This window comes from Microbacterium sp. F01, from assembly GCF_056156365.1.
The window spans coordinates 572,370-630,040 of sequence record NZ_CM149592.1 but is presented as its reverse complement, the minus strand read 5'-3'; the positions used below and the strand labels follow the sequence as shown (position 1 = coordinate 630,040).

General features: G+C 70.7%; 49 protein-coding genes and 1 pseudogene (2 of these 50 cut by a window edge). 34 read left to right on the top strand and 16 right to left on the bottom strand.

The features are described from left to right. Positions 1 to 426, bottom strand: the 5' portion of a protein-coding gene (locus tag ACVN90_RS02765) for a 2-phosphosulfolactate phosphatase (protein WP_475100674.1). The gene continues 216 nt to the left of window position 1, outside the view; 426 of the gene's 642 nt are visible here — the first part of the coding sequence; its start codon is at positions 424 to 426; its stop codon lies beyond the left edge, outside the window. Between the two features lie 183 nt (positions 427 to 609). On the opposite strand from ACVN90_RS02765, the gene ACVN90_RS02760 reads away from it, so the two are divergent. From ACVN90_RS02760 to ACVN90_RS02750, 3 genes are all read left to right on the top strand, one after another. Further along, positions 610 to 1,134: a hypothetical protein gene (locus ACVN90_RS02760; protein ID WP_475100673.1), complete on the top strand. Its 525-nt coding sequence runs from the start codon at positions 610 to 612 to the stop codon at positions 1,132 to 1,134. Between the two features lie 143 nt (positions 1,135 to 1,277). Further along, positions 1,278 to 3,020: a hypothetical protein gene (locus tag ACVN90_RS02755; protein ID WP_475100672.1), complete on the top strand. Its 1,743-nt coding sequence runs from the start codon at positions 1,278 to 1,280 to the stop codon at positions 3,018 to 3,020. After that, the gene (locus ACVN90_RS02750) at positions 3,017 to 4,345 is read left to right on the top strand and encodes a ComEC/Rec2 family competence protein (protein ID WP_475100671.1); all 1,329 of its coding nucleotides are present in this window, start codon (positions 3,017 to 3,019) and stop codon (positions 4,343 to 4,345) included. The genes ACVN90_RS02755 and ACVN90_RS02750 overlap by 4 nt, the downstream gene beginning before the upstream one ends. 53 nt (positions 4,346 to 4,398) lie before the next feature. On the opposite strand, the gene ACVN90_RS02745 is transcribed toward ACVN90_RS02750, so the two are convergent. Beyond that, positions 4,399 to 5,850 (bottom strand): ABC transporter permease, encoded by a 1,452-nt coding sequence (locus ACVN90_RS02745; RefSeq protein ID WP_475102048.1) that lies wholly within the window; start codon positions 5,848 to 5,850, stop codon positions 4,399 to 4,401. A 26-nt stretch (positions 5,851 to 5,876) separates the two neighbouring features. Beyond that, positions 5,877 to 6,659 (bottom strand): ABC transporter ATP-binding protein, encoded by a 783-nt coding sequence (locus ACVN90_RS02740; protein ID WP_475100670.1) that lies wholly within the window; start codon positions 6,657 to 6,659, stop codon positions 5,877 to 5,879. A 234-nt stretch (positions 6,660 to 6,893) separates the two neighbouring features. Between ACVN90_RS02740 and ACVN90_RS02735 the strand changes: the two genes are divergently transcribed. Further along, positions 6,894 to 7,583, top strand: coding sequence for a hemerythrin domain-containing protein (locus tag ACVN90_RS02735; RefSeq protein ID WP_475100669.1), 690 nt, complete (start codon positions 6,894 to 6,896; stop codon positions 7,581 to 7,583). A 6-nt stretch (positions 7,584 to 7,589) separates the two neighbouring features. Here the strand turns inward: ACVN90_RS02735 and ACVN90_RS02730 are convergent, their stop codons facing one another. After that, complete coding sequence (locus ACVN90_RS02730; RefSeq protein ID WP_475100668.1) at positions 7,590 to 8,228, bottom strand: response regulator; 639 nt, start codon at positions 8,226 to 8,228, stop codon at positions 7,590 to 7,592. Then, positions 8,225 to 9,448 carry a sensor histidine kinase gene (locus ACVN90_RS02725; protein ID WP_475100667.1) on the bottom strand — a complete coding sequence of 408 codons (1,224 nt, stop codon included), beginning with the start codon at positions 9,446 to 9,448 and terminating at the stop codon, positions 8,225 to 8,227. Before ACVN90_RS02725 ends, ACVN90_RS02730 begins: the two co-directional genes overlap by 4 nt. A 309-nt stretch (positions 9,449 to 9,757) precedes the next feature. Between ACVN90_RS02725 and ACVN90_RS02720 the strand changes: the two genes are divergently transcribed. The 9 genes from ACVN90_RS02720 (at position 9,758) to ACVN90_RS02680 (ending at position 19,844) form a co-directional block, all read left to right on the top strand. Then, positions 9,758 to 10,606: a nitrilase-related carbon-nitrogen hydrolase gene (locus tag ACVN90_RS02720; RefSeq protein WP_475100666.1), complete on the top strand. Its 849-nt coding sequence runs from the start codon at positions 9,758 to 9,760 to the stop codon at positions 10,604 to 10,606. A gap of 12 nt (positions 10,607 to 10,618) precedes the next feature. Next, positions 10,619 to 12,061 carry a dihydropyrimidinase gene (hydA, locus tag ACVN90_RS02715; RefSeq protein ID WP_475100665.1) on the top strand — a complete coding sequence of 481 codons (1,443 nt, stop codon included), beginning with the start codon at positions 10,619 to 10,621 and terminating at the stop codon, positions 12,059 to 12,061. A 10-nt stretch (positions 12,062 to 12,071) separates the two neighbouring features. After that, positions 12,072 to 13,091, top strand: coding sequence for a TIGR03842 family LLM class F420-dependent oxidoreductase (locus tag ACVN90_RS02710; RefSeq protein WP_475100664.1), 1,020 nt, complete (start codon positions 12,072 to 12,074; stop codon positions 13,089 to 13,091). Between the two features lie 10 nt (positions 13,092 to 13,101). Next, positions 13,102 to 14,055, top strand: coding sequence for an ABC transporter permease (locus ACVN90_RS02705; protein ID WP_475100663.1), 954 nt, complete (start codon positions 13,102 to 13,104; stop codon positions 14,053 to 14,055). Beyond that, a complete protein-coding gene (locus ACVN90_RS02700; protein WP_475100662.1) occupies positions 14,052 to 14,843 on the top strand; it encodes an ABC transporter ATP-binding protein in 792 nt (263 codons plus the stop codon). Before ACVN90_RS02705 ends, ACVN90_RS02700 begins: the two co-directional genes overlap by 4 nt. Then, a complete protein-coding gene (locus tag ACVN90_RS02695; RefSeq protein WP_475100661.1) occupies positions 14,840 to 15,679 on the top strand; it encodes an ABC transporter permease in 840 nt (279 codons plus the stop codon). Before ACVN90_RS02700 ends, ACVN90_RS02695 begins: the two co-directional genes overlap by 4 nt. A gap of 40 nt (positions 15,680 to 15,719) precedes the next feature. Beyond that, entirely contained in the window at positions 15,720 to 16,895 is a 1,176-nt protein-coding gene (locus tag ACVN90_RS02690) for an ABC transporter substrate-binding protein (RefSeq protein ID WP_475100660.1), read from the top strand. Positions 16,896 to 16,963: 68 nt separating this feature from the next. After that, positions 16,964 to 18,280 carry an aminotransferase class III-fold pyridoxal phosphate-dependent enzyme gene (locus ACVN90_RS02685; RefSeq protein ID WP_475100659.1) on the top strand — a complete coding sequence of 439 codons (1,317 nt, stop codon included), beginning with the start codon at positions 16,964 to 16,966 and terminating at the stop codon, positions 18,278 to 18,280. 46 nt (positions 18,281 to 18,326) lie between these two features. Then, the gene (locus ACVN90_RS02680; RefSeq protein ID WP_475100658.1) at positions 18,327 to 19,844 is read left to right on the top strand and encodes a CoA-acylating methylmalonate-semialdehyde dehydrogenase; all 1,518 of its coding nucleotides are present in this window, start codon (positions 18,327 to 18,329) and stop codon (positions 19,842 to 19,844) included. Positions 19,845 to 19,902: 58 nt separating this feature from the next. On the opposite strand, the gene ACVN90_RS02675 is transcribed toward ACVN90_RS02680, so the two are convergent. Both ACVN90_RS02675 and ACVN90_RS02670 read right to left on the bottom strand, forming a co-directional pair. Further along, the gene (locus ACVN90_RS02675) at positions 19,903 to 20,841 is read right to left on the bottom strand and encodes a diacylglycerol/lipid kinase family protein (protein WP_475100657.1); all 939 of its coding nucleotides are present in this window, start codon (positions 20,839 to 20,841) and stop codon (positions 19,903 to 19,905) included. A 152-nt stretch (positions 20,842 to 20,993) separates the two neighbouring features. Next, a complete protein-coding gene (locus ACVN90_RS02670) occupies positions 20,994 to 21,449 on the bottom strand; it encodes an Lrp/AsnC family transcriptional regulator (protein ID WP_475100656.1) in 456 nt (151 codons plus the stop codon). Positions 21,450 to 21,556: 107 nt separating this feature from the next. Between ACVN90_RS02670 and ACVN90_RS02665 the strand changes: the two genes are divergently transcribed. The 3 genes from ACVN90_RS02665 to ACVN90_RS02655 all read left to right on the top strand — a co-directional run bounded on the left by ACVN90_RS02665 (position 21,557) and on the right by ACVN90_RS02655 (position 24,878). Beyond that, positions 21,557 to 22,978 carry a DUF6421 family protein gene (locus ACVN90_RS02665; RefSeq protein ID WP_475100655.1) on the top strand — a complete coding sequence of 474 codons (1,422 nt, stop codon included), beginning with the start codon at positions 21,557 to 21,559 and terminating at the stop codon, positions 22,976 to 22,978. 75 nt (positions 22,979 to 23,053) lie between these two features. Beyond that, positions 23,054 to 23,767 carry an SDR family NAD(P)-dependent oxidoreductase gene (locus tag ACVN90_RS02660; RefSeq protein WP_475100654.1) on the top strand — a complete coding sequence of 238 codons (714 nt, stop codon included), beginning with the start codon at positions 23,054 to 23,056 and terminating at the stop codon, positions 23,765 to 23,767. A 40-nt stretch (positions 23,768 to 23,807) separates the two neighbouring features. After that, complete coding sequence (locus ACVN90_RS02655) at positions 23,808 to 24,878, top strand: threonine aldolase family protein (protein ID WP_475100653.1); 1,071 nt, start codon at positions 23,808 to 23,810, stop codon at positions 24,876 to 24,878. A gap of 117 nt (positions 24,879 to 24,995) precedes the next feature. On the opposite strand, the gene ACVN90_RS02650 is transcribed toward ACVN90_RS02655, so the two are convergent. From ACVN90_RS02650 to ACVN90_RS02640, 3 genes are all read right to left on the bottom strand, one after another. Then, complete coding sequence (locus tag ACVN90_RS02650; protein ID WP_475100652.1) at positions 24,996 to 26,570, bottom strand: coiled-coil domain-containing protein; 1,575 nt, start codon at positions 26,568 to 26,570, stop codon at positions 24,996 to 24,998. Between the two features lie 215 nt (positions 26,571 to 26,785). Beyond that, positions 26,786 to 28,699 (bottom strand): M3 family metallopeptidase, encoded by a 1,914-nt coding sequence (locus ACVN90_RS02645; RefSeq protein ID WP_475100651.1) that lies wholly within the window; start codon positions 28,697 to 28,699, stop codon positions 26,786 to 26,788. 64 nt (positions 28,700 to 28,763) lie between these two features. Then, positions 28,764 to 29,351, bottom strand: coding sequence for an NUDIX hydrolase family protein (locus ACVN90_RS02640; protein WP_056372309.1), 588 nt, complete (start codon positions 29,349 to 29,351; stop codon positions 28,764 to 28,766). 91 nt (positions 29,352 to 29,442) lie between these two features. Here ACVN90_RS02640 and ACVN90_RS02635 point away from each other — a divergent pair, with 91 nt between their 5' ends. From ACVN90_RS02635 to ACVN90_RS02620, 4 genes are all read left to right on the top strand, one after another. Continuing rightward, positions 29,443 to 30,111, top strand: coding sequence for an alpha/beta hydrolase (locus tag ACVN90_RS02635; protein WP_475100650.1), 669 nt, complete (start codon positions 29,443 to 29,445; stop codon positions 30,109 to 30,111). A 257-nt stretch (positions 30,112 to 30,368) separates the two neighbouring features. After that, complete coding sequence (locus ACVN90_RS02630) at positions 30,369 to 32,054, top strand: ABC-F family ATP-binding cassette domain-containing protein (protein ID WP_475100649.1); 1,686 nt, start codon at positions 30,369 to 30,371, stop codon at positions 32,052 to 32,054. Between the two features lie 195 nt (positions 32,055 to 32,249). Then, positions 32,250 to 32,432, top strand: a complete 183-nt coding sequence (locus ACVN90_RS02625) for a PspC domain-containing protein (RefSeq protein WP_475100648.1) — start codon at positions 32,250 to 32,252, stop codon at positions 32,430 to 32,432. 39 nt (positions 32,433 to 32,471) lie between these two features. Next, positions 32,472 to 32,654 (top strand): PspC domain-containing protein, encoded by a 183-nt coding sequence (locus ACVN90_RS02620; RefSeq protein ID WP_341994327.1) that lies wholly within the window; start codon positions 32,472 to 32,474, stop codon positions 32,652 to 32,654. Positions 32,655 to 32,663: 9 nt separating this feature from the next. On the opposite strand, the gene ACVN90_RS02615 is transcribed toward ACVN90_RS02620, so the two are convergent. Then, on the bottom strand, positions 32,664 to 33,041 hold the full coding sequence (locus ACVN90_RS02615; RefSeq protein ID WP_475100647.1) for a hypothetical protein: 378 nt from the start codon (positions 33,039 to 33,041) through the stop codon (positions 32,664 to 32,666). Positions 33,042 to 33,236: 195 nt separating this feature from the next. Between ACVN90_RS02615 and ACVN90_RS02610 the strand changes: the two genes are divergently transcribed. The 9 genes from ACVN90_RS02610 to ACVN90_RS02570 all read left to right on the top strand — a co-directional run bounded on the left by ACVN90_RS02610 (position 33,237) and on the right by ACVN90_RS02570 (position 46,008). After that, positions 33,237 to 38,063, top strand: coding sequence for a DNA glycosylase AlkZ-like family protein (locus tag ACVN90_RS02610; protein ID WP_475100646.1), 4,827 nt, complete (start codon positions 33,237 to 33,239; stop codon positions 38,061 to 38,063). Beyond that, positions 38,056 to 38,844, top strand: coding sequence for a DNA-formamidopyrimidine glycosylase family protein (locus tag ACVN90_RS02605; RefSeq protein WP_475100645.1), 789 nt, complete (start codon positions 38,056 to 38,058; stop codon positions 38,842 to 38,844). Before ACVN90_RS02610 ends, ACVN90_RS02605 begins: the two co-directional genes overlap by 8 nt. Positions 38,845 to 39,151: 307 nt before the next feature. Then, positions 39,152 to 40,357, top strand: a complete 1,206-nt coding sequence (locus ACVN90_RS02600; RefSeq protein WP_475102047.1) for an ABC transporter ATP-binding protein — start codon at positions 39,152 to 39,154, stop codon at positions 40,355 to 40,357. A gap of 132 nt (positions 40,358 to 40,489) precedes the next feature. Further along, complete coding sequence (locus ACVN90_RS02595) at positions 40,490 to 41,677, top strand: polyamine ABC transporter substrate-binding protein (protein ID WP_475100644.1); 1,188 nt, start codon at positions 40,490 to 40,492, stop codon at positions 41,675 to 41,677. Continuing rightward, entirely contained in the window at positions 41,670 to 42,620 is a 951-nt protein-coding gene (locus ACVN90_RS02590) for an ABC transporter permease (protein WP_475100643.1), read from the top strand. The genes ACVN90_RS02595 and ACVN90_RS02590 overlap by 8 nt, the downstream gene beginning before the upstream one ends. Then, the gene (locus ACVN90_RS02585) at positions 42,617 to 43,537 is read left to right on the top strand and encodes an ABC transporter permease (protein ID WP_475100642.1); all 921 of its coding nucleotides are present in this window, start codon (positions 42,617 to 42,619) and stop codon (positions 43,535 to 43,537) included. Before ACVN90_RS02590 ends, ACVN90_RS02585 begins: the two co-directional genes overlap by 4 nt. A gap of 28 nt (positions 43,538 to 43,565) precedes the next feature. After that, complete coding sequence (locus tag ACVN90_RS02580; RefSeq protein ID WP_475100640.1) at positions 43,566 to 44,123, top strand: cysteine hydrolase family protein; 558 nt, start codon at positions 43,566 to 43,568, stop codon at positions 44,121 to 44,123. Positions 44,124 to 44,251: 128 nt separating this feature from the next. Then, positions 44,252 to 45,682, top strand: coding sequence for an NAD(P)/FAD-dependent oxidoreductase (locus tag ACVN90_RS02575; protein ID WP_475100639.1), 1,431 nt, complete (start codon positions 44,252 to 44,254; stop codon positions 45,680 to 45,682). After that, positions 45,679 to 46,008, top strand: a complete 330-nt coding sequence (locus ACVN90_RS02570; protein WP_475100637.1) for a cupin domain-containing protein — start codon at positions 45,679 to 45,681, stop codon at positions 46,006 to 46,008. The genes ACVN90_RS02575 and ACVN90_RS02570 overlap by 4 nt, the downstream gene beginning before the upstream one ends. Before the next feature lie 9 nt (positions 46,009 to 46,017). Here the strand turns inward: ACVN90_RS02570 and ACVN90_RS02565 are convergent. After that, positions 46,018 to 46,188, bottom strand: a pseudogene (locus ACVN90_RS02565) (DUF2695 domain-containing protein); the annotation flags it as partial. A 149-nt stretch (positions 46,189 to 46,337) separates the two neighbouring features. After that, entirely contained in the window at positions 46,338 to 47,921 is a 1,584-nt protein-coding gene (locus tag ACVN90_RS02560) for a PucR family transcriptional regulator (RefSeq protein ID WP_475100636.1), read from the bottom strand. Between the two features lie 167 nt (positions 47,922 to 48,088). On the opposite strand from ACVN90_RS02560, the gene ACVN90_RS02555 reads away from it, so the two are divergent. The 4 genes from ACVN90_RS02555 to ACVN90_RS02540 all read left to right on the top strand — a co-directional run bounded on the left by ACVN90_RS02555 (position 48,089) and on the right by ACVN90_RS02540 (position 52,189). Next, the gene (locus ACVN90_RS02555) at positions 48,089 to 49,642 is read left to right on the top strand and encodes a CoA-acylating methylmalonate-semialdehyde dehydrogenase (protein WP_475100635.1); all 1,554 of its coding nucleotides are present in this window, start codon (positions 48,089 to 48,091) and stop codon (positions 49,640 to 49,642) included. Positions 49,643 to 49,651: 9 nt separating this feature from the next. After that, positions 49,652 to 51,025, top strand: coding sequence for an aminotransferase class III-fold pyridoxal phosphate-dependent enzyme (locus ACVN90_RS02550; RefSeq protein WP_475100634.1), 1,374 nt, complete (start codon positions 49,652 to 49,654; stop codon positions 51,023 to 51,025). Positions 51,026 to 51,172: 147 nt separating this feature from the next. Next, a complete protein-coding gene (locus ACVN90_RS02545; protein WP_056372272.1) occupies positions 51,173 to 51,580 on the top strand; it encodes a transferase in 408 nt (135 codons plus the stop codon). A 42-nt stretch (positions 51,581 to 51,622) separates the two neighbouring features. Beyond that, on the top strand, positions 51,623 to 52,189 hold the full coding sequence (locus ACVN90_RS02540) for a thermonuclease family protein (protein WP_475100633.1): 567 nt from the start codon (positions 51,623 to 51,625) through the stop codon (positions 52,187 to 52,189). Between the two features lie 18 nt (positions 52,190 to 52,207). Here the strand turns inward: ACVN90_RS02540 and ACVN90_RS02535 are convergent, their stop codons facing one another. Then, positions 52,208 to 52,606, bottom strand: coding sequence for a DUF1304 domain-containing protein (locus ACVN90_RS02535; protein ID WP_475100632.1), 399 nt, complete (start codon positions 52,604 to 52,606; stop codon positions 52,208 to 52,210). Between the two features lie 35 nt (positions 52,607 to 52,641). On the opposite strand from ACVN90_RS02535, the gene ACVN90_RS02530 reads away from it, so the two are divergent. Next, a complete protein-coding gene (locus tag ACVN90_RS02530) occupies positions 52,642 to 53,424 on the top strand; it encodes a LysR substrate-binding domain-containing protein (RefSeq protein ID WP_475100631.1) in 783 nt (260 codons plus the stop codon). Between the two features lie 212 nt (positions 53,425 to 53,636). Here the strand turns inward: ACVN90_RS02530 and ACVN90_RS02525 are convergent, their stop codons facing one another. Together ACVN90_RS02525 and ACVN90_RS02520 are read right to left on the bottom strand one after the other, a co-directional pair. Continuing rightward, on the bottom strand, positions 53,637 to 56,132 hold the full coding sequence (locus ACVN90_RS02525; RefSeq protein WP_475100630.1) for a CHAT domain-containing protein: 2,496 nt from the start codon (positions 56,130 to 56,132) through the stop codon (positions 53,637 to 53,639). A 46-nt stretch (positions 56,133 to 56,178) separates the two neighbouring features. Continuing rightward, positions 56,179 to 57,671, bottom strand: the 3' portion of a protein-coding gene (locus tag ACVN90_RS02520) for a S8 family peptidase (protein WP_475100628.1). Its footprint extends 277 nt past the window's final position; only the last 1,493 of its 1,770 coding nucleotides appear in the window; its start codon lies off the right edge, out of view; it ends in the stop codon at positions 56,179 to 56,181.

Sequence of the window (57,671 nt, the reverse complement as noted above, 5' to 3'; positions counted from 1 at the left end):
CAGCGCGTCGACGATCGCGCCCGCGCCGAGCTGGTCCTCGACCGCGAACCGCAGCGGCGCCCCCGGCTCGCGCCCGGCGAGCTCACCCGCCGCGATCACCGCGATGCTCGTACGCGCGGCGCGCTCGTGCTGGATGTCGAGCGCGGCCTTGGCGACGGCGGCGGCGTTGCGAAGGCATCCGAGCAGCACCGCGGCGCCGGACTGCGCCGCAGCCTCGGCCACTGCCGCCCCGTTGATCGACACCGCGTGCGCCTCAGCGTCGAGCCCCACGGTCTCGCCCCGGGCGACAGCATCCGTCACCGTCGTGGAGAACCGCAGCACGTCGACCACCACGACGACGTCCGCGGGCGCGAGGCGCCGCACCCCGTCGATCCCCCAGTCGTGGCGGACCTGGTAACGGTGCTGGTCGAACGCGCTCTCGGGCATCCGTCCAGCGTAGGCGGCGGCATCCGCGTTCCCCTCCTCGGTGCCCCGCGTTCACATCACGTGCTCTCACCGAGACCACCCGATCCGCACGTGAACAACGGGTGCGCTCGGTGACAGCACCCGATGTGAACGTACGGCGCAAGCCCGGGTCGGACGCGAGGAGCGGGTGCGACACTGGAGCGCATGCGGATTCTGCTGAAGTTCGTGATCGACTGCGACGCCGATGCCGCGTGGCGGGCGGTGCATTCGCCCCGCGCCGTGGCGGAGCTCTACGGCCCCCTGATGGACCTCGCCCCGCTCGTGCCGAGCGGCCTGCCAACCTCGTGGGCCCCCGGCGACGACGTCCCCGTTCAGCTGTCCGCGTTCGGCGCGGTGCCGATGGGGCGGCAGCTCATCCACGTCAGCGAGCGCTCGGTGGACGAGCCCGGTGGCCGTGTCCGGATCTTCCGCGACAGCGGCATCCCGCTCACCGGTCCGCTCGCCAGCCTCGACGTGTGGGACCACCAGATGGCGGTGTCGCCCGCACCCGGCCAGCCCGGCAAGACGCTCTGGCGCGACCGCCTCGTCATCGGCGGCCCGACGGCGCCCCTCCTCTGGCCGGTGCTGTGGGGCATGTGGCAGTGGCGCGCCGCGCGCGTGAAGGCGCTGGCGCCGACCTGGGCCCACGACCCCGAGCCCCACGACCCCGAGTTCGATAACGAGGAGTGACACGGATGCTGCGGGCCGCAGCATCCGTTCATCCCTGACGCACGCTCCCTCCGCCGCGTCCGGTATCACGCCCGCGCGCCGACCCTCTTCCAGAGCGGGGCAAGTCGCTGCATTGTGGGAGCCGTAGACCCTGGGGGTGTGACATGGCGGACGGAGTCGATTTCGCGGAACCCGCCGACGAACCGCGCACGCACGTGACGCTGCGGCTCATCGCGCAGGATCCGACGGTGAGCGGGGACGACGCGAGGATCCTCACCGCCAACGTGAAGGTGCCGTGGTCGCGCATGGAGGACGGGCCCCGCGGCGCGCGGCTGCATGTGGTCGATTACGACACCGCCACCGGCCGGTACGTCAAGCACGAGCCGCTGGGCAAGGACGACCTCTTCGCGGAGGCCGGCGACGAGGTCCTCCGCACCGACTGGGCCTTCCACGCGCAGCACGTGTACGCCACCGCGGCGCGCACGCTCGCCACGTTCGAGACGGCGCTCGGCCGACGGCTGCCGTGGGGCTTCCGCAGTCATCAGCTGTTCCTCGTGCCGCACGCGTTCGCCGAGGCCAACGCCTACTACTCGATCGAGGATCGCGCGCTGCTGTTCGGCTACGTGCCGCCCGCCGACCCGTCCGGCGACACGATCTACACGTGCCTGAGCCACGACGTGGTGGTGCACGAGACGACGCACGCCGTGCTCGACGGACTGCGCGGGCGCTTCCTCGAGCCGAGCCTGCCCGACCAGGCCGCGTTCCACGAGGGATTCGCCGACATCGTCGCGCTGCTGTCGGTGTTCTCGATGCGCCCCGTCATCGAGCAGGCGCTCGGCAAGCCCGACAAGAGCGGGCGCATCCCCCGAAGCCACGTGGAGCCGGCGGCGCTGCGCAGGAACATGCTCGCCCGCGTCGCCGAGCAGATCGGCAGTGTGCTGACGCAAGGCCGTGGGGCGCTCAGGGAGTCGGCACTGAACCCGCCGCCCGCCGATTGGGCGAAGCGGACCGACTTCCTCGAACCGCACCGCCGCGGCGAGGTGCTGGTGGCGATCGCCTTCGACCTGCTCATCGAGATCTGGGACAAGCGGCTGCAGGCACTGTTCTCCCGGCCGAACGGGGAGGCGACGACCGGCAAGGGGGTCACCGTCGACCGCGCGCGGGCCGCCGAGGAGGGCGCGAAGGCGGCGTCGCAGCTGCTCACGATGCTGATCCGCGGCCTCGACTACCTGCCGCCGGTCGAGTTCGACTTCGGCGACCTGCTCAACGCCGTGCTGCTCGCCGACCACGAGGTCGTGCCCGACGACGACCTCGGCTACCGGAAGCTCCTGGTCGACGGGTTCGCCAGGGCCGGCATCAGACTTCCGTCCGGTCGCGTGACCGACGTGCTCGAGTCCGAGCTGCCGCCCCGCTACCTCGGGATCAACTTCGCGGGGCTCCGCAGCGACCGCGACGAGGTGTCGCGGTTCCTGTGGCAGAACGCCCGCCGCCTCGACGTGTCCACCGACTACTACACCGTGATCGAGTCGGTGCTGCCGACGCAGCGGATCGGTCCCGACGGGCTGATCGTGCCGGAGTCGGTCGCCACATACGTGCAGATGGCCGACATGACGGCCCGCGAATTCACCGATGAGTCGGGGCTCCAGCTCTCCGCGGTGATCGATCCGCAGACGCCCGTGCAGCTGTTCGGCGGCGGCACGCTGATCTTCGATCAGTTCGGCCGGCTCAAGCTGCACATCCACAAGCGCCTCGACGACTGGCGGCGTCAGCAGCTGCGGCTCGACCACCTCGCCCGCACCGGCCGCCTCGACGCGAAGCGGCGCCTCGGCTTCTCGGACGGCGCCGCCCGCGGGCAGACGTTCGCCGAGCTGCACCGCACCGAACAGAGCTCCGGGGAGACATGGTGAGCACTCCGATCCGCGTCCGCGTCCGCATGTACCAGGTCGGCTTCGGTGACTGCTTCCTCGTGTCGGTCGAATACGACGAGCCCCTTCCCGACGGCCGCGCCGAGCGGCACATCCTCATCGATTACGGCACCAGTCACTCGCCGCGCGAAGGCATGGCGCGGGGTCGCATGGGCGACGTCGCCGCTCTCGTCCAGAAGCACACCAAAGGCGAGCTGGACGTGCTCGTCGTCACCCACCGCCACCGCGACCATCTGCGCGGGTTCGAGGTCGACGCCGGGGCGGCGATCATGAAGAAGCTCGCGCCGAAGCTCGTGCTGCGATCGTGGACCGAGGATCCGCGGCTGTCGGCGACCGCGAACGGCCCGGACGGCGCGGGCCTGGATGCCGCCGAGCCGCCCAACGGCCTGAGCCGCGCCTCCGTGCGGTACGCGGCGCTGCTCGCACAGGCCCAGGAGCACGTCGCGAAGCTGACGCAGCTCGTGGGCCTCGACGACGAGGTCAAGGCGGCCGCCGAGGACCAGCTCAAGAACGCCGAAGCGGTGGCCCTCCTCGACGAGCTCTCCGTGGGCGATCGGGGCCGCTACCTGCATGCCGGGGTGGACTCGGGCATCGACGACGTCGTTCCGGGGATGCGCGCGACAGTTCTCGGCCCACCCACGGTCGACCAGGACCCGCGCGTCGCGAAGCAGCGCGAGGACGACCCGGAGTACTGGCTCGCCGCACTCGGCGCGTCGCTGCGCGTGGTCGGCTCGGCCGCCGGCGCGGGCGCCGACGCCCCTGCGCCGATCTCGCACGGACCCGGCCCGGTCCGCTGGCTCATCGACCGCCTCGCGAACCAGCGGTCGCACTCGGCCGCGCGGCTCGTGCGCGACCTCGACGACGCACTCAACAACACCAGCGTCATCCTTCTGCTCGAGGTCGACGGCTTGTCGATGCTGTTCCCGGGCGACGCGCAGATCGAGAACTGGCGGCGCACACTCGAGCAGATGCAGGAGGACCCGCAGCTTCGCGACCGGCTCGCCCGCATCGACCTGTACAAGGTCGGGCACCACGGCAGCCGCAACGCCACGCCCCGCTCGCTGCACGCGCTGTGGAAGCAACGCAAGGCCGACGGGCCACGGCTCGCCGCCATCCTGTCGACCCGCCAGGACGTCCACGGCAAGGGCGACGGCGCGGTCCCCCAGCAGCAGCTCGTCACCGCCCTGCGTGAGGTCGCCGACCTCTACTCGACCGACGACCTCACGGACGGCGAGGAGTGGATCGAACTCGAGGCCGACGCCGCGCGCGGCCCCTTCCGTCAGGTCCCGTTCGTCAAGGACGGATGACGGATGCTGCGGCGCGAAGCCCTGCGCCGCAGCATCCGTCCCGCCCCGGCGGGTCAGTCCGCGAGCGCCTCGACCGGGGCGACCCGCGTCGCCAGCCTGGTCGGCACCACCGCCGCGACGAGCGTGAGCACCGCGGTCGCGACCACGATGACCGCCACCGGGAGCCACGGCACGGCGGGGGCGACGAGGGTCGGCGCCGAGAACGACGGCGGCATCGGCACCGCGCCGAGGAGCGACTGCGCGCCGGCCCATCCGTAGGCGATGCCGAGCACGAGTCCCGTGACGGTCGCGGTGATCGTGATGTGCGCGGCCTCGAGCAGCACCATGCGGCGCACCTGCCCGGTCGAGACGCCGAGCGCGCGCAGCAGCCCCAGCTCGCGGCGGCGCTGCACCACACCGATCGTGAGCAGGTTCACGAGCCCGACCGCGGCGATGACGGCCGACACCGCGACGAGGCCCATCATGATCCCGGCGAAGGTGTCGAGCAGCGTGGTCATCTCCTGCGGGGCCTCGCCCCCGGCGGAGGTGGTGAGCACGGCCTTCACGGTCTCGAGCGCCACCGCGAACATCGTCACGAGCGTCACGCCCATGACGACGCCGATGGCCATGCGGCTCGAGCGCTCGGGGTAGCGCAGCGCGTTCTCGGACGCGAGCCGCGCCGTCGCCGACGCCCCGAAGAGCTTGCCGACGAGCCGCAGCACCGGCGGCATCACGAGCGTCGCGCCGAGCGCGAGCCCGGTGAACGAGAAGATCCCGCCGAAGAAGGCGACGATCACGCCGAGCGGCGACACGAGCCCGATCGCGATGCCTCCCGCGAGCAGCGCACCGCCGATCACGAACAGCGTGATCGCGGCGCCGTTGCGGGCTCTCTTGCGGGTGAACGCATCATGGGATGCCTCGACCGAGCCGCCGAGCGCCTGCAGCGGCGTCACGGTCAGCACGCGGCGGGACCCCGCCCACGCCGCGGCCCAGGTCGTGAGCGCGACCACGACCGCCGGGATCACCAGCACCGGCTGCACGACGGCGTACTCCACCTCGTCGATGCCGAACGCGACCCCGGCAATCGCCACACCCGCCCACGAGGCGAGAGTGCCGCCGACGAGCCCGAGCACGGCGCCGATGACGCCGACGACGAGGCCCTGCCGGGCGACCTCGGAACGCTGCGAGCGCGCCGACGCGCCGATCAGGCGCAGCAGCGCGATGCGGCGCGTCCGGCCCGCGATCACCGTCGCGAACGTGTTCGCGGTGACGATCGCCGCGACGTACACGGCGACGCCGATCAGCAGGACGCTCATGATCGCGAGCACGGCCGCGAGCATGCCGCTCTCGCCGATGAACGGGTCGGCGCGCAGCACCGCGGCGATGAACCCTGTCGCACTCAGCAGGATCGCGCCGAACGCGCTCGAGATCGCGGCGACCAGGATGCTCGCCCCCATGCCGCGCTCTCCGAGCCACGCGAGCGGCGCGGAGGCGCTTCGCGCGACGGATGCTGCGGGCCGAGGCATCCGTCGTCCCGTCTCGGCGATGGCGGTCACGACGTCACCACCGCGGCGTCGGCGCCGAGCTCGGAGGCGAGCATGTAGGCCGAGATCTCCTCCGCGCTCTGGCGCGGCTTGTCGGCGACGATGCGCCCGTCGCCGAGGAACAGGACGCGGTCGGCGTGGGACGCGGCGACCGGGTCGTGCGTGACCATGGCGATCGACTGGCCGTGCTCGCGGGTGGCCGCGGCGAGGAGCGCGAGCACCTCGCGCCCCGAGCGCGAGTCGAGGTTGCCGGTGGGCTCGTCGGCGAACACGAGGTCGGGTGACATCGCGAGCGCGCGGGCGATCGCGACGCGCTGCTGCTGGCCGCCCGACAGCTGGTGCGGCCGATGCTTCAGGCGCGATTCGAGGCCGAGGCGCTCGACGAGGCCGTCGATGCGCACCCGCTCGAGTGTCGTGGGGCGGCGGCCGTCGAGGTCGAACGGCAGCAGGATGTTGCCCAGGGCGTCGAGGGTCGGCACGAGGTTGAACGCCTGGAACACGAACCCGACACGGCGGCGGCGCAGGATCGTGAGCTCGAGGTCGCTGAGCCCCGTGATGTCGGTGTCGCCGATCCACGCGCGCCCGGAGGACGGCGCGTCGAGGCCGGCCATGATGTGCATGAGCGTCGACTTGCCCGAGCCCGACGGGCCCATGATCGCGGTGAACTCGCCGCGGCGGATGCCGACGCTCACGCCGTCGAGAGCATGCACCGTGCTCTCGCCGGTTCCGTAGGTCTTGGTGAGCTGCTGCACCCGGGCGGCCAGGCCCAGGTCGGTCGATGAGAGTTCCATGCCTACGACGGTACGAATGGCCCCCTGTCGGCCGCGTCGGTCCGCAGAGGCATCCCGCTACATCTCAGGGATGATGCTGGCACCCCGTTGCTCCCGTTTGAGTTGGCGCTGGGCTGGTCCGGGCGTGGCGGGGGCGGGGGCGGCGCGGGGGCGAGGGTGCGGACGGCGGCGTGTGGCGCGGCGGGAGCGCGCGGGTCTAGGGTTCCCGCAGGACCACCGACGCGAGGAGCAACGATGCCCGCCACGCCCCTGCCGCCGAGCGGCGACCTGCCCACCGGTCCGAAGACGTGCGACGCCAGCGGGATGGCCGAGATCCACCGCATGTTCAAGCGCGGGTTCGGCGAGGGGCCTGACCTCGTGAGACGCGTGAGCGAGGGCGACACCGCACATGCCGCCGCGGTCGCGACGCAGCTCGAGACGCTCTCGCTGGGCCTGCACGCTCACCACGAAGGCGAGGACGAACGCCTGTGGCCAGCTCTCGACGAACGGGCGCCGTCGTGCGCCGCGCACGTCGAGCGCATGAAGGCCCAGCACGCCGAGCTGCTCGTGCACCTGACGGCGCTCGATCGCGCGCTGCCCGCGTGGCGGGGTTCCGCGACGGCGACGGATGCCGAGCCCGTGCTCTCCGCTCTCGCCGGCGTGAACGCGGCGATCGCGGTGCATCTGCCCGACGAGGAGACGAACATAGTGCCGGTGATGGAGTACACCATCACCGAGCCCGAGATCGAGTGGTTCTCGGAGCACGGTCGCCGTTCGATCCCGAAGGGCCAGACCTGGCAGCAGCTGGGCGAGATCCTGGCCGCGCAGCCGGATGGCGGCGACGAGTGGCTGCACAAGCGCATGCCCCTTCCCGGTCGCGTGGCGTGGCGCGTGATCGGTCGTCGCGCCTACGCCAAGCACCGCGCCGCCCTCGAAGGTCGCTGACCGCCGTTACACCAGGCCGTGCTCGAAGGCGAAGACCACGAGCTGCACGCGGTCGCGCAAACCCAGCTTGGTGAGGATGCGGCTGATGTGCGTCTTCACCGTCGCCTCCGAGAGGTACTCGCGGGCCGCGATCTCGGCGTTCGAGAGCCCGCGCGCGGCGAGCGCGAAGATCTCGCGCTCGCGCTCGGTGAGCTCGGCGTAGGCGGGCGGGACCGGTCGGGGCGCAGCATCCGTGAATCTCTCGAACAGCTCTCGAGTGGCGGATGCTGCGATCACGGCCGACCCCGCATGCACGGTGCGGATCGCCGCGAGGAGGAACTCGGGGTCGGCGTCCTTGAGGAGGAAGCCGCTCGCACCCTGGCGGATCGCGCGCGCGGCAGCCTCGTCGAGGTCGAACGTCGTGAGCATCACGATGCGCGGCGGTTCTGGATCGGTGAGCAGCTCGGCGGTGGCAGCGAGGCCGTCCATGACGGGCATGCGGATGTCCATGAGCACGACGTCGGGGCGCGATCCACGCACCGCGACAAGAGCTTCGCGGCCGTCGGAGGCCTCGGCCACGACCTCTAGGTCGGGCTGCGAGTCGACCAGCATGCGGATGCCGGCGCGGAACAGCGACTGGTCGTCGACGAGCGCGACGCGGATCATGCCGGTCCTCCGAGGGGGATGATGGCGCGCACCGTGAACGCGCCCGCTTCGTCTGCCGCATCGAGCCGGCCACCGGCGAGCTGCGCGCGCTCGCGCATGCCGATGATGCCGTGGCCCGACCGGCCCGGCTGCGATCCCGGTGCGACGGGGTTGCGGACGTCGAGCTCGACGCGGTCGGGGAGCCACGAGAGCCGCACGTCGACCGGCCCGCCCGGTGCGCCGTGCCGGAGCGCGTTGGTGAGGGCCTCCTGCAGGATGCGGTAGACGGCGAGCTGCACTGCCGCGGGCGGCTCGCCCGGGGGAGCGGGATCGACGTCGACCCGCAGCTGCACCCCGGCGGTGCGCACCTGCGCGTACAGCTCCTCGAGATCGGCGATCGTGGGCTGCGGCCCGTCGCCCTGCCGGTGCCGCAGCTGCCCGAGCAGCAGCCGCACGTCCGCGAGGGCCGAGCGGGCGGTGGTCGAGATCGTCGCGAGGGCATCGGTCGCGATCGCGGGATCGGACAGTGTCCTTCCGTCGCCTTCACCGGTTTGCGCAGCCGTGAGTGTATATCGCGCGCCGTCGGCCTGGGCGATCACGACCGCGAGCGAGTGCGCCACGACGTCGTGCATGTCGCGGGCGATGCGCACGCGCTCCTGCTCGGCGGCGGTCTCGGCCTCCGCCCGCTGCTGCGCCTCGCGGTTCTCCCTCGCTCGCACGGCGGTGCGCACGAGGGCGCCGATCGTCCACGAGAGCCCGAGGGCGAACGCGGCGGCCACGAGCAGCACGAGCGCCAGCGGCAGCGTCTGCCACGACAGGCCGCCGCCCGCGAACACCGGACCCGCGAACAGGTACACCGTGATCACCAGCGCACCCACGAGCGCCGAGGCGAAACCGGCCCAATAGACCCAGCGCGACCCGTAGGCGGCGGTCGTGTACAGCACGCCGAAGATCGCGACGTCCGAGAAGCTCGGCGGTCGCCCGAGCCCCATCTGCACGAGCGCGCCGACCCACGCGGTGCCGAGGGCGAGCATCGGCGACAGGCGGCGCAGCGCGAGCGCGCCACTGAACAGCCCCGCGATGAGCAGGCCGAACAGCGCATGCCCGACGGAACCGAAGCCGTACTCGAGGCCGTACGCGCCACTGGTCAGAACCGTCTCGACCGGCCACGCGATCCCGAAGAAGACCGCCGCCACGATGAGGTCGACCACGAGCTGGGACGTCTTCAGGCGGCGGAACACCGTCTCACGCTACGCGAGGGCATCGGGCCGCAGCATCCGTCCCGCGCTGTATCTGCTCCAGGCGGGGTCCGTCGAGCGATGTACGGCAACGGATGCTGCGGCATCCGTCCCCCTCGATTCATAAGGTCTGCCCAGCCGACCATTGCGCCGCACGGGGCGAGGCTTTACTGTCGCGTCACAGGCCGAAACCGACGGGAAATGTCGGATGGCCAGGATCGGGAAGCGGGGCTGCTCCATCGATCGGACCCCGCCCGACCCGCCCGAGGGACGGACGAACACGGCACCGGCCGGTTCATGAACGGAGAGACGATGACGACGGTACGCGCGGCGATTTCGCAGACCACCTGGACGGGCGACAAGGAGTCGATGCTCGACAAGCACGAGGGGTTCGCGCGCGACGCCGCGGCCCAGGGTGCGCAGGTGGTGTGCTTCCAGGAGCTGTTCTACGGCCCCTACTTCGGGATCACGCAGGACAAGAAGTACTACCGCTTCGCGGAGTCGTCCGACGGACCGATCGTGCAGCGCTTCGCCGCGCTCGCGAAGGAGCTCGGGATCGTCACGGTGCTGCCGATCTACGAAGAGGCCGAGACCGGTGTGTACTACAACACCGCGGTGCTCGTCGACGCCGACGGCACGATCCTCGGCAAGTACCGCAAGCACCACCTGCCTCACCTCGACCGGTTCTGGGAGAAGTTCTACTTCCGCCCGGGCAACCTCGGCTACCCCGTGTTCGACAGCGCGGTCGGGCGGATCGGCATGTACATCTGCTACGACCGCCACTTCCCCGAGGGCTGGCGCGAGCTGGGCCTGGGCGATGCGCACATCGTGTTCAACCCGAACGCCACGAAGCCCGGGCTCTCGAACCGGCTGTGGGAGGTGGAAGGGCCGGCCGCCGCCGTCGCGAACGGCTACTTCGTGCTGCAGCCCAACCGCGTGGGTCGTGAGGACAACGAGTACGGCGACCTCGCCGTCGACTTCTACGGCACGAGTCAGGTGATCGACCCGCGCGGCAACTTCGTCGGCGAGCGCGGCTCGGGCGAGCACGAGGAGCTGCTGGTGCGCGACCTCGACCTCGAGATGGTGCGCGAGATGCGCGACGACTGGCAGTTCTACCGCGACCGCCGGCCCGACTCCTACACGAAGATCGCGAAGCCGTAAGGGGGGCGGGGCATGGCGACCACACTCATCAAGGGCGGCACCGTCGTCTCGGCGACAGGACGCGGCGACGCGGACGTGCTGATCGACGGCGAGACGATCGCGGCCGTGCTCGCGCCCGGCTCGCAGCTTCTCGGGACGGATGTCGCGGCATCCGTCGACACGGTCATCGACGCCACCGGCAAGTACGTGATCCCGGGCGGCATCGACGCGCACACCCACATGGAGCTGCCGTTCGGCGGCACCAACGCGTCCGACACGTTCGAGACCGGCACGCGGGCCGCCGCATGGGGAGGCACGACGTCGATCATCGACTTCGCCGTGCAGCGCTACGGTGAGCGCGTGCAGGACGGCCTGGCCGCATGGCACGAGAAGGCCGCGGGCAACTGCGCGATCGACTACGGGTTCCACCAGATCGTCGGCGGCGTCGACGACGAGTCCCTCGCCGCGATGCGAGGGCTCGTCGACGAGGGCGTGTCGAGCTTCAAGCTCTTCATGGCCTACCCCGGCGTCTTCTACTCCGACGACGCGCAGGTGCTCAAAGCCATGCAGGTCTCACAGGAGACCGGGCTGCTGACGATGATGCACGCCGAGAACGGCCCGGCGATCGATGTGCTGGCCGCCCAGTTGGCCGAGGCCGGCAAGAAGGCGCCGTACTACCACGGCATCGCCCGGGCGTGGCAGATGGAGGAGGAGGCCACGCACCGCGCGATCATGCTGGCGAACCTGACCGGCGCGCCACTGTACGTCGTGCACGTGTCGGCGAAGCAGGCGGTCGACCAGCTCGCCTGGGCCCGCGACCAGGGCTGGAACGTGTTCGGCGAGACGTGCCCGCAGTACCTGTACCTGTCGCTCGAGGAGCAGCTCGGCGCGTTCAGCGAGGAGTGGGGCCAGTTCGAGGGCGCCAAGTGGGTGTGCTCGACGCCGCTGCGCAGCAGCAAGGAGGGCCACCAGCACCACATGTGGCAGGCCCTGCGAACGAACGACATCCAGATGGTCTCGACCGACCACTGCCCGTTCTGCATGAAGGGCCAGAAGGAGCTCGGGCTCGACGACTTCCGCGCGATCCCGAACGGCATCGGCTCGGTCGAGCACCGCATGGACCTCATGTACCAGGGCGTCGTGACGGGCAAGATCACGCTGGAGCGGTGGGTCGAGCTCACGTCGACGACGCCGGCGCGCATGTTCGGGCTGTACGGCCGCAAGGGCGTCATCCAGCCCGGTGCCGACGGCGATGTCGTGGTCTACGACCCGAACGGCCACACGTCGATCGGGTACGGCGAAGGTCGCACCCATCACATGAACATGGACCACTCCGCGTGGGAGGGCTACGAGATCGACGGGCACGTCGACACCGTCATCTCGCGCGGCAAGATCGTCGTCGACGGCGGCGAGTACCTCGGCGCCAAGGGCGACGGCCGGTTCCTCAAGCGCGGCCTGTCGCAGTACCTGATCTGAGGAGCAGCCCATGGACTTCGGTGTCGTCCTTCAGACCAATCCGCCCGCCTCACGCACGGTGCAGCTCGCGAGGCTCGCCGAGGCGCACGGCTTCAGCCACGTGTGGACCTTCGACTCGCATCTGCTGTGGCAGGAGCCGTACGTCATCCACTCCGCGATCCTCGCCGAGACCAAGCGCGTCACGGTGGGGCCGTTCGTGACCAACCCCGCGACGAGGGACTGGACGGTCACGGCATCCGTCTTCGCCACCCTCAACGAGATGTACGGCAACCGCACGATCTGCGGTATCGGCCGCGGCGACTCGGCGGTGCGTGTGACGAACGGTCGTCCCACGACGATGGCCGAGCTGCGCGAGTCGATCCACGTGATCCGCGAGCTCGCCAACTCGCGGCCGGTCGACTACAAGGGCGCGACGCTGCAGTTCCCGTGGAGTCAGGGATCCGAGCTCGACGTGTGGGTCGCCGCCTACGGGCCGATGGCGCTCAAGCTCACCGGGGAGGTCGGCGACGGCTTCATCCTGCAGCTCGCGGACGTCGACATCGCCGCCTGGATGATCAAGACGGTGAAGGATGCCGCGGCCGCCGCCGGCCGCGATCCCGAGTCGCTCGCCTTCTGCGTGGCGGCGCCGATGTACATCGGCGACGACTGGGAGCACATGCGGGATCAGTGCCGCTGGTTCGGCGGGATGGTCGGCAACCACGTCGCCGACATCGTGGCGAAGTACGGCCACCACGGCGAAGGCGTGCCCGAGGCACTCACCGACTACATCGAGCGCCGCCAGGGCTACGACTACAACACGCACGGCAAGGCCGACAACGACCACGTCGACTTCGTCCCCGACGACATCGTGGATCGCTTCTGCATCCTCGGAACGGCCGACGAGCACATCGCCAAGCTCGAGCAGCTGCGCGAACTCGGTGTGACGCAGTTCGCGGGCTACCTCCAGCACGACAACAAGGAGGAGACCCTCCGCGTCTACGGCGAGACGGTCATCCCCGCGCTCTCGGCCCACGTGACGGCGAAGAAGTGACGGCAGCCGCATGAGGCCCATCGGCTGGTCGGCCCGGCGACAGGGCCTGCCGCGAAGCTGGCCTACCGGCCAACAGCGGGGGTGGATCGCGGCGGGATGGGGCGCGCTGGGCGTGCTCGCCGTGCTCGTGCTGTGGGAGCTGTACAAGTTCCTGGGCCCCAGCGAGGGCTTCATCGTCGGCGCGGTGCCGGGAGAGTCCGGCTCGGGTGTCATGCTCCTCCCCCGCACGCACGACCGCGCGATGCCGCACGTCTGGGACATGGCCGCGCGCCTGTTCGCGCCGACGAGCGGCGGCGACACCCCGCCGCTGTGGGTCTCGGTGGCCGGTGCGGCGCTGGTGACGCTGGGCATCGCCGCCGTCGGGTGGCTGATCGGCGTCGCGGTGGGCGCGGTGCTGGGCCTCGTGATGCAGCGCTGGCGCCTGCTCGAGTGGGGCCTCCTGCCCTGGATCGTGGTGAGCCAGATCGTTCCCCTCATCGCGTTCGCCCCGGTCGTCAACGCGATCGGCAATCAGATCGACCGCGGCGGCGGCACCTGGCCGCAGTGGCTGTCGGTCGCCGTCATCGCGTCGTACCTCGCGTTCTTCCCGGTCGCCGTCGGTGTGCTGCGCGGGCTCGCGTCGCCCGACCGCATCCACCTCGACCTCATGAACAGCTACGCCGCCGGCTACTGGGCGACGCTGTTCCGCCTCCGCCTTCCCGCCGCGGTCCCCCACCTCCTCCCCGCACTCCGGCTCGCCGCCGCGAACGCGGTGCTCGGCGCCGTCGTCGCCGAGGTGTCGATCGGCATGCGCGGCGGCATCGGCCGCATGCTCATCCAGCTCGCGGGTCAGGCCTCGTCGGACCCCGCGGCGCCGTGGGGTCCCACCTTCGGCTCGATCGCACTGGGCCTCATCGCCGCCGGCTCCGTCGCCCTCATCGGCCTCGGACTCGCCAACTACCGCAGAGGAGAAGCGTCCGCATGACGGAGCTCGCAGTCCATGCCGCCGGCGTCGGGAAGGTCTTCCCCACCAAGACCGGCGAGGTCGTCGCGCTGACCGACGTCGAGCTCGACGTCGCGGCCGGGGAGTTCGTGTCGCTCATCGGCCCGTCCGGCTGCGGCAAGTCGACCCTGCTGCGCCTCATCGCAGACCTCGACCAGGCGACGAGCGGAACCCTCGAGATCTTCGGCAAGCCGGCCAAGCGCGCACGCATCGACCAGGATTACGGCATCGCCTTCCAGCAGGCGGGGCTCCTCCCCTGGCGCACGGTCGGCGCGAACATCGGGCTGCCGCTCGAGCTCCACGGCACCGGCAAGGCGGAGCGGGCGGCCCGCGTCGCGGAGCTCGCCGAACTCGTCGGCCTCTCGGACTTCGTCGATCGCTACCCCGACCAGCTCTCCGGCGGCATGCAGCAGCGCGTCGCGATCGCGCGGGCGCTCGCCGCGCGGCCGAAGCTCCTCCTCATGGACGAGCCGTTCGGCGCGCTCGACGAGATGACGCGCGAGCGCCTGCAGGCCGAGCTGACCCGCATCGCGGCCGAGACGTCCGCCGCCGTCGTGTTCGTCACGCACTCGATCCCCGAGGCGGTCTTCCTCTCCGACCGCGTCGTCGTGATGAGCCCGCGGCCCGGCCGCATCACCGACGTCATCGAGACGGGCCTCGGCGAGGTGCGCGACGAGGCCCTGCGCGAGTCCCCCGAGTTCTTCGACCGCGTCACCGCGGTCCGGGAAGCGCTGCACGGCACCCCCGTCACGAGGGCGAGCGAATCATGACGGATGCTGCGACCACGATGCTGCCCGCGCCGCCGACGCCGTCGGGCAAAGCGCCGCGCCCGATGCCGAGCGAACGCGCGCTGCCCGGCTGGCTGAAGTGGGTCGCGCCGATCGTCGTCGGCGTCATCATCCTCGCGGTGTGGACGTTCTGGGTCGACGTCCTCGGAACGGCCCCGCGCATGCTGCCGAGCCCCCTCGCGATCGCGGAGGAGTTCGTGCGGCGGTTCCCGATCATCCTCGACGACATGAAGATCACGGCCACCAATGCGCTCATCGGTCTCGTCGTCGGCTCGCTCCTCGCCCTCCTCTTCGCCGGCCTCGCCGCCGCCGCGAAACCTGTCGACGGCATGCTCGCGCCGCTGGTGTCTGCGCTGGCCGTCATCCCGATCGTCGCGGTCACGCCGATCCTCAACACGATGTTCGGCGCATCGAGCCAGTTCGGGCGCCAGGCGGTCGCCACGATCGCCGCGTTCATCCCCGTGTTCGTCAACGTGCTGCGCGGGCTCCGGCAGACCCGCCCCGTGCATCGCGACCTGCTGCGCGCGTCGGCGGCGTCCGGGTGGCAGACCTTCCGGGTGCTCACCCTTCCGACGGCTCTGCCGTACCTCATGACAGGCCTGCGGATAGCGAGCTCGCTGGCGGTCATCGCCGCGCTCGTCGCCGAGTACTTCGGCGGCCCCGCCGACGGCATCGGCACCGCGATCGCGACGTATGCGAAATCGGGCCGCGCCGCACTGGCCTGGGCATACGTGCTCGGCGGCATCATCATCGGCCTCGTGTTCTTCCTCGTGACCTCGCTCCTGGAGCGCCTGGCGACGAGGCGGTCGTCGGCGTAGCCGACGTGCAGTACCCGATGCACCACACGAAAGGAACGCAATGAGACACAGCATCAGACGCGGCTTGGCCGCGGCATCCGTCCTCACCGTGGCAGCACTCGCGCTCGCCGCGTGTTCCGGTTCCGGGGACTCCGGCGACGACGGGGGCGGGGGCGAAGACTTCGAGCCGCTCACGTCGATCAAGCTGCAGCTGCAGTGGCTGCCGCAGGCGCAGTTCGCGGGCTACTACGTCGCCCAGGAGCAGGGCTACTTCGAGGAGGAGGGCTTCGACGAGGTCGAGATCGTCCCCTCGGGCGGCGACATCGTGCCGCAGGACGCGCTCGTCGCCGGCGACGTCGACTTCGCCATCGCGTGGGTTCCCAAGGTGCTCGGCACCCTCGAGGCCACCGGGGTCGAGCTCACCGACATCGCGCAGGTGTTCCAGAAGTCCGGAACGCTGCAGGTGTCGTGGGCCGGCGACGGCATCACCGAGGTCGCGGACTTCGAGGGCAAGCGCATCGGCTCGTGGGGCTTCGGCAACGAGTGGGAGATCTTCGCCGCCATGGCCGCGGACGACCTCGACTCGACCACCGTGTCGATCACGACGCAGGACTTCTCGATGAACGCGCTCCTCGACAGGGACGTGGACGCCGCCCAGGCGATGACCTACAACGAGTGGGCGCAGATCCTCGAGGTCGTGAATCCCGACACCGGTGAGCTCTACCAACCCGAGGACTTCGACGTCATCTCGTACGAGGACACCGAGGGCGCGATGCTGCAGGACGCGATCTGGGCAGACACCGCCCGCCTCGCGGACGACGCCGCGTACGCCGACGCGGCGGTGCGGTTCCTCAAGGCCGTCACGAAGGGCTGGATCTTCGCGCGGGACAACCCCGAGGAAGCCGCGTCGATCGTCTACGACATCGCCTCCAACGCCGAGGCCGCGTTCCCCGTCGGCCCGGTTCACCAGCAGTGGCAGATGAACGAGGTGAACAAGCTCATCTGGACCGGCGCCGACTTCGGCCTCGTCGACAAGGCCGCGTGGGACAAGACCGTCGCGGGCGCCCTGTCGGCCAAGAACCAGGACGACCTCGAGCTCATCACGACCGATCCGCCGGCTTCGGCGTACTCCAACGAGTACATCGAGAAGGCGCTGGCCGAGCTGAAGGAGGAGGGCGTCGAGGTCGCCGGCGAGTACACGCCGATCGACGTCACCCTCACCGAGGGCGGCCAGTAGGCACCACCACCGACTGGGGCGTCACGCGAGGCGTGGCGCCCCAGCACCTCGACGAGGAGGATGAAGCGATGACCGAAGACCTCGACGCCCTCGCGAAGCAGCTCGACAGCGCGTACGTGTTCCACTCGTGGTCCGCGCAGGCGGGCCTGGACCTCCCCGTGATCGCCGGCGGCTCGGGCACCGTCGTGTGGGACCACGCAGGCAACCGCATGCTCGACTTCTCGAGCCAGCTGGTCAACGTCAACATCGGGCATCAGCATCCTGCCGTCGTCGCCGCCATCCGCGAGCAGGCCGAGCGTCTCGCGACGATCGGCCCCGCCACGGCGAATCTCCACCGCGGGCAGGCGGCGCAGAAGATCCTCGACAAGGCGCCCGACGGATTCGCCAAGGTGTTCTTCACCAACGGCGGCGCCGACGCGATCGAGAACGCGATCCGCATGGCCCGTCTTCATACGGGCAGAGACACGGTGCTGTCGACCTACCGCTCGTACCACGGCAACACCGGGGCGGCGATCGTGGCGACGGGTGACTGGCGACGGATGCCGAACCAGTACGCCCGCGGACACGTGCACTTCTTCGGTCCCTTCCTCTATCGCACCGAGTTCTGGGCGACGACCCCCGAGGAGGAGTCGGAGCGCGCACTGCAGCACCTGGAGCGCGTCATCCAGTCCGAGGGTCCCGCGACGATCGCGGCGCTGCTGCTCGAGTCGGTGCCCGGCACCGCCGGCATCATGCTGCCGCCGCCGGGCTACCTCGCGGGCGTGCGGGCTCTGGCCGACAAGTACGGGATCGTGCTGATCCTCGACGAGGTCATGGCCGGGTTCGGCCGCACCGGTCGCTGGTTCGCGTTCCAGGGGTACGACGTCGTGCCCGACCTCATCACGTTCGCGAAAGGCGTGAACTCCGGGTACGTGCCGGTGGGCGGCGTGATCATCTCGCCCGAGATCTCGGCGACATTCGACGACCGCGTCTTCCCCGGCGGACTCACCTATTCCGGTCACCCGCTGGCCGCGGCATCCATCATCGCCTCGATCGATGCGATGGAGTCGGAGGGCATCGTCGACAACGCGCGGCGTGTGGGTGAGGATGCAATCGGCCCCGGGCTCGCCGCGCTGGCCGAGAAGCACCCGCTCATCGGCGAGGTGCGGGGCGAGGGCGTGTTCTGGGCTCTCGACCTCGTCGCGGACCGCGAGACCCGCGCGCCGGTCGGCGCCGACGTGATCGGGCGACTCAAGAAGGAGCTCACCTCGCGGGGCCTTCTCCCGTTCGCCGCGGAGAACCGCATCCACGTCGTGCCGCCCTGCGTGGTCACCGACGGGGAGGTGCAGGAGGCGATGTCGATCTACGATGAAGCTCTGACGAAGGTCGAAGGCGACCTCGCGTGACACGTGCACGCCCTCTCACGAGGAGGGCTTCCGAAGGAGGAACACGATGACTGACACCCTGCCGCGCACCGAGACGGCGGTTCTCGACCACTGGATCAACGGCGCACCCTGGGCCGGGGCATCCGAGCGCACCGGCCAGGTGTTCAACCCCGCGCTGGGGACGGTCCAGAAGGAGGTGCGGTTCGCGTCGCGCGAAGACGTCGGAGAGGCGGTGGATGCCGCGTCCGCGGCGTGGCTGCAATGGCGCGACGCATCGATCGCCAAGCGCCAGGGCGTGCTCTTCGCCTTCCGCGAGCTGCTCAACGCCCGCAAGGAGGAGCTCGCCGAGATCCTCACCGCCGAACACGGGAAGGTGCTCTCCGACGCGCGCGGCGAGATCGCCCGCGGCATGGAGGTCGTCGAGTTCGCGTGCGGCCTCGGGCACCTGACCAAGGGCGCGTACTCCGAGAACGTCTCGACCGGCATCGACGTGTACACGCTGCGCCAGCCGCTCGGCGTCGTGGGCATCATCAGCCCGTTCAACTTCCCGGCGATGGTGCCGCTGTGGTTCTTCTCGATCGCGCTGGCCGCCGGCAACGCCGTGGTCTTGAAGCCCTCCGAGAAGGACCCGACCGCCGCGAACTGGCTCGCGGGCCTGCTCACCGAGGCGGGGCTCCCCGACGGCGTCTTCAACGTCGTGCACGGCGACAAGGAGGCGGTCGACGCGCTCCTCGAGCACCCCGAGGTGCGGGCGATCTCGTTCGTCGGCTCGACCCCGATCGCCAAGTACGTCTACGAGACCGCGACCTCGCACGGCAAGCGCGTGCAGGCGCTCGGCGGCGCGAAGAACCACATGCTGGTGCTTCCGGATGCCGACCTCGACCTGGCGGCCGACGCCGCCGTCAACGCCGGCTTCGGCTCGGCCGGCGAGCGCTGCATGGCGATCTCGGTCGTGCTCGCGGTCGACACCGTCGCCGACGCGTTCGTCGCGAAGGTCGCCGAGCGCATGGCCGGCCTCAAGGTCGGCGACGGCACGCGCGGTTGCGACATGGGCCCGCTCATCACCGGCCAGCACCGCGACAAGGTGACGTCGTACCTCGATGTCGCCGGCGCCGACGGCGCCTCGGTCGTGGTCGACGGACGCGACGTCGAGATCGACGGCGACGAGAACGGCTTCTGGCTCGGACCGACCCTGATCGACAACGTGCCCACCTCGTCGACCGTCTACACCGACGAGATCTTCGGACCGGTGCTGTCGGTCGTGCGCGTCGAGGGCTACGAGGAGGGCCTCGACATCATCAACTCGAGCCGCTACGGCAACGGCACCGCGATCTTCACGAACGACGGAGGTGCCGCCCGACGGTTCCAGCGGGAGGCGACCGTGGGCATGATCGGCATCAACGTGCCGATCCCGGTGCCGGTGGCGTACCACTCGTTCGGCGGCTGGAAGGCGTCGCTCTTCGGCGACGCCAAGGCCTACGGCCCGCACGGCTTCGAGTTCTTCACGGCCGAGAAGGCGATCACCTCGCGCTGGCTCGACCCGTCGCACGGCGGGATCAACCTGGGCTTCCCCCAGCACGACTGAGTGTCGCGCGAACGCGGAGTCGCGCACACGCACATCAGCGCCCAGGGGCACACCGCGATCAGCGCGCACCGGTCGGCGCGAACACCGTCAGAGCGCGCGGCACCGCGACGCACCGGAGGGTGAAGCCGCCGGCATCACGCTGGTCGAGTTCGCCGTCGTGGACGAAGACGGACGGATGCCCCGGCTCGGGGCGCACCCGCAGCTCGAGCTCTGGAACCACGAGACGCTCGACGTCGGCGTCGCGCGGGAACAGGCGCACCGCACGCAGCACAGCCGCCGACCGCTTGCCGAACGCCAGGGACGCGAAGGCGCGGACCTTGGATCCGCGCGCGTGGTGGATGCGCACATCCAGCACGCCGGCGTCGGCCTCCTGCCGCTGCATGGTCGCGACGCGGTCGGGGTCGTTGCGGCCGACGCTCACGAAAACCGACCAGACCCGGGCTCGCCTGCCGTCGCGGACGATCGTGAGCGGCTCGGCTCGCCGCAGCGCTACCGCAGTGGCCACCGCACCGCCGAGCCACTTACCCAGGCTGCTGCGTCGCTCGCGCTCTTCGATGAGTTCCGGATAGGCGCCGACAGACACCACGTTGAGCACCGTCATCGGGTCGTCGGCGTCCGCGGTCGTCTCGGCCACCCCCACCTCGATGCTCGACCCCGCCTCGTACGCATCGATCGCAGCATCCACGCTGTCGATGCCGAGGGCACGGACGAAGTGGTTGAACGTCCCGCCCGGCATCGCCAGCATCGGGCGACCGTACAGCCGCGCGAGGTGCGCCATCCGCGACACCGAGCCGTCTCCGCCGTACACGCCGAGCACGCCGGGCGCAGCATCCGATCCCATCGCTTCTGCGACGACCTCTGCGAGGTCCTCTCCCTCGGCGAGTTCGTGTACGGCGGCGTCCGGCAGACGCGCGGCGAACGTCGCCGCCGGATCGGACCGGATCACGGCCGCGCCGGACCGTGCGTTGCGCACGATGAGCACCCCGCTGCTGTCCATGGCCCGAGGTTACCGATGCCCGTCGGCGACAGCCGAGGGCTTGCGCCCACGCCCGCGGTCTGCCGGTGCCGCGAACCAGGGGTTTCTCGCCGAAACCTGGGGTGACGTCCCTTGTCTCGGCGCGGATCCCTTTGTTCGCCGCCGCGAACGCGTCAGGCGGGCAAGACCGGGCGGTTCTCGTAGAACGTCTGCAGCACGACCGTCGTGCGGGTGTTGACCGACGCGGCGGCACGGATGTCGCGGATCAGCGATTCGAGATGACGCGGCGTCGCGACCCGCACGAGCAGGATGTAGCTGGCGTCGCCGGCGATCGAGTGGCACGCCTCGATCTCGGAGAGATGCTCGAGGAGCTCTGGCGCGTTGTCGGGCTGCGCGGGATCGAGCGGAGTGATCTCGACGAAAGCCGCGAGCGGCTTGCCGACCGCCTCGGCGTCGACGAGGGCGCGGTAGCCGGTGATGACGCCGCGGTTCTCGAGTCGGCGCAGTCGCGCCTGCACGGCCGACACCGACAGCCCGACCGCTGCCGAGAGGTCGGCGAGGGTGGCGCGGGCGTCCTGCGACACCTCGCGCACGATCGCGGCATCCATCGCGTCTTCCAGTTCGGGCATGGCTCGACTCTATGCGTTCGGCAGGAAATTTTCCTGTCGAATCTCGCCACGAAGGGAACTTCTCTAGAATGGAGCGCGAAACCGCACTCGAAGATCGGAGGTTCACCATGTCCAGCAGCACCCTTCACACGTCGAAGGCGATCGTCGGCGAACCCGAGGTCGTCGAGGACTCCCGCGTGGCCGAGACCAGTGACGCCTGGCTGCGCCTCAAGGCCGCCGCGACCGCCATCCAGAGCCTCCAGGTGCAGGACGGATCGATTCCGGATGCTGCCGCCCACGACGAGGCCCGCGCTCTGGTCGCCGAGATCATCGCCGGTATCCGCGCGCTCGCGCCCGCATTCCCCCACGACGCCGACTACCTCTCCGCGTCCGTGCGCGACTTCGAGCGCTGGGCGGACCAGGGATTCGGAATCCCGGACTTCCTGGACTCGCTCCAGGCCTTCCAGCCCCAGCAGCAGCGGGCTGACGGCATCCGTCATCTCGTCGTCTTTCCGATGTACACGCAGAACGGCTCGCGCGACCGCCACGTCGAGGCGGTGCTCGTCGAGGTGATCTGGCCGGAGTTCATCGCGCAGCTCGAGGCCGGCGACTACGGCAACAAGCTGTTCGTGTCGCTGCGATTCCTCGACTTCACGCCCGGGTACGACACGAACTCCGCGGTGCTGTTCCCCGAGACCGTCGCGATGCGCGAGATCCCGACGTTCACATGGGGCGCGATCTTCCAGGACCGCGAGGCCGCTCGCTACCGCCGCGTCGTCCGCGCCGCATCCGAGATCACGAAGCTCGACCTGCCCGAGGCCGCCGCGCGCATGCTCGACGACCAGGAGCTCACCGAGAAGACGTTCGTGATGTGGGACATCATCCACGACCGCACCCACATGCGCGGCGACCTGCCGTTCGACCCGTTCATGATCAAACAGCGCATGCCGTACTTCCTGTACTCGCTGGAAGAGCTGCGCTGCGACCTCACGGCGTTCCGCGAGTGCGTCGCGATCGAGAAGCGCCTCGCCGCGCAGGAGTCGCTCACCCCCGCCGAGACCGAGATGCTCGAGCACGCGAAGCTCGTGCAGTACGCGGTGATCTTCGACCGCATCTTCCGGTTCTCGATCACCGGCACGCGCGTGCGCAACTACGACGGGCTCGGCGGCCAGCTGCTGTTCGCCTGGCTGCACCAGCGCGACGTGCTGCACTGGACCGACACCGCGCTCGCCTTCGACTGGGACGACGTGCCCACCGCCGTCATCGCGCTCGGCGAGGCGATCGACGAGCTGTACTGGCGCTCCATCGACCGGCCCAAGACCGCCCACTGGCTCGCGGCCTACGACCTGGTGCGCAGGACGCTGACGCCGAACCCCGCCTCGCAATGGGCGCGGGGCCTTCCCGACGAGATCCTCGCCGGCGCCCCGAAGGGCTACACCGACGCGATCCTGGACGACGAGTTCCCGCTGTCGATGTTCTTCGAGGCGCTCGACAAGAAGATGAAGCCCGTCATCGAATCGACCGCCGGGATCACCGGCCGCGATTCCTGACGCCGGAGCGTGAGTTCTCGGCGAGGCCTCGCCTCTCGCCGAGAACGCACGCTCGCGACGTGGAAGGCTGGAGACATGAGCGTCTCAGGCAGACTCGTGATCATCGCCGGCGCGACTAGCGCTTCGGGTCTCGCGGCCGCGCGTGTGCTGCGCGATGCGGGAGCGCGCGTGGTCGCTGTCGGCCGCAACGCCGGCAAGCTGCGCGACCTGGCCGGTTCTCTGGAAGCGGATGCTGCGTCCCTGGCCGCCGGCACGGCTGGAAGCGTGCGCACCGAGGTGTGCGACTTGGGTGACGAGGCGGCAGTCGCCTCGCTGGCGGAGCGCATCCGCGAGACCGACGGGCCCGTCGACGGCGTGCTCCACCTGGTGGGCGGCTGGCGCGGCGGAGGAGGCCTGGCGGGCCAGACCGACGCGGACTTCCGCTTCCTCGAGGGGTCCCTCACGGCTCTCCGCCACGTCAGCCGAGCGTTCGACGCCGACCTGAGGGCATCCGAGGCCGGGCGTCTCGCAGTGGTGTCGTCGACCGCGGTGGCGCGCCCGCTCGCCGGCGGCGCGAACTACGCTGCTGTGAAAGCCGCGACCGAGGCGTGGACGCGCGCCGTCGCGCAGGGCTTCGCGAAGGACGCGCGCGATTCCGGGACGCGGCTGGCCGCAGCATCCGTGATCTTCCGCGTGAAGAGCCTCGACGGACTCGAGGAGGCGCTCGCGCAGCGGTTCGCCGATCTGTGGCTCGCCGACGCGACCGAGATCAACGACACCATCGTCGAACTCACCGACCCCTCGCTGTGACCGGGCTCGCACCCGGCACGCGATACGAGATTGGACACCCGTGACCACGATCCACGACCCGAACCTGCGCGGCTTCGCCAGCGACAACTACTCCGGTATCCACCCCGAGGTGCTCGCGGCGATCGCCGCCGCGAACGACGGCCACCAGGTCGCCTACGGCGACGACGTCTACACCGAACGACTGCAGGGCGTGATGGCCCGCCACTTCGGCGAGGGCGTCGAGGCGTACCCGGTGTTCAACGGCACGGGTGCGAACGTGGTCGGGCTGCAGTCGATGCTCCCCCGCTGGGGCGCCGTGGTCTCGGCCCGCACCGCGCACATCAACGTCGACGAGGGCGGTGCGCCCGAGCGCGTGGCGGGCATCAAGCTGCTGACCGTGCCGACGGACGACGGCAAGCTCACTCCAGAGCTCATCGACCGCGAGGCGTGGGGCTGGGGCGACGAGCACCGCGCGCAGCCGCTGGTCGTGTCGATCACGCAGTCGACCGAGCTCGGCACGCTGTACACGGTCGATGAGATCCGCACGATCGCCGACCACGCCCACAGCCTCGGCATGCACGTCCACATGGACGGTTCGCGCATCTCGAACGCGGCGGCATCGCTCGACGTGCCGTTCCGCGCGTTCACGCGCGACGCGGGCGTCGACGTGCTGAGCTTCGGCGGCACGAAGAACGGCGCGATGCTCGGCGAGGCCGTCGTGGTGCTCAACCCCGAGGCGTCGACGGGCCTGAAGTTCCTCCGCAAGCTCGACATGCAGCTCGCGTCGAAGATGCGCTTCGTGTCGGCGCAGCTGCTCGCCCTGCTCGAGGGCGACCTGTGGCACCGAAACGCCTCGCACTCCAACGCGATGGCCCAGCGCCTGCGCGCCGGCATCGAGGCCGGCCTTGCCGGCGGCTCGATCCAGGGCGTTGCGTTCACGCAGCCGACCCAGGCGAACGGCGTCTTCGCGACCCTGCCCGACGGCGTCGCCGACCGCCTCCGCGAGCACTTCCGCTTCTACGACTGGGATGCCGCGAAGAACGAGGTCCGCTGGATGTGCTCGTTCGACACGAGCGAGAACGACATCGACGCCTTCCTCGGCGCCATCGCCCGCGAGACCTCGGCGGCCTGACCCCGCGTCTGAATCCTGGCGAAACTCGGAGTCGAAACGCCCCGGACCAAACGGAGAGTCCGGGGCGTTTCGACTTCGGGCGCAGGAGCGCCCCTCGCTCAACGAGCGGGGGAAGGGTCAGCCTTCGTGGTGCTCTTCGTGCTGCTCAGCCTCGGACTGCTCGCCGGCTTCGGCCCCTTCAACCTCGGCCTCAGCGACCTCGGCCTCGCCGTCCACCGGGGCCGCAGCATCCGTCTCCGTCACCGCAGTGTCTTCGCCCTCGACGGCGGACTCGGCTGCGGCGAGCAGACCCTCGGGCCGGATGAGTTCCTTGACCTCGGCCATGAAGCTCATGAGCTGGTGCTGCTGCCAGCGCAGCTGGCGGGTGCGGTCCTCGGCGTCGCGCAGCACGGACTGCGAGTGCGTCGTCACGAGGTCGATGATGCGCTCGGCCTTCACGTGGGCACGGTCGAGGTGTTCGCGGGCGCGCAGCTGCGCGTCGGCCTCGATCTGCTGCGACTGGGCGCGCATGAGACGTTCGAAGTCCTCGGCCTTCACCGAGACGCGCTGCGCGTGCTCGAGGGAGGCCGCTACCTGCTCGTTCGCGTCCTGCGTGATGCGCTCGGCGTGGGCGACCGCCTGGTTGTGGAGCACGAGGAACTCCTGGTGCGCGTCGTCCTGGCGGCGGGTGAGGGATGCCTCGAACTCGAGGGCGCGCAGGCGCAGCTCGCGCACCGTCTCCTCGGCCTCGGACCGGTCGCGAGCGGTCTCGCGGGCGACCGTCGAACGCAGCACTGCCGCGCCCTTCTCGGCCTCGGACCGGATCGCGGCGGCTTCGCGCTCGGCCTGCGACACCTTCTCGGCCGCGTGGGCGGCCTCCCTCTCGAGGCGCGCCTCGTGCGCGGTCAGCTCGGTGTCGATCTTCAGCTGGATCTGCTGCGCGTCATGCTGGGCCTGCGAGACGATGGCGTCCGCCTCGGCCAGCGCCGACGCGCGGCGGTTCGCGATCTCTTCGCGCGCAGCCTCGAGCAGGCGGTCCCCCTGGATCGTCGCGTTGCGGATGAGCAGGCTCGCCTGGTCTTCGGCGACGCGCAGCACCTCTTCGAACTGCTGGCGGTTGGGCGACTCCGTGGTCGCGCCGACGAGCTCGTCGCTCAAGGACTGCACGCGCTGCTCGGCGTCGGCGATCTTCGCGTTCGCGAGCTCGAGCTCGCCCTGCAGCCGCTGGACGGCGTCGCCTTCTTCGTCTCGAGCCGCGGATGCCTCGGCCGCGACACGCTCGAGTTCGGACTGCCTCGTCTGCTCGGCGGCGGCGAGGGCGGCTTCGAGCCTCTCGATCTCCTCCTGGCGAGCAACCAGCGTGGCGTCGATCTCGGCCTGGCGCTCCGCGATCGCCGCGTCGATCTCGGCCTGACGGCGCTCAGCGGCGGCCTGGAGCTCGGCCTCGAGGCGCTCGGCCTTGGCGCGGCTCTGCGCGACGGCCGCACCGGCGCGACGCTGGTGCTGCTTGAGCTGCGCGACCTCGTCGGTGGCGGCGCGCATGCGCGCGTCGAGCCCGGCGATGGCGGCGTCGACCTCTTCCTTGTCGTACCCGCGGAAGGTCGTGGTGAAGCCCGACCCGAAGGCGGTCGTCGCCGTGTCACCGATGAGGTTGTCGAACGGGGTCGGGTCGTCCTGACCCGTGCTTCCGGCGCTCTGCGCGTGGTCGGACATCGGTATCTCCGCTTTCTGTGGCGAGGGTGGTGCTGCGTCGGCGAGTGCTCGCGGCGGAGGCGTGCGATACCGCTCCCGCCGCGCCGGCGAACGGGTCGCCGCGCGCGCGGGCAGCAGTGGCCGCACCGTCCTCGACGACACCGGGGGGTGTGTCGCGGGTGACTGCGCTTCGGGGGTAGGTGAACCCTACATCGCGCCGCTCTGTGCGCGAAACGTCACTCGCCTGCAAGCCAGCCGCGGTACGCGTCGAACGACGACGGCCGCCCGAGGAAGGCCTCGACCAGGTCTCGCGCATCGCGGGATCCGCCCCGTTCCAGCACCTCGGTGCGGTACCGACGCGCGGCCTCGGGGTCCATCAGTCCAGCCCCGAAACCGCTCAGCAGGTCCCGCGCGATCACGAGGCTCCACTGGTATGTGTAGTAGCAGGCGCCGTAACCCGTGAGGTGGCCGAATCCCGCATAGGAATGCAGGCCGCCGAGCGGTTGGACGGGACTGGATGCCGCGTACAGCCGCTCCGTCTCGGCCTGCAGGTCGGCGGGCCGGTCGACGTGCAGGTGATACGACACGTTCGCGTGACCGAGCTGGCGGCGCACCTCGAGCGCACGGCCGAAGGCGTCGGCGGTGCGCATGCGCTCGACGAGGTCGGCCGGGATCGGCTCGCCGTCGGCATTCGCGCTGAACGAGGCGAGGACATCGGCATCCCACGCCCACTCCTCGAGGAGCTGGCTCGGCGCCTCGACGAAATCCCACTCCGTCGCGACCCCGCTGAACCGGGCGAAGCGCTGGCGCCCGCCGAGGATGTCGTGCACGAGGTGCCCGAACTCGTGGAAGAACGTCACGACCTCGTCGTGCTCGAGGAGTCCGCGCGAGAAGTTGCAGAGGAGCGCGGCCTCGGGGAGCACGCGGCCGGCGACGCCCGGCGCCAGCGGGAAGCACGCGGCGTGGCTGAACTTGCCCTCGCGCGGGTGCAGATCGAGGTGGATGCGCCCGAGGCGATCGGCGCCTCGCACCACGTCGAACGACTGCACCTCGTCGTGCCACGCAGGAACGTCGACGGGCACGTACTCGACGTCGAGCAGGCGGCCCGTGACGTCCAGCACGCCGGCGACGACCCGCTCGAAGGGGAAGTACGAGCGCACGAGCTGCGCGTCGACGTCGTATTGCTCCCGCTTGATCGCACCCAGCAGGTACCAGAAATCGGCGATCGACACGACGTCGGCGTCGGGGAGGTCGCGGCGCAGGCGTTCGAGCAGGATCGGGTACTCGGCATCCGTTGCCGGCCGTGATGCGTCGTCGAGTCGCGACAGGAATGCCGGGATCTCGGCGCCCGCGCCGATCATGCGGGTCTCGGTCTCGTAGTCGGCCCAGTCCGGGTAGCCGAGGAGGCGGGCGCGCTCGGCGCGCACCTCGAGCAGCTCGGCGAGGATCGCGTCGTTCTCGGGCCACGCGAGGTCGTTGTACGCGCTCACGAGGGCGACGCGGGTCGCCCGGTCGTGCGCGTAGTCGCGGATGGGCATGAGGTCGGGGTAGTCGGTCGACAGTGTCACCCGGCCCTGGTCGTCGGCAGGGTGGGCGTCGAGGAAGTCCTGCGGCATGCCGGCGAGACCCTCGACCGGAACCGTGATCTCGCGCCGACCGTCGCGGATGTTGCGCGAGAACGCGAGCGACAGCTCGGTGTCTCGGTCGGCCAGCTGCTTCGCCCGCTCGCGGTCCGCCTGGTCGAGTTCGACGCCGCCGCGACGGAAGTCGCGCAGCAGATGGGCGAGCAGACGCGCCTGGTCGTCGTCGAGACCATCGGTCGCAGCATCCGCGAAGGCGCTCCACAGATCCCGGTCCAAGAGGCGCGCCGCCGACAGCGACTCGATCGCCTGCACCTGCGACTCCGCGGTCTCGCGCACCTCGGCGTCGGGGTGCGCCTCGCTCGCGACGTAGGCCTCGCTGAGCGCCTCGGCGAGCGCGATGTCGGCGTCGTTCCAGAGCTCGAGGCGCTCCGCGGTGGTCAGCGCGGCCTCGGAGGTCAGGCGCGCGTCGATCTCGTGCACGCGGGCGATGCGCTCGGCGGGGCGCTCGGTCACGAAGGCCGCCCAGCCGGCGGCGTCGGAGGGGAACGGCAGGGGTGCGAGAGTCACCCTGCGAGCCTATGCGCGCCCGGCGACACGGCGCGAGGGTGAGATTCCGGTGGGCGCCGGCCGGTCAGCGCAGCGCGCCGACGCTCGCGAGCGCCATGCGCACGAGGGTTCCGCGTCCGCCCTCCATCTCGGCGGAGAGAGCATCGGATGCCGCTTCCTCCGGTGTCAGCCAGGTCACCTCGAGCGCGTCCTGGCGCGGCTCGCACGTGCCGGTGACGGGGACGACGAACGCGAGAGAGACGGCGTGCTGACGGTCGTCGTGGTAGGCGCTGACGCCCGGGAGCGGGAAGTACTCGGCGACCGTGAACGGCGTCGGCTGCGGCGGGAGCATCGGGAAGGCCATCGGCCCCAGGTCGTTCTCCAGGTGGCGGAACAGCGCGTCGCGGACGGTCTCGCCGTAGCGCACACGGCCCGAGACGATCGTGCGCGAGATCTCGCCGATCGGGGTGGCTCGCAGCAGGATGCCCACCTGGGTGACCTGGCCCATCCCGTCGGTGCGCACCGGTACGCCCTCGACGTAGAGCATCGGCAGGCGGCGGCGGGCCTCTTCGAGCTCGATGTCGCTCAGCCACGCGGGGTTCGAGACGTTGCCGGCCGGCGGGCCGAACGGCTCGTCGCCCGCAGGTTCGGGGTCGGGAGTGCGCACGGACATGCCTCTTGTATACCCCGCGGGACCCACCCACGACGAGGACCGCTCCCGTTCGGGCCTCGGCCGTGTCGGCGCCGCGTGCCAGGATGAGGGCATGCCGGAAGCGCTCGTCCTCGATGCCGACGCTGTGCTGTGGTCGACCGACCGGTCGGCTCTCGCCGGCCGCCACCTCCTCCTGCTCTTGCACGGCTACGGCGCCGACGAGCACGACCTGTATCCCCTGCGTGGCTACCTTCCCGACGCCTTCGCCGTCGCCAGCCTCGCCGCCCCGCTCACTCCGCCGTGGCCGGCACCCGGTCGCTCCTGGTACCCGATCGACGGACTCGACGGCCGCGACCCCTCGCACACCACGCGTGCAGCCGAGGCGGTGATCGCCTGGGTCGACGCACACGCGAAGGGCACAGCATCCGTCAGTCTGCTCGGCTTCTCGCAGGGTGCCGCGGTCGCGCTGCAGGCGATGAGGCTCGACCCGCAGCGGTTCGCGTTCGCCGTCAACCTCTCGGGCTACGTCACGCCCGGCGACCTCCCGAAGGACGCCGAGCTCGCCGTGCGGCGGCCTCCGGTGTTCTGGGGCCGGGGCACGAACGACGACGTCATCCCGGGCTTCCTCGTCGAGCACACGACGCAGTGGCTGCCCGAACGCGTCGATCTCAGTGGCCGCGTGTACCCGGGCCTCACGCACAGCGTCTCCGAGCAGGAACTCGCCGACGTGCGGGTCTTCCTCGACAAGCAGCTCGAAGAGCTGACCACCGCCGACGCCTGACCGCTCCCCCTCCCCTGGCCCCGCCCAGGGATGTCGGCTATGGTGGCTGACGGCCTTGTCCCCTCCGTGAGGAACTCCCTTGAAGCTGATCGACGCGACCGCGCTGTAATCGCGCTGCTCCGTCGACTCTCGACGCACCAGCGCTTGAACAACTTCGCGCTGCCGTCGATCCGCCGCTTCCTCACCTCGCTTCGGCATGCCCGGGCGACGGTTCCGCGGCCCCTCGGTGTCAGCGCACGTCTGACCAAGGAGGCCTCATGCCCGCACACACCCTCACCCCCGCCATCGTCCTCGACCGCGTCACGTTCACGTGGCCCGACGGCACCACCGCCCTCTCGGACGTCTCCGGATCGTTCGGCACGGGCCGCACCGGCCTCGTCGGCCGCAACGGCTCCGGCAAGTCCACGCTCCTGCGGCTCATCGCCGGCGAGCTCACGCCGTCCGGCGGTCACATCTCAGGGGCGACGGATGCTGCGTACCTTCCGCAGCGCCTGACCCTCGACGTCGACCGACCCGTCGCCGACCTGCTCGGCGTCGGCGATACGCTCCGGGCGCTGCGCGCCATCGAGTCCGGCGACGCCGACCCCCGTCACTTCGACGCGGTCGGCTCGGACTGGGACGTCGAAGCGCGTGCGCACGCGGCGCTCGCCGAAGCCGGACTCGCTCCCGACATGCTCGACCGCAGCGTCGGGCAGCTGTCGGGCGGCGAGGCGGTGCTCACCGCGATCGCCGGCATCCGCCTGCGCGGTTCGTCGATCGCGCTGCTGGACGAACCCACCAACAACCTCGACCGCGAGGCGCGTGCGCGCCTTTCCGACATGGTGCGCTCGTGGCGCGGGGCGCTCGTCGTGGTCAGCCACGACACGTCGCTGCTCGAGCTGATGGACGACACCGCCGAGCTCTACGCGAACGAGCTGTCGGTGTTCGGCGGCCCGTATTCCGAGTGGCGCGCGTGGCTGGACGCCGAGCAGGTCGCCGCCCGCGACGCCGAGCGCGCGGCCCGCCAGGCCGTCAAACGCGAGAAGCGCCAGCGCATCGAGGCCGAGACCACCATCTCGCGCCGCGCGGCGATGGGTAAGAAGGCGTTCGAGGAGAAGCGCGTGCCGAAGATCGTCGCCAACGGCCGCCGCATGGCGGCCCAGGTGTCGGCGGGCAAGCTGCGGGGCGAGAAGGCCGACCGTGAGGCATCCGCCCGCGACGCGCTCGATGCCGCGGAACGCCGCGTGCGCGACGACGACATCGTGAAGATCGACCTGCCCGACCCCGGAGTGCCCGCGGGCCGCCGCATCGCTGCCCTCGGCGACGGCGAGCACTCGTGGATCATCCAGGGTCCGGAGCGGGTGGCGCTGATCGGACCGAACGGCGTCGGCAAGACGACGCTGCTCGAGAAGCTGGTGGCTCCCGTCGCCGCAATGGTTCCTGACTCAGGACCGGCGGACTCCGCCGCCGCGGGCGCCCCCGGAATTGCGGGGGACGCGTCGGAGCCGGCCGCGCCGATCCTGAATTCGGTACGTGGCGAGCTGCACACCGACCGGGTCGGGTACCTCCCGCAGCGCGTGGACGGACTCGACGACGCGGCATCCGTGCTCGAGAACGTCGCCCCGTCCGCGCCGAACGTGACGATCGTCGAGCTGCGCAACCGGCTCGCACGGTTCCTCATCCGCGGCGCCGCGGTCGAGCGTCCGGTCGGGACGCTGTCGGGCGGCGAGCGGTTCCGGGTCGCGCTCGCGCGGCTGATGCTCGCCGACCCGCCGCCGCAGCTGCTCGTGTTCGACGAGCCGACGAACAACCTCGACCTCGACACGGTCGACCGGTTCGTCGAGGCGATCGCCGCCTACCGCGGCGCGGTGCTCGTCGTGAGCCACGACGACGCGTTCCTCGAACGCATCGGCGTGAACCTCGTGCTCGAGCTCGACCGCGACGGCACGCTGACCGAGCGCTGACGCCAGGTCGCAGCATCCGTTCCTGTGCGGAGATCTACCCTCTCGCGCTTCCTGGAATCGCGAGAGGGTGGATTTCGGCGCGACGGAGGACGGATGCTGCGGCCCGAGCCCCTGCGGCCGGCTGCGGTCTCCTCCCCCGCGAAGCCGGGGGCCTCCACCCGTGCGACCGAGTCGCGACGCGAGCAGGATGGGGGCATGAACGCACTCGTGAGACCTCAGCAGGGCAGATGGGTCGCCGGCGTCTGCGCCGCCATCGCCAACCGCTTCGGGTGGAATGTCACCCTCGTGCGCATCCTCACCGCGATCGCCGTCATCTTCTTCGGCCTGTCGCTGTGGATCTACATCCTGCTCTGGATCATCGTGCCCTCCGAGCGCTGACCCCTGGCGCGGCCGGGTTCGCCACGCCATGATGAACGCATGCATCGCCTGGTCCGGCCTGTAAAAGGGCGAATGATCGCGGGAGTCTGCCAGGGCATCGCCGACCGCTTCGGCTGCAGTGTGGTGCCGGTGCGCGTGCTCACGGTCGGCGCGACCGTGTTCTTCGGCGTCTCGATCCTGCTCTACCTGGTGCTGTGGATCCTCATGCCCGACGAGCGCTGAGCTCGGCGCTCAGGGCTTCTTCTGCTGACCCGGGGCGTTCGCGCTGTTGCCGGGGCTGTCTGCGGTCTCTTCCGCAGGAGGCTGGGTCTCAATCGGTGCGGGCGCGGGCGCGGGAACCGCGACGACGGGCTCCTCGACGGGGTTCTCGGGCTCGGTCGCGGCGTCCGGCTGTTCCTCCGGCAGGGGCGTCGGCGTGGAGAACGGCGCCGGCTTCGCGGGGACGGATGCCGAGGGCCGGGGCTCGGAGACGGGCGCAGGGTCGGCGGGCACCAGCGGTGCCGGGTTCTGCGAAGCGCCGAGGATCGTCGTGACGACCACGAGGAGCGAGAGCCCGAGCGCACCGCAGAGGGCGCCGAGCCCGAACGTCTGCACGCGCCGAGAGCGCATCCACGAACGGTCGGCGAGAGCCGGGTTCGTACGGCGAGTGGGCGGAGCCGGGGCCGTGGGCTCGCTCGAGGGCATCGGTTCCATCACGGTCCTCGGCGGTGAGCGCGTGCCGGGGGTGCACGCACGCAGGGAGCTTACGCGACCCTCCTCGACGGAACCTGGCCCGATGTCGGTGATCGCGACGAAGATGGAGTGATGGGCGACGTCCTCGAGCGGTTCGGTCCTGCCACGCAGGACTGGTTCCGCGGCGCGTTCCACGCGCCGACCGACGCCCAGAAGGGCGCGTGGCAGGCGATCTCGGCCGGAAAGCACGCGCTCGTGGTCGCGCCGACGGGCTCCGGCAAGACGCTGTCGGCGTTCCTGTGGGCGATCGACCGCGTGTTCCACGACAAGGCCGTCGCGCCGCCTCCCCCTGAAGGCAAGAAGACGCGACGGACGGATGCTGCGGCCCCCGCCACCCGGATCCTCTACATCTCTCCTCTCAAGGCCCTCGGTGTCGACGTCGAGCGCAACCTCCGGTCGCCGCTCGTCGGGATCGGGCAGTCCGCGCGCCGCCTGGGCCTCACGGTGCCCGAGGTCACCGTCGGGGTGCGCTCGGGTGACACGCCCGCGGGCGACCGGCGCAAGCTCGTGCAGGCGCCGCCCGACATCCTCATCACGACGCCCGAGTCGCTGTACCTCATGCTCACGAGTCGCGCGGGGGAGACGCTGCGCGACGTGCACACGGTGATCGTCGACGAGGTGCACGCCGTCGCGGCCACGAAGCGCGGTGCACATCTGGCCGTGAGCCTCGAGCGCCTCGATGCGTTGCGGCGGTCGTTCGTCCCCGCCGGTGCCCCCGCCCAGCGCATCGGGCTGTCGGCGACGGTGCGCCCGATCGACGAGGTGGCGCGGTTCCTCGGCGGTGCCGAGCCGGTCGAGATCGTCGCCCCGCGCGCGAGCAAGGCGTTCGACATGAAGGTCGTGGTGCCCATCGGCGACATGCTGAACCCGCCTCCGCCGCCGAGCCCGTTCACGTCCGACGGCGACGGATCGTGGGAAGAGCCCGGGGGTGCGGACGAGCCGATCGACGAGGACTGGTTCGCCGACGGTCAGTCGGCGAACGCGGGGCCGCGGGCGTCCGGCGCCGGCGAGACGGAGATGACGGGGTCGGTCTGGCCGCACGTGGAGGAGGCGATCGTCGACCGCATCCTGCTGCACCGCTCGACCATCGTGTTCTGCAACTCGCGGCGGCTCGCCGAGCGGCTGACGGGCCGGCTGAACGAGATCTACTCCGAGCGCCTCGGCCTCGATCTGCCCGAGCAGACCGTGCCCGCCGCCATGATGGCGCAGGCCGGTGCGACGGCGGGCGCCGACCCGGTGCTCGCGAAGGCGCACCACGGCTCGGTGTCGAAGGAGCAGCGGGCGCAGGTCGAGGAGGAGCTGAAGTCCGGCATCCTGCGGTGCGTCGTGGCGACGTCGAGCCTCGAGCTGGGCATCGACATGGGAGCCGTCGACCTCGTGATCCAGGTCGAGGCGCCGCCCAGCGCCGCCTCCGGCCTGCAGCGCATCGGCCGCGCAGGTCACCAGGTCGGCGAGGTGAGCCGCGCCGCACTGTTCCCGAAGCACCGTGGCGACGTGCTCCACACCGCGATCGTCACCGAGCGCATGCTCGCGGGTCAGATCGAGGCGATCGCGATCCCGCAGAACCCGCTCGACATCCTCGCGCAGCAGACCGTGGCCGCCGCCGCCATCGGCCCCGTCGACGTCGAGGGCTGGTACGAGACGCTCAAGCGCAGCGCACCGTTCCGCTCGCTGCCCCGGTCCGCCTATGAGGCGACGCTCGACCTCATCGCCGGCCGCTTCCCGTCCGACGAGTTCGCCGAGCTCCGTCCCCGTGTCATCTGGGACCGCGACCTCGGCGTGCTCACCGGCCGTCCGGGCGCGCAGCACATCGCCGTGACGAGCGGCGGCACCATCCCCGACCGCGGCCTCTTCGGCGTCTTCATCGCCGGCGAATCCCAGAACGCGCGAGTCGGTGAGCTCGACGAGGAGATGGTCTACGAGTCGCGCGTCAACGACGTCTTCACCCTGGGCACCACGAGCTGGCGCATCGTCGAGATCACCCACGATCGCGTGAACGTGCTGCCCGCCTTCGGGCAGCCGGGCAAGGTGCCGTTCTGGCACGGCGACGGCATCGGGCGCCCCGCCGAGCTCGGCGAGGCGCTCGGCAAGTTCTCTCGCGAGGTGTCGGCGGCCAAGGCCGACAAGGCGGAGGCGCGACTGCGCGAGGCCGGCCTCGACGAGTTCGCCCAAGACAACCTGCTCGCCTACCTCGCCGAGCAGCGCGAGGCCACCGGCACGCTGCCCACCGACCGCCAGCTCACGGTCGAGCGCGGCCGCGACGAGGTCGGCGACTGGCGCGTGATCCTGCACTCGCCGTACGGCATGCAGGTGCACGCGCCGTGGGCTCTTGCGGTGAACGCGCGCATCCGCGAGCGGCTGGGCGTCGACGGGTCGGCGGTCGCGAGCGACGACGGCATCATCGCCCGGATTCCGGATGCGACGGCCGAGCCTCCGGGCGCTGACCTCTTCGTCTTCGATCCCGACGAGCTCGACCAGATCGTCACCGAGGAGGTGGGCGGCTCGGCGCTGTTCGCCTCCCGCTTCCGCGAGTGCGCAGCCCGCGCTCTGCTGATGCCCCGCCGCAATCCCGGGAAGCGCACGCCGCTGTGGCAGCAGCGTCAGCGGTCGGCCCAGCTGCTCGAGGTCGCCCGGCGGTACCCGACGTTCCCGATCATCCTCGAGACCCTCCGCGAAGTCCTCCAGGACGTCTACGACGTCCCGTCGCTGTTGCGTCTCATGCGCGGGATCGGCGAGCGCCGCATCCGGCTCATCGAGACCGAGCCGGCGCAGCCGTCACCGTTCGCGCGCGATCTCCTGTTCGGCTACGTCGGCGCCTTCATGTACGAGGGCGACTCGCCACTCGCCGAGCGCCGCGCCGCGGCACTCTCCGTCGATCCGGCGCTGCTGTCGGAGCTCCTCGGCAAGGTCGAGATGCGCGAGCTCCTCGACCCCGACGTCATCGCCCAGTTCGAGCGCGAGGCCCAGCGGCTCGACCCCGAACGCCGGGCTCGCGGCCTCGAGGGCGTCGCCGACCTCCTGCGCCTCCTCGGTCCGCTCGACGCGGCCGAGGTCGCGGCGCGCCTCGAGCCGGGCCTCGAACCCGACGGCGCCGGGGCCGGGCAGGCGACCGAGGCCGAGGCATCCGCTCTCCTCGACGCTCTCATCTCCGCGCGGCGCGCGATCCCGGTCACGATCGCCGGCATCACCCGCGTCGCGGCGATCGAAGACGCCGGCCGGCTGCGCGATGCGCTCGGCGCCGCATTGCCCGTCGGCATCCCCACCGCGTTCCTCGAACCCGTGGCCGATCCTCTCGGCGACCTGGTGGCGCGGTACGCGCGCACCCACGGACCTTTCACGGCGGATGCCGCGGCCGACCGCCTCGGCATCGGCGTCGCGGTCGCGCGCCTCACGCTGCAGCGACTCGAGTCCCAGGGACGCGTGACGAGCGGCTTCTTCCTTCCCGAGTCCTCGACGACGGCTCGCGCCGACGAGGCGGAGTGGTGCGACACCGAGGTGCTGCGACGCCTGCGGATGCGGTCGCTCGCAGCGATCCGCGGCAGTGTCGAGCCGGTGTCACAGCACGCGTACGCGCGATTCCTCCCGGTGTGGCAGCACGTGACGCGACCGCTCGAGGGCATCGACGGTGTCGCCGCGGTCGTCGAGCAGCTCGCGGGCGTGCCGATCCCCGCGAGCGCGTGGGAGTCGCTCGTGCTCCCGGCCCGCGTCGCGGACTTCACGTCGGGAATGCTCGACGAGCTCACGGCGACCGGCGAGGTCGTCTGGTCGGGGCACGGCAGCCTCCCGGGCCGCGATGGCTGGATCGCGTTGCATCCGGCCGATGCCGTGCCGCTCACGCTCGCCCTCCCGGACGAGGCCGAAGCTGTCGCGCCGGGATCGCTCGATGCTCAACTGCTCGCCGCGCTCGGCGGCGGCGGGGCGTACTTCGCCGCCCAGCTGCGCCAGTCCACCGGCGCCGAGAACGAGCAGTCCGTGGTCGACGCGCTGTGGCGGCTGACATGGGCGGGCCTTGTGACGAACGACACGTTCGCGCCGGTCCGCGCGCTCGTGTCGGGGGGATCCCAGGCTCACCGCGTGAGCCGTCGCACACCGCGGGCGCGGCTCTACCGGGGAGCGGCGGTGCGGGCGGTGGCAGCATCCGTCCCCGCCCGACCGCCCGCGATCGGCGGCCGATGGTCGCTGTTGCCCGCCGCCGAGCCCGACGCCGCCCTGCGGGCCACCGCGACGGCGAGCCTGCTGCTCGACCGCTACGGCGTCGTCACGCGCGGGGCGGTGCAGTCCGAAGGCGTGCCAGGCGGGTTCGCCCAGACATACCGCGTGCTCGCCGGCTTCGAAGAGGCGGGGCACTGCCGGCGCGGCTACGTGATCGAGAAGCTGGGCGCGGCGCAATTCGCGGCGTCGGCCACCGTCGACCGGCTGCGCGAGTTCGCCGGGCTCTCCGATCCGCCGCCGCTGCGGGCGGTGACGCTGGCGGCGACCGACCCCGCCAACCCCTACGGGGCCGCGCTGACGTGGCCGGCACTCGAGGGTGTCTCGCACCGCCCCGGTCGCAAGGCGGGCGCCCTCGTCGTGCTCGTCGACGGCGCGCTCACGCTGTACCTCGAGCGGGGTGGCAAGTCCGCGCTCGCCTTCACCGGCGACGAAGCTGCGCTGGCCGCCGCCACCCGCGACCTCGCGGCGACGGCTCGCGCGCGGCGCCTCGACACCCTCACGATCGAACAGGTGAACGGCGCGTTCGTCTACGGCACGGACGTGGGAAAGACGCTCCGCGATGCCGGCTTCGTCGAGTCCCCGCGCGGGCTCACGCTGCGCCGGCTCACAGCGGGCGACGCCCTTCGACAGGCGCAAGGATCGGGCGGCTCGCAGGGACCGGAGGACAGGGCAGGCGCCCGTGCCTGAGGGCGACACCGTCTATCGCGCGGCACGGCGGCTCGACGCGGTGCTGGCCGGAGCGACCGTGACGCGCTTCGAGCTGCGCGTCCCTCAATTGGCCACGGCCGACCTGCGCGGCGAGATCGTCCACGATGTCGTCTCGCGCGGCAAGCACCTCCTCCACCGCATCGGCCCGTGGACGCTGCACACGCACCTCAAGATGGAGGGCGAGTGGCATGTCTACCGGCGCGGCGAGCGCTGGCGCGCCGCGGCCTTCCGTGCGCGAGCGATCATCGGCGCGACGGCCCCCGACGATGTCGAGTGGGAGACCGTCGGGTTCGATCTCGCCGACATCACGCTCGTCCCCACCGCGGAGGAAGAGCAGCTCGTCGGATACCTCGGGCCTGATCCGCTCTCCGATTCGTGGGATCCCGCTGAGGCCGCGCGCCGGCTGGCCGCCGACACCCGCGCGGTGCACGTCGCCGTGCAGGACCAGCGCAACATCGCCGGCTTCGGCAACGAGTACGCGAACGAGATCCTCTTCGTACGCGGCGTCCTCCCCACGACCCCTGCGAATGAGACGGATGCCGCCGCCATCGTGGATCTCGGCGCCCGTATGATCCGCGCGAACCGCAACCGCTCCGGACGCACCTTCACCGGGGACGCACGCGCCGGCCGCTCCACATGGGTCTACCGACGCGAGGGTCGTCCGTGCCGCCGCTGCGGCACTCTCATCGAGGGTTCCAGCCTCGGAGCTGATCCCACGCGCGAGCGCATCGTGTTCTGGTGCCCCACCTGTCAGCGCTGAGTCTGGATTCCAGAACCCCTGACCCCCGGTATCAACACGCTTTGGTCACGATGCTCGACGGACGAAGTGTCGCTCCGGACCGGAGCATCCGTCGCCCGACGTCATGTGCCGGTTGAAACGCCGCGGTTTCCTGGCCGTTACACAGCGCCGGACGATCTGTCCTGGCGCGCACCGCGCGCGGCCCGAATCGTCCGGTTCGGTCCCCGCTCCGTTGCGGGTCCCCACGACGCCATATTGAATACCTCCACACCCGATAGGCCGTGCATCGTCGCGCGGCCCGCAGCAGAAGGACCCTCACGAGGTGACGATGTCCACAGGCACGGCGACCGCAGCGCAGGCTTCGGCGGAGCAGGTCCCCCCCGACGGCGACGGCGCGCGCGGGGCCGTCACCCTGTCGGGGATCACGAAGTACTACGGCGAGCAGCTCGCCGTCGACGATCTGTCGCTCGAGATCCAGCCCGGTGAGTTCATCTCCCTGCTCGGCCCGTCGGGCTGCGGCAAGACGACGACACTGCGCATGATCGCGGGATTCGAGCACCCGGATGCCGGCGACATCCGCATCTCCGGTCGTTCGGTGCTCGCCGCGCCGCCGTACAAGCGCGACGTCAACACCGTGTTCCAGGCCTACGCCCTGTTCCCGCACCTCTCGGTCGCCGAGAACGTCGCCTATGGACTGCAGCAGAGGCGCACCCCGAAGACCGAGGTGCGCGAGCGCGTCACGCAGGCGCTCGACATGGTGCGGATGCGCCGGTTCGGCGACCGCAAGCCGACGCAGCTGTCGGGCGGTCAGCAACAGCGCATCGCGCTCGCGCGCGCCCTGGTGAACCGCCCCGCTGTGCTCCTGCTCGACGAACCGCTGGGAGCGCTCGATCGCCAGCTGCGCGAGGAGATGCAGCTCGAGCTCAAGCTGCTGCAGTCCCGCCTCGGCATCACGTTCATCTTCGTGACGCACGATCAGGGTGAGGCGCTGTCGATGAGCGACCGCATCGCGATCATGCGCGCGGGCCGTATCGAGCAGCTCGCCGATGCCGACACCGTGTATGCGCGCCCCGCTTCTGCGTATGTCGCGGCGTTCGTCGGGCAGCAGAACTTCTTCCGCGGCCCCGCTGCAGAGGCCGGCGCGGCGATCACGTCGCCGTACGCCCTCGTACGGGCCGCGTCGCCGGTGCTGACAAGCACCAACCTCGGCGAAGCAGCAGTGCGTCCCGAGTTCATCCGCATCGAGAAGGACCCCTCGGCCTCGGGAGCCGGGGCGGGCGAGAGCCTCTCGGATGCCAATACGGCGAAGGGCGAGCTGATCGGGATCTCGCACCTCGGCGACACCATGCAGTACCTCGTCCGCCTCGGAGCGGACCAGAGCCTCATCGTGCGGCGGCCGACGCCGGACGCACCCACCCTCGAAGTGGGCGACACCGTGGTGTGCACCTGGGCAGCCCACCACGTACTGCTTTTCCCCGCGGCCGACGACGACGCCGCGAAGCAGGGCGGCTACATCGCACCTCCGACCGCCTGACCCTCGCCGACGCACCACCCGAACGCCCGACGCGCCACCCGACGCACCACCCGCACGACCTGCAGACCCGACGCACGCCCGCAGCCGCAGCATCCACTCGCCCGGCTCCCGTTTCGAAACCAGGAGTATCCGTTGACTCAGCCTCGCACCCCGCTCCGCATCCTCGCTCCCGAGGGCGTCGCGCCCCTGATCGCGCGCGAGCTGTCGCGTCGGCGGTTCCTGAGTCTCGCCGCGCTCGCCGGTGGTGCCACGGTGCTGGCGGCCTGCGCTCCCGGCGGCAGCGGCTCGCCCGCCCCGCAGGCGACCGGCGGCGCCCTCGAGGACAGCCTCTCGGTCTACACGTGGGCCGAGTACGACGCCCCCGAGGTCGTCGAGGCGTTCACGGCCGAGCTCGGGCCGAAGGTCACGCTGGACTCCTACGGATCGAACGAGGAGCTCATCGCCAAGCTCGTCGCGGCGAAGGGCACGTCGGGCTACGACATCGTCGTGCCCACGGGCGTCTTCATCCCGCAGATGATCGAGCAGGGACTGCTGCAGAAGCTGAACAAGGATCTGCTCCCGAACCTCTCGAACATGGACCCCGCGTTCCTGGGGCGCGCATGGGACCCGAGCAACGACTACTCGATCTGCAAGGCGTGGGGCACGACGGGGTACGTCTACGACAAGACCGTGATCACTCGCGAACTGACCACGTGGGCCGACTACTTCGATGCCGCCCAGAACGAGGCGAGCGGCAAGACCGCCATGTCGGACGACCCCGCCGGCGTCGTCGGCTGCTACTTCTGGGCCAACGACCTGGACTGGAACACCGACGACCCCGACGAGCTCGAGGCGGCGCGCGCCTTCCTCGTGGAGAAGATCGCCCCCCATGTCGCGGCCTTCGACTCCGCCGCCGGTGCCAACACGATCCCGCAGGGCACCCACGCCCTGCTCATGGCCTGGAACGGCGACGCGCGGCTGGGCATCCAGGAGTCGTCCGAGCCCGACCGCTGGCAGTGGGTGCTGCCCGGCCCGCAGACCGAGCTCTGGATGGACAACTGGGCGATCGCGACCGGGGCAGCCCACCCGGAGGCCGCCCACGCCTTCATCAACTTCGCCATGGTCCCCGAGAACCAGCTGCTGAACCTCGAGTGGGTCGGCTACAACGTCGGCGGCGGCAAAGACATGCAGGCGGCGGCCGAGGACGCCGAGGTCGAGCGTCTCGACATGATCTTCTTCACCCCCGAGCAGCTCGAGAGCATGCACGAGCAGGTGCTCAACGACTCGCTGAGCACCCGCGTGGAGATCTACAACGAGGTGAAGGCTGCCGCCGGTGCGTAATCGCGCCACCGGTGCGGCGGGGCCCGCGCTCGCGGTCCCCGCCTGGGCGTGGCTCCTCGTCTTCTTCGTCGCGCCGGTCGCGATGGTGGTGTGGTTCAGCTTCGGCTACAAGCCCGGCGTCTTCGGCACGCACGCGAACGACATCCTCTCGCTGGACCGATACGTCGAGGCCATCTCGCCCACGTTCCTCGCGACGTTCACGAACACGCTGTGGGTGGGGATCATCGGCACGGTCCTCTGCTTCGCGATCGGGGCCCCGGTGGCGTATTGGATGGCGTTCAAGGTCAAGCCGCAGCGCCGCGGCATCCTGATCGCCCTCGTCCTGGTGCCGTTCTGGACCAACTTCCTCGTCCGGACGATCGGCTGGCAGGTGATCCTGGCCCCCGAGGGGTGGATGTCGACCCTGCTGCAGGGCATCGGGGTGCTCGATGGCCCGCTCGAGATCCTGTACACCCGCACCGCGGTGATCATCGGCGTGGTCTACAACTACCTGCCGCTGATGATCCTGCCGCTGTTCGTCGCGTTCGACCGGGTCGGGCCGGCGCTGCGCGAAGCCTCCAAAGACCTGGGGGCCGGCAAGATCACCACCTTCTTCCGCGTCACGCTGCCGCTGTCGCAGCCCGGCATCATCGCGGGCGTGCTGCTCGTGTTCATCCCGCTGATGGGCGACTACATCACCGCCACGGTGCTGGGCGGTGCGAAGGGCAACATGGTGGGTCAGCTCGTCGCCGGGCAGTTCCAGACGGCGCAGAACTGGGCCCTGGGATCGGCGATGGCGGTGCTGCTCATGCTCCTGATCATGGTCACGATCGGGGTGTGCGCCGTGATCATCTGGCTCGTCGCGCTGCCGTTCCGCTCGCGCAACCGGCTGGTCCTCGGGCCGGTTCCCGAGACAGCGACGACGGATGCTGCGCCCGCAGCCGCTCTGGAGGTGACGACGTGACCACGCAGACCGAGACCGAGACGATCCTGCAGGCCGAGTCGCGCGGGGCCCGCCAGGGCGCCGCGCCGCGCCGCCGAGTGCGCAAGCCCTGGTCGGACGTCGCCTTCGGCGTGTGGGGCGTGCTCGTCATGCTCTTCCTGTTCCTGCCGATCATCGTGATCGTCGTCCACTCGTTCAACACCGGCCGCCTGCTGGCGGTGTGGGACGGCTTCGGCTTCGACGCTTTCGCGTCGATCCTGGTGAAGCCGGCGATCCAGAACGCCGTGCGGGTCTCTCTCATCACGGCGCTGATCGCGGCGATCATCGCAACCGCACTGGGCACCCTGGCCGGGATCGCGATGGCGCGCCACCCCGGCAAGTGGGTGTGGTGGTTCCTGGGGCTCCTGCTTCTGGTGTCGGTGACGCCCGAGATCGTCGACGCGGTCGCCCTCCTGCCCTTCATGGTGTTCCTCGGACAAGACCTCGGGATCACGATGTTCAACGACGGCATCGTGCGCCTGTCGGTCGGATCGTCGCTGTTCGCGACAGCCGTCGTGTCGTACATCGTGCGCGCCCGGCTGGTCGGTCAGGACGCGCAGCTGGAGGAGGCATCCGCCGACCTCTACGCGAAGCCGTTCACCACCTTCCGCCGCGTCACGCTCGCTCTCGCGATGCCGGCGGTGCTCGCCGGCTTCCTGCTGGCGTTCACGCTCAGTCTCGACAACACGATCGTGGCGGCGTTCGTCCAGGTGTCGGGCACGACACCATGGCCCGTGTACGTGCTGAGCGCGTTGCGGACCGGCTTGCGTCCCGAGATCGCGGCGGTGTCGACGATCATGCTCCTGCTGACCCTCGTCGCGCTCGCCCTCGTCGCGCTCGTACTCAAACGTGCGGGCGACTCCGCGACGCAGATCGCCCGCACGATGACGGGCGGCTGATCGGGTTGCGCGACCCTATGCTGTTCCGGTGACCCGACTCCTGCTCCTCATCGACATCCAGCGCGACTACTTCCCGGGAGGGCGGCATCCGCTGGTCGACCCGGACGCCGCCGCCGATGCCGCCGCGCGACTGCTCGCCGGGTTCCGCACGTCGGGTGAGCGGGTCGTGCACGTGCAGCACGTGTGGGACGGACCGGATGCCGCGTTCTTCGCCGCCGGAACCCCCGGGGTCGAGTTCGATCCGCGGGTCGCACCCGACGGCGAGGAGCACGTCATCGTCAAGCACGAGCCGAACGCGTTCCTCGGCACGGGGCTCGAGTCGCTGCTGCGTGCGGCGGACCCCGCCGAGGTCGTCGTGGCCGGGATGATGTCGAGCATGTGCGTGGATGCGACCGTGCGCGCGGCGTCCGACCTCGGCTTCCGCATCGCCGTCGCTCAGGATGCCTGCGCCGCACCCGACCTCGCCTACGACGGCCGCACCGTGCCGGGCGCCCAGGTGCACCTGGCGTTCATGGCGGCGCTGGACGGCACGTACGCCCGGGTGGCCGACGTCGACGCACTCGTCGGCGAGCTCGTCGCGGCCTGACACCCACCGGAGCGTCGCTGCGACAACCTGTCCGGTCCGCCGGGCAACTTCCGACACGCGAAGCCCTGCAGGCGCACGGCCGACGGGTGAGGATGGGAGCACCACACACCGCATCGGAGTTGATAACCGTGGGCACGACCGTCTTCGAACGACAGCGGCCGGCAGCATCCGTCGTCCAGCACTCCCTCGCCGACACGAAGCACTCGGTGTTCTGGCGCGACGACCTTCCCGAGAGCCTCCTACCCGATCGGCCCGCGCTCGTCGGCACGCATCGCGCCGACCTCGTCGTCGTGGGCGGCGGCTACACGGGCCTGTGGACCGCCCTGCTCGCCACCGAGCGCGACCCCGACGCGAAGGTCGTGGTCGTCGAGGCGCAGCGCGTCGGGTGGGCCGCGTCCGGGCGCAACGGCGGCTTCTGCGAGGCCAGCCTCACCCACGGCCACGAGAACGGCATGGCCCGCTGGCCGAAGGAGATGCCGACGCTCGACCGCCTGGGGCACGAGAACCTCGATGCGATCGAGGCCTCCGAAGCCCGTTTCGGCATGGACTTCCAGTTCGAGCGCACGGGACAGCTCGCTCCCGCCATCGAGCCCCACCAGGTGGAGTGGCTGAAGGAGTGGGCCGCCGAGGGCGAGGAGGGCGTGGTCTATCTCGACCGTGCCGAGGCCCAGGCATCCGTCCACTCCCCCACGTACCTGGCTGCGGTGTGGGAGAAGAACGCGTGCGGCATGGTCCACCCCGCGCGCATGGCGGCCGAGCTCGCGCGGGTCTGCGAGGAGCGCGGTGTCGTGATCTTCGAGCGCTCGCACGTCACCGGCCTCGACACGAGCGGACCGGGCGTGGTCGTGATGACCGCCGATGGACGGGTCGAGGCATCCCGTGCCGCGCTCGGCACGAACGTGTTCCCGTCGCTCATCAAGCGCAATCGGCTCATGACGGTGCCCGTGTACGACTACGTGCTCATGACGGAGCCGCTCACGGACGCCCAGCTCACGTCGATCGGCTGGCAGGACCGGCAGGGCATCGGCGACATGGCGAACCAGTTCCACTACTACCGGATCACGAAGGACAACCGGATCCTGTTCGGCGGCTACGACGCGATCTACCGGTACGGCCGCAAGGTGGATCCCGAGTACGAGAACCGGCCCGAGACCTGGCAGAAGCTCGCCAGTCACTTCTTCACCACCTTCCCGCAGCTCGAAGGGCTGCGCTTCACGCACCAGTGGGCCGGCGCGATCGACACGTCGACGCAGTTCACGGCCTTCTTCGGCACCGCGCGCGACCGTCGCGTCGCGTATGCCGCCGGCTTCACGGGGCTCGGCGTCGGATCGACCCGCTTCGCCGGCGAGGTCATGCTCGACCTGCTCGACGGAGTGAAGAACGAGCGCACCCACCTCGAGATGGTGCGCAAGCGCCCGCTCCCGTTCCCGCCGGAGCCCGCCGCGTCGATGGGCATCAACGCGACCCGCTGGTCGCTCGACCGTGCCGACCACAACAAGGGCAAGCGCAACCTCCTGTTGAAGACGCTCGACGCGCTGGGCCTGGGGTTCGACTCGTGAACCCCGGAATCGTGACGGATGCCGCGTCCCTCGCGCTCGACCTCGAGCCGCTGCCCGCCGACCAGGTGGTGGAGGGCGCCCCGGCGACCGGCTACGCCGACCTGACCGAGACCATCGGGGTGTGGGAGCACACGCCCGGCACGTCGACCGACGTCGAGGCGGACGAGGTCTTCGTCGTGCTCTCGGGCTCGGCGACGGTGTCGTTCGACGATCCGGCACTCGAGCCGATCGAGCTGCGCGCGGGCTCCGTGGCGCGCCTGACCGCCGGCATGCGCACGGTGTGGACGGTGCGCGAGACGCTCCGCAAGATCTACATCGCGGGCTGACCCCCGCCGTCACCATCGGTCCCCCCTTCGGCGTCGGAACCACAGATCGCACGGCTTCGTCGACCCGCGCCTCGCGCCGTGGCAGGGTACGGCCTCGTCGGACTTCGCCCAGTAGACGTTCATCAGCACCTCGCAGTCGCAGAAACCGCCTCCGTCCTGCAGACAGCTCTCGAGGGCGACGGCGCGCGGCGGCGGCGTCCGACGATCTTCTCGCCGTGTCGGGCGATCGCGACCTGCTGCGCGCGTGGGTCGACCTCGGAATCACGACGTTCGACACGACAGGCGACTTCGACGCGTGAGTTCGCTCGCTCAGTGGCAGAACACAGGCGTCAGCGTCCTGCCGACCTCCGCACCAGCAGCGCCAGGTGCAGCGCGGTCTGCGTCTCGCCGTCATCGAGATCCGAGCCGAGGAGCTCCTCGATGAGCGCGATGCGCTGATAGAACACCGACCGGGACAGATGGGATGCCCCGGCCGCCGCGGTGCGATTGCCCGGGTGGGCGAGCATCGCCTCGAGAACGTCGAGCAGGTCGCCCGACCGCGACAGGTCGTAGGAGATCAGCGGTGCCAGCATCCGCTCGCCGTGCTCGAGCACACGGTGGTCGTCTCGCAGCGCAGTCACCAGCTGCACGAGCGGGCGGTTCTCGGCTCGCCGCAGGTGCGGACCGCGTCCCGCGCGCCGCCGTCGCCCGCCCGCGAGGTCGACCGCCTCGTGCACGGAGGCGAGGGCGGCGTCGATGCCCTCGGCACCGCGACCGACCGACACCGTCACGCGCTCCACGTCGGCGGCGTCGACGAGCGCGCGCACGAACGCGACGACGGCGGCATCGTCGAACACGGCATCCGGCGGGAGCGAGACCAGCATCGTGGTCGCGGGTGCGACGACACCCGCCGGGGCAGAGCCCGCCAGCGCGCGCCCACGTAGGGCGCGGGCCGCAGCATCCGCTCGCTCCACCGCCACCGGCGCGCCGGACACGACCAGGCCGTAGAGTTTGGCACCGCGCAGCGGCAGGCCGGCGGCTTCGAGTCGGGCGGCGGCCCCGCCGATACCCGCGAAGCGTCCGGCGAGCAGTCCGTCGACGAGGCGACGCCGGCCGATGCGCGCCCATTCGTCCGCTTCGCCGTCGGCGAGACGGCCGACCGCGAGTGCGATCGCGCCCTGCTCGAGCACGGCGGTGCGCCCGGCAGCGTGCTCGGGCCCCGGCAGCGCGATGAGATTCCCCCAACGGATGCCGCGCGCCTCGACCGGAACGATCAGCCAGTCGTCCGCGCCGGCCGGAATCGCGCGTTCGCGGCGCTGCTCGGAGCGCCGGTGCGCGGAGCGCGACCGCAGCTCCCACTCGGTGAACAGCTCCTCCTCCATCGCGAGCGGCACCTCGGCGGCCACGACCTCGTAGCCCAGGTTCTCGAGCACGATCGGCGCGCCGAGCGTCTGCGCGAGCTGGTGGACGATGAAGTCCGCGGGCGATCCGCGCAGCACCAGCGCCGTGAAGCGCTCGCGCACCTCGTCGCGGGCGCGCAGCGCGTCGGTCTGGCCCGTGATGATGCGGCTGTGGACGGCCTCGGTGACCGTGACGAACTTGAGTTCGCGGTGGAGCACCACGAGGGCGAGGCCGCGTGCGCGGGCAGCCTCCACGACCACGGCGGGAACGTAGCGATAGTGCGTGCCCAGCTCGAGCACGAGGCCGGAGAGTCCGGCGTCGGCGAGCTCGTCGATGAACCGACGGAGATCTCCCGGCTCGGCCGGCCACGACGAGCCCGTCGACAGGAGCATCTCGCCGCCGTTGAGCAGGCGCGCGACCCCCGCGCTGTCGGAGACGTGCAGCCACCGCACGCGCGCATCGAGCGCGTCATCGCCGACGAGCACCTCAGGTACGCCCTGCGCGACCGCCTCGAGCGCGATCACGTCGCGCACGGTCGGGAGGATCTCATCTGCGGATCGATCTGTCGGACGATCCGTGTGGATCGTCCGATCTTCGCGACGGTCGAGCACCGTGGCCGCCTCTTCTTCTCTGACAGGCTGGGACCCGTCAAGCCTAAGGGATCACCACACGATCTGTCCGACGCCGAGAAGGAGCACCCATGAGCATTGCCGAGAACGCAGCCGCCACCGCGGCCACGGACGCAGATGTGCGGGTGGTCTCGCATTGGATCGACGGCGCTGAACGTGTGTCGACGTCCGGCCGCACCGCGCCGATTCACAACCCTGCGACCGGCCAGGTGACGGCGCGAGTCGCCCTGGCCGACCAGACGGAGATCGATGAGACGATCGCGTCGGCCGCCCGAGGCTTCGGCGTCTGGAAGGACTACTCCATCGCCCGCCGGCAGGCCGTTCTGTTCGCCTTCAGGGAGATCTTGAATGCGCGGAAGCGGGAGTTGGCGGAGATCGTGACGGCCGAGCACGGCAAGGTCGTCTCGGACGCGATGGGGGAGATCCTCCGTGGTCAGGAGGTCGTGGAGTTGGCGACCGGGTTCCCGCACCTGATCAAGGGCGCGTTCAGTGAGAACGCGTCGACTGGGATCGACGTGTACTCGTTGAAGCAGCCGCTCGGGGTGGTGGGCGTGATCAGCCCGTTCAACTTCCCGGTGATGGTGCCGTTGTGGTTCGTGCCGATCGCGATCGCCGCCGGCAACGCCGTGATCCTCAAGCCCAGTGAGAAGGACCCGTCGGCCGCGCTCTGGCTCGCGCAGGCGTGGAAGGAGGCCGGGCTGCCGGACGGGGTGTTCACGGTGCTGCAGGGCGACAAGCTCGCCGTCGACGGCCTGCTGACCAGCCCCGTGGTGCAGTCGATCTCGTTCGTCGGGTCGACGCCGATCGCGCAGTACATCTACGAGACCGCCAGCAAGCACGGCAAGCGGGTGCAGGCGCTCGGTGGCGCGAAGAACCACATGCTGGTGCTTCCGGACGCGGACCTGGACCTGGTCGCCGACCAGGCGGTGAACGCCGGCTACGGTGCTGCCGGGGAACGCTGCATGGCCATCTCCGTGGTGCTCGCGGTGGAGCCGGTCGCGGACGATCTCATCGGCAAGATCCAGGACCGCATCGGCAAGCTCCGCATCGGCAACGGTGCAGGCGTGGACGGTGTCGAGCCCGACATGGGACCGCTGATCACCGACGTCCACCGCGACAAGGTGTCCTCCTACGTCGACATCGCCGAGCAGGATGGCGCGAGGATCGTCGTGGATGGCCGTGGCTACACGGTCGAGGGCCACGAGGACGGGTTCTTCTTCGGCCCCACCCTGATCGACGACATCCCCACCACGTCGAAGGCCTACACCGAGGAGATCTTCGGCCCCGTCCTCTCCGTCGTCCGGGTGCAGTCGTACGACGAGGGTCTGGAGCTGATCAACTCGGGCGAGTTCGGCAACGGCACCGCGATCTTCACCAACGACGGGGGCGCTGCCCGCCGGTTCCAGAACGAGGTGCAGGTCGGCATGATCGGCATCAACGTGCCCATCCCCGTGCCCGTCGCGTACCACTCCTTCGGCGGCTGGAAGCAGTCGCTGTTCGGCGACGCGAAGGCCTACGGCGTCCACGGCTTCGACTTCTTCACCCGCGAGAAGGCCATCACCAGCCGCTGGCTCGACCCCGCCACGCATGGCGGCATCAACCTCGGCTTCCCCCAGAACCACTAGGACTCGCGCATGACTGACACACTCACCGCCGTCTCCACCGACCCCGAGGCCGAGGCGCGCGTTCGCGCGGACGACCGCGGTCACGTGTTCCACTCGTGGAGCGCGCAGGCGCTCATCGACCCGCTCCCCATCGCGGCGGGTGAGGGCTCGACCTTCTGGGACTACCAGGGCAACTCCTACCTCGACTTCAGTTCGCAGCTGGTGAACCTCAACCTCGGGCACCAGCATCCGGATCTCGTCCGCGCCATCCAGGATCAGGCGGGTCGTCTCGCGACGATCCAGCCGGCGATGGCGAACGACGTGCGCGGCGAGCTCGCCCGCCGCATCGCGGAGGTCGCGGGCGACGGCTTCGAGAAGGTGTTCTTCACCAACGGCGGCGCCGACGCGAACGAGAACGCCGTGCGCATGACGCGCCTGGTGACCGGCCGTCGCAAGGTGCTGTCGATGTACCGCAGCTACCACGGCAACACCACCACCGCGATCTCGCTCACCGGCGACCCCCGCCGCTGGCCGAACGAGCCGGCCGACGGCTCGACCGCGAAGTTCTTCGGCCCCTACCCGTACCGCTCGGCGTTCCACTCCTCGAGCGCCGAGGAAGAGACGCAGCGCGCCCTCGAGCACCTCGAGCAGACCATCGTGCTGGAAGGCGCCACGACGATCGCGGCGATCATCATCGAGACGATCGTCGGCACGAACGGCGTGCTGGTCCCCCCGCCCGGCTACCTCGTCGGCGTGCGCGACCTCTGCGACCGGTACGGCATCGTCTACATCGCCGACGAGGTCATGGTCGGCTTCGGCCGTGTGGGCGAGTGGTTCGCGTTCCAGGCGTTCGACGTGCAGCCCGACCTCATCACGTTCGCGAAGGGCGTGAACTCGGGCTACGTGCCGCTCGGCGGCGTCGTGATCTCCGACCGGATCGCGTCCCACTTCGACACCGTGTCGTTCCCCGGCGGACTCACGTACTCGGGTCACCCGCTCGCGTGCGCGGCGGGCGTCGCCACGTTCGAGGTGTTCGAGCGTGACGGCATCCTCGAGCGCGTGCGCGACCTCGGTTCGCGCGTCGTCGAACCGCGGCTGCGCGACCTCGCGTCGCGGCATCCGTCCGTCGGCGATGTGCGGGGAAGGGGCCTCTTCTGGGCGATCGAGCTCGTCAAGGATCGCGAGACCCGCGAACAGCTCGTGCCGTTCAACGCGAGCGGAACGGATGCTGCGCCCATCGCCGCGGTCGCGGCGGCCTGCAAGCGGGAAGGGGTGTGGCCCTTCACGCACTTCAATCGCGTGCACGTGGCCCCGCCGCTGGTGATCACCGAGGACGAGCTGGTACGCGGCCTCGACGTCATCGACCGGGCCCTCTCGACCGCCGACGAGTACGTCACGCGCTGATCAGCACGCCTTTCCGGCCCCGCGTCCACTCAGGACGCGGGGCCGCTTCGCGTCCGCCATGCGAATCGTTCCGATGCGCGGGAATGAATCACCCCTCCCCACCGTTATTTCTGTACTCAGCACCATGTGCTGCTCCAGGAGGGGACCGTGGGAAAGAACTACATCGACATCGAGAACGACCAGGGCGAGATGCTGCGCTACCGCAAGCACGTCAACGGTCGGGGCCTGATCGCGCACGGAGCGAAGGTGCACCCCAGCGCCATCGTCGAGGCGGGGGCGTATGTCGAACCGGGCGTGCAGATCGCCGCAGGCGCGCACGTCGGCCGTGGCGTGTGGGTCGAGACGGATGCCGTCATCGGACCCGACGCCGAGATCGCACCGCACGCCCACATCGGTCCGCGCGCGGCCATCGGTCCGCGCGCGAAGATCGGCGTGCGCACCCAGGTCGGGCACGACGCCCGTGTGGCCGGGGGCTCGCTCATCGGCGACGACGAGACGATCGCCGACGGCGAGCGCGTCGCCACCGACAAGCGAGGACTGCGCCTGGCCGCCTGATCGTCGCGGTGGCGCGTCGGCGCCACCGCATAGGCTCGCGTCGTGTTCAGACGCCTCGTCATCGGAATCCTGCTGCTCGTCCTTGCGGGAACGGCCTACTGGTGGTTCATCGGGCGCGACACGGGCAACGAGGTCGCACAGACCGCGCCGGACACTTCTGCCACGATGCCCGGGATCCCGACCGACGCCTTCGAGATGACGGTCGAGAGTGTCCACGACGGCGACACGCTGCGCGCACGCGTAGTGGCCCCGAACGCCGTCGTCGGCGATCTCGAGTCCACGCGCGTGCGCCTCTTGGGCATCGACACTCCCGAGGTCTCCCCCGAACTCGACTGCTGGGGATCGGAGGCGACGGCGAAGCTCACCGCGCTGGTTCCCGTGGGGTCGACGATCTGGGTCGTGCCCGACGCCGAGGTGCACGACCAGTACGGTCGTACCCTGCTCTACGTCTGGACTCCCGACGGCCGCTTCGTGAATGGCGAGCTCGTCGCCCAGGGCGACGCGCGCGTGGAGGTCTATTCGCCCAACCGGGCTCAGGAGCCCTTGCTGCGGTCTCTCGAGTCCGCCGCCGTCGCGGCGGCGGCCGGGCAGTGGGGCGCGTGCGGCTGAGCTGCCAGAAGACAGCGCTCAGACGAACAGGAAGAGCACGAATCCGATGAGGGGCAGCGTGCCCTGGATGAGCGCCGCCCGCAGATACCGCATCCCGGTCGTGAGCAGCACGAGCGCCGCCGCCACCATCGACCCCAGGGCGAACAGCACGAGCGCGAGCCCTGCGGAATGCACCGGTGCGGTGTCCGCGCCGGCGAAGAGCAGGACGAGCCCGATCACGACGCCGATGGCGAGGAACAGGTTGTAGAAGCCCTGGTTGTACGCCATCGGCTTCGTCGTGTCGGCGGCCGCCTGGTCGGCCACGCCGAACCGCTTCCAGATCTTCGGCTGTGTCCACTGGACGCTCTCCATCACGAAGATGTAGACGTGCAGGAGCGCCGCGAGCGCCGCGAAGACCGTTGCCAGAATCGCCACCATGAGCGAACCATATCGCCCCGGCTACGCTGAACAGCATGGCGAAGGGCGGGTCGCGCACAGGCGGACGAGGACGCGGCGCAGCGGGCAGGCGTCCGGGCGCAGCATCCGGATCGTCCTCGAAGCCGAAGGGCGGGAAGCCGCAGCCTTCGAAGCCCCGGCGGCCGCAGCCGTCGCCCGGTCCCTCACCGGCCCCGCCCGTCGAGCCCGCGATGCCCGCGATGCCCGCGACGTTCACGCTCGGCGCGATCCCGGGCGCGACTCCCGGCAAGTGGATCGACATCTGGAACGAACGGATGCCGCAGACCAGCCTCGAACTGGTGCCGCTGGCCGTCGCCGATCAGCGCCGGGCGCTCCGTGACGGCGAGGTCGACGCGGCCATCGTGCGGCTGCCGATCGACAAGGACGGCCTGCACGTCATCCCGCTGTACGACGAGGTCCCGGTGGTCGTGTGCGCGAAGGACTCGCACCTGACCGCCGCCGACGACGAGCTGGACGCCGCCGACCTCGTGGGCGAGGTGCTCATCGTGCCGCAGGACGACGTGCTCGACATGCATCTTCCCGGCACGGTTCCGCCGCGGTTCGACGCGCCGGCCGACACCGGCGAGGCGATCGCCACCGTAGCCGCCGGAGTCGGGATCGTGGTGGTGCCGATGTCGGTCGCGCGGCTGCACCACCGCAAGGACGTGGAGTACCGTGCGCTCCGCGGCGGCCCGCTCTCCACGGTCGCGCTCGCGTGGGAGACCGAGCGCACCACTGCGGCAGTCGAGGCGTTCGTCGGCATCGTGCGCGGCCGCACCGCGAACTCGTCGCGCGGCTGAGTCCCCGCTCCGCAGCAGCGCGAGGATGAGGGGTGCCGCCCCAGTCCCATGCAGCACCCCTCGAGGATCGGCGGCGAAGACCTGCAGCCGATTCTGCGTCCCCAAAGCCGGTCTTCTCCGTCGCTCCCCGACCCCCCGTCGGCGAAGCGCGAGCCGTTCCGATGACCAGGAGCGCGCAGCATCCGTCCTGATACACGGAACGCGAAGCATTTTCAGAATCCGGCGCCGTGCACCTGGAACGGGGCCACGATGCCGGTGCGCACGGATGCTGCGGCCAGCGCTTCCGACGGCGCCTGACCGGCGGCGAGGCCCTCGTGCATGGCGGCGAGCAGCTCGCACGCGGCGTCGTCGGCGACGATGACGGGTGCGGCGATCACGTTGCGAACCCCGGCATGGAGCCAGATCCTCGTCATGCCCAGCGCTTCCTCACCCCATCGCACCGAGGAGCGACCCACCTCGCAGGCCGACAGCACGACGGTCGCGGGCAGGCGGGGGATGAGGTCGATGTCGTACCCGAACAGGGTGCCGTCGGCGAGTTCCAGGCCGGAGAACATGGGATTGTCGAGCGCGTGCCGACCGTGCGCGGCGATGTGCAGAACGTCCACCTGAGATGCGAGCGCGGTCACTTCCGTGACCGTCGCCTCGCGCCCGGACCTCACAGTCGCCCGATTCCAGGCGGCGGACCCCGCGGACACCTCCTCGTCGCCGCGCGCGACGCGCGGACCCACGGCGAAGCCGGCGGTCGCCGGTGCACGGGCATCGGTCGAGCGCTGTGCGATCCAGGCCGTCACGGACGATGCCACGGAGAGAGGGCGACGGCCGATTCCCGGGAGCATCATCCACGGGACGCCCGCGAGGACGCCGGCGGCCGTGATCAGGATCCTGTCGGCCCCGGCGAGCGCGCCGACGGGCGCGCACAGGATCCGCGACAGCGTGGCGAGCCGGTCCTCGAGCCCTCGGCGCACGACTGCCGCCATCGGTCCCGCGGTGACCGTCGCCGCCATGTCCAGGTCCGCGCGCAGGCCCCTCAGCGCCGACCGGGCGACAGCCCAGTCCAGCCTGACCAGCTCCGTGCCCTTCCGCGAGACGGCGAGCGCCGCGAGCTCGACGCCGTCGAACACGTAGGACACGAGCACATCGCCGTCGCTCAGTTCTGCGACGGCGTCGCGCAGCGTCGCGCGCACTCGCAGCTCACCGGCGGCCGTCTGCGACCACTGCCGCTGGCGGGCGCGATCGCTGAGGAGAGCCGCGCGTGGCGCCGCGAGCCAGTCGCCGTCGGGGGCCGCTGTGCGCAGGACACGAAGTTCGGCGAGATCGGCGGCGAGCTCAGGGTCGGGAGGCGGGCGCAGCGGCGGGAAGGATCCGCTGACCGAGCGTGCACGCTCCGACCATTCGAAGACCGCGGTGTGGTCGCCCGACCTGAGTGCTGACGCGAGCCCCGTCGTGATCAACCCGGCCCCTCTCATGGAGGCGGAGACCTGGATGTCGAGACTTCCCACGGCCCGACGGGTGCGATCGAGAAGATCGAGGCCCGCGGCTGCGTGGCGCCGACTGTCGGCCTCGCGTCCTTCGACCGCAGCGCGCGCTGCGCGCAATTCGTGCGCGAGGAGCCCGACCTCGAGCGGGGTGCGATGCCCGACACGCGCCACCGGCGCCGTGGCACGGCGGTCCTTTCGGATCCGCGCCAACGCGTCCGTGAGCCTGAGAGCCTCCGCCTCGGAGCTGAATCCGTGCGTCCTGAGGCCGGCGGCGACGTCCGCCACCCTGGCGCGCGGTGGCAGGCGCTGACCCGCTCGCACCGGGCCGCCGGTGCGGTCGACGCGCCCGAGCGTGAGGCGTGCGCGGAGCCCGATCGCCTCGGCTCGCACCGCCCAGCCCGAACTCCCGATCGCGGCGAAGCGCCGAGCGGCGGCCGCCGCCGCTTGCGCCGCCCGGGCGGGGTCGTGGCTCAGGAGGGATCTGGCCAGGTGGTAGTCAGCGGTGGCGCGGTCGTGCGGGGCCCGATGACGGCCGAACGCCGCCGACACCGCCGCGAGGCTGCGTTCGGCCTCTGTCACGAGACCGGCCTCGCGAAGCACCTCCGCGCGGTCCAGCTCGTTCACTGCGGCCCACATCTCCGACTCGCCGTCCAGTGGCTCGCGGACGGACTGCATCGTCCGCAGTGCCGCGACAAGATCTCCACCGAGCATCTGCGCGTATCCGCGGTTGTGGACGGCGAGATTCGCTTCGGTGTCCATCCCCGCCGCCCGGTAGGCGCCCTCCGCCAGGTGCAGATCCGACACCGCCGCATCCAGGCGGCCGCGCTGCATGTCGACGAGACTGCGGTTCATCCGCATGTTGGCCTGACGTACCGGCTGATCGCTGAGCCCGCGGATGCTCTTGTCGAGCCACGCGGCCGCATCGTCGAGCAGCCCGCGCTCCAACGCGAGAGAGCCGAGCTGTCCGTGCAACTGGGCGATCGTGACGGCGTCGAGACCGTCCCGCGCGAGGGCGTCGATGCAGAGCTGCTCGCCGGCGTCCACGTCCCCCATGCGGGCGAGCACGTAAGCCGTCGTTCCGGCCACCTTCGCTGCCATGTTGCGGTCGCCGTCGCGTTCGGCCGCGGCCGTGGCGTCGGCGAGCGCGCGGCGGGCGTCGGCGTATCGGCCGCGATTGGCGAGGTCCACACCCCGCTCGTACATCGTCGCAGCGTCGACAGCGGTCCCCATGGAGCTATCTTGTCGCCAACGGACCGTCAGCGGGAGCGTGAGCCCCCTAACCGTCGGTCACACGTGACAGGTCCGACGACGTCATCGCGGCCAGTGCCTCCGTCACGGCGTCCTTCCGACGTCCCGCGGGCGAACCGTTCATCAGGCCCTGCGCCAAGTGCGCGGCGATCGTACCGGCCACGAACGGTGCCGCGAACGAGGTACCACTCCATACCGCGAAGCCACCGGACTCACCGTTGGAGAAGTCGTCGGGGTCCAGGCTCTGGCGACGGCGCACCCCGCGATCCGCGCGGGTACCGGCTTGGATCCCTCCTTCGAACGAGGGGAACACGCTCATCACCGAGGTCCCCGGCGCGTAGACGCTGACCCAGTCCCCGATGTTGCTGAACAGCGCGACCGACGTGCGCTGCGGATTGAGCGCACCGACCGCGACATGGCGGGCAGCGTCCTTCGGCTCGTCGAACGTGAGAAGGGGATCGCCCCAGTTGTAGAGCGCGGCGGGGAACGTGGGCCGTTCGGTCGCGTCGTTGCCCGCGGAGCACACGACCACGCAGCCCTTCGACCGGAGGCTCCGCAGAGCTTCGAACAGCCGGAGGCTGAACCGGCCGTCCTCTGGGGTCTCGTGGTAGTACCCGAGCGACAGGTTCAGCACGTCGACGTGGTGCGGGTCCTTTTCGGTCCCGGCGTCGATCCAGTCGGCGAGTTGCTCCAGCGCCGTGATCAACTCGGTCTCGAGCACGCTGCCGTTGCTGTCGGCCACGCGGATCGCGATGAGCTCGGCGTCGGGGCACACCTGGCGGAGCACACCCGCCACGAACGTGCCATGCCCCGCGGCATCATCGAGGAAGCCGTCCAGCGGGCCGGCCAGGTCGCCGAACCGCTCGGGATCGGTCGACGGATCGTTCACTCCGATGACGCCCGAGCCGTCGACGGCGTCGATCGTGCGCACGACGCTCCGACCCTGCGAGTGGAACCAGGCGTGATCGCCGCAACCCGTGTCGGCGAACGCGATGACCGGCCGCCTGCCACCATCTGCGAGCGCGTGGCGGTCCGCCGGCTCGGCTCCGATGAACGTCACCAGCTCGAGCCCGCCGGAGCCGGGGTACGCGTACCCGTCGGTGCCACTGGGGTTGGTCCGTCCGTGCGGGTTCGTGCGCCCATGCGGATTCGTGCGTCCGTGCGGGTTCGTGCGTCCGTGCGGGTTCATGTCGATCGGGTCGACGCCGAGGACGTGGTCGAGGCTGACCTGGGCGATCACCGGATCGTCCGTCCCCCTGACCGTGCGGGTCCTCGTCTCGCCCTCCGCGGCCGCCGCACGGTGCGGGGGGTCGTTCGCGATCGCCGCCTCGAGGGAGACCGCTCGCGTCGCCTCCGCGCGTGCGGCCGACTCGGGGGTCTCCACCGCATCCAGGGAACCGATTCCGCGCGCGCTCGCTCCCATGCGCGCTGCGATGAGCACGTCCCGACGAGCCTGCTGCAGGAGTCGCCAGGCGTCGACGGGCGGCACCGGCTCGTCATCGCGACCTTCGCGCGGCGCCT

Bases quoted from the DNA above. Each gene is read 5' to 3' on its own strand.
- ACVN90_RS02685 (WP_475100659.1), top strand. From the start codon at position 16,964: ATGACCGAAGACCTCGACGCCCTCGCGAAGCAGCTCGACAGCGCGTAC.
- ACVN90_RS02670 (WP_475100656.1), bottom strand. From the start codon at position 21,449: ATGCCCGAACTGGAAGACGCGATGGATGCCGCGATCGTGCGCGAGGTG.
- hydA (WP_475100665.1), top strand. From the start codon at position 10,619: ATGGCGACCACACTCATCAAGGGCGGCACCGTCGTCTCGGCGACAGGA.
- ACVN90_RS02600 (WP_475102047.1), top strand. From the start codon at position 39,152: ATGTCCACAGGCACGGCGACCGCAGCGCAGGCTTCGGCGGAGCAGGTC.
- ACVN90_RS02665 (WP_475100655.1), top strand. From the start codon at position 21,557: ATGTCCAGCAGCACCCTTCACACGTCGAAGGCGATCGTCGGCGAACCC.
- ACVN90_RS02710 (WP_475100664.1), top strand. From the start codon at position 12,072: ATGGACTTCGGTGTCGTCCTTCAGACCAATCCGCCCGCCTCACGCACG.
- ACVN90_RS02550 (WP_475100634.1), top strand. From the start codon at position 49,652: ATGACTGACACACTCACCGCCGTCTCCACCGACCCCGAGGCCGAGGCG.
- ACVN90_RS02700 (WP_475100662.1), top strand. From the start codon at position 14,052: ATGACGGAGCTCGCAGTCCATGCCGCCGGCGTCGGGAAGGTCTTCCCC.
- ACVN90_RS02695 (WP_475100661.1), top strand. From the start codon at position 14,840: ATGACGGATGCTGCGACCACGATGCTGCCCGCGCCGCCGACGCCGTCG.
- ACVN90_RS02640 (WP_056372309.1), bottom strand. From the start codon at position 29,351: ATGTCCGTGCGCACTCCCGACCCCGAACCTGCGGGCGACGAGCCGTTC.
- ACVN90_RS02620 (WP_341994327.1), top strand. From the start codon at position 32,472: ATGCATCGCCTGGTCCGGCCTGTAAAAGGGCGAATGATCGCGGGAGTC.
- ACVN90_RS02740 (WP_475100670.1), bottom strand. From the start codon at position 6,659: ATGGAACTCTCATCGACCGACCTGGGCCTGGCCGCCCGGGTGCAGCAG.
- ACVN90_RS02610 (WP_475100646.1), top strand. From the start codon at position 33,237: ATGGGCGACGTCCTCGAGCGGTTCGGTCCTGCCACGCAGGACTGGTTC.
- ACVN90_RS02730 (WP_475100668.1), bottom strand. From the start codon at position 8,228: ATGATCCGCGTCGCGCTCGTCGACGACCAGTCGCTGTTCCGCGCCGGC.
- ACVN90_RS02675 (WP_475100657.1), bottom strand. From the start codon at position 20,841: ATGGACAGCAGCGGGGTGCTCATCGTGCGCAACGCACGGTCCGGCGCG.
- ACVN90_RS02720 (WP_475100666.1), top strand. From the start codon at position 9,758: ATGACGACGGTACGCGCGGCGATTTCGCAGACCACCTGGACGGGCGAC.
- ACVN90_RS02630 (WP_475100649.1), top strand. From the start codon at position 30,369: ATGCCCGCACACACCCTCACCCCCGCCATCGTCCTCGACCGCGTCACG.
- ACVN90_RS02615 (WP_475100647.1), bottom strand. From the start codon at position 33,041: ATGCGCTCTCGGCGCGTGCAGACGTTCGGGCTCGGCGCCCTCTGCGGT.
- ACVN90_RS02535 (WP_475100632.1), bottom strand. From the start codon at position 52,606: ATGGTGGCGATTCTGGCAACGGTCTTCGCGGCGCTCGCGGCGCTCCTG.
- ACVN90_RS02745 (WP_475102048.1), bottom strand. From the start codon at position 5,850: ATGCCTCGGCCCGCAGCATCCGTCGCGCGAAGCGCCTCCGCGCCGCTC.
- ACVN90_RS02650 (WP_475100652.1), bottom strand. From the start codon at position 26,570: ATGTCCGACCACGCGCAGAGCGCCGGAAGCACGGGTCAGGACGACCCG.
- ACVN90_RS02690 (WP_475100660.1), top strand. From the start codon at position 15,720: ATGAGACACAGCATCAGACGCGGCTTGGCCGCGGCATCCGTCCTCACC.
- ACVN90_RS02680 (WP_475100658.1), top strand. From the start codon at position 18,327: ATGACTGACACCCTGCCGCGCACCGAGACGGCGGTTCTCGACCACTGG.
- ACVN90_RS02760 (WP_475100673.1), top strand. From the start codon at position 610: ATGCGGATTCTGCTGAAGTTCGTGATCGACTGCGACGCCGATGCCGCG.
- ACVN90_RS02660 (WP_475100654.1), top strand. From the start codon at position 23,054: ATGAGCGTCTCAGGCAGACTCGTGATCATCGCCGGCGCGACTAGCGCT.
- ACVN90_RS02755 (WP_475100672.1), top strand. From the start codon at position 1,278: ATGGCGGACGGAGTCGATTTCGCGGAACCCGCCGACGAACCGCGCACG.
- ACVN90_RS02530 (WP_475100631.1), top strand. From the start codon at position 52,642: ATGGCGAAGGGCGGGTCGCGCACAGGCGGACGAGGACGCGGCGCAGCG.
- ACVN90_RS02525 (WP_475100630.1), bottom strand. From the start codon at position 56,132: ATGGGGACCGCTGTCGACGCTGCGACGATGTACGAGCGGGGTGTGGAC.
- ACVN90_RS02705 (WP_475100663.1), top strand. From the start codon at position 13,102: ATGAGGCCCATCGGCTGGTCGGCCCGGCGACAGGGCCTGCCGCGAAGC.
- ACVN90_RS02735 (WP_475100669.1), top strand. From the start codon at position 6,894: ATGCCCGCCACGCCCCTGCCGCCGAGCGGCGACCTGCCCACCGGTCCG.
- ACVN90_RS02555 (WP_475100635.1), top strand. From the start codon at position 48,089: ATGAGCATTGCCGAGAACGCAGCCGCCACCGCGGCCACGGACGCAGAT.
- ACVN90_RS02625 (WP_475100648.1), top strand. From the start codon at position 32,250: ATGAACGCACTCGTGAGACCTCAGCAGGGCAGATGGGTCGCCGGCGTC.
- ACVN90_RS02635 (WP_475100650.1), top strand. From the start codon at position 29,443: ATGCCGGAAGCGCTCGTCCTCGATGCCGACGCTGTGCTGTGGTCGACC.